Source organism: Actinotignum stranguriae (assembly GCF_051265215.1).
In the GTDB taxonomy this organism is placed as follows: Bacteria; Actinomycetota; Actinomycetes; order Actinomycetales; family Actinomycetaceae; genus Actinotignum; species Actinotignum schaalii_C.
The window spans coordinates 1-57,671 of sequence record NZ_JBOZCJ010000005.1; the positions used below are offsets into that span (position 1 = coordinate 1).

48 protein-coding genes, 1 tRNA gene and 1 pseudogene (1 of these 50 running past the window's edge) are annotated in these 57,671 nt (G+C 60.7%); 22 read left to right on the forward strand and 28 right to left on the reverse strand.

Going from position 1 to position 57,671, the window contains the following annotated elements; translation table 11 throughout:
- Positions 1–89: 89 nt before the first annotated feature.
- The 3 genes and pseudogenes from ACRQEG_RS03005 to ACRQEG_RS03015 form a co-directional block, all read left to right on the forward strand.
- Positions 90–596 (forward strand): annotated as a pseudogene (locus ACRQEG_RS03005) (nucleoside hydrolase); the annotation flags it as partial.
- Positions 597–638: 42 nt separating this feature from the next.
- Positions 639–2,093 carry an MFS transporter gene (locus ACRQEG_RS03010; protein ID WP_016442067.1) on the forward strand — a complete coding sequence of 485 codons (1,455 nt, stop codon included), beginning with the start codon at positions 639–641 and terminating at the stop codon, positions 2,091–2,093.
- 135 nt (positions 2,094–2,228) lie between these two features.
- Positions 2,229–3,623 (forward strand): MFS transporter, encoded by a 1,395-nt coding sequence (locus tag ACRQEG_RS03015; RefSeq protein ID WP_284894925.1) that lies wholly within the window; start codon positions 2,229–2,231, stop codon positions 3,621–3,623.
- Positions 3,624–3,644: 21 nt separating this feature from the next.
- Here ACRQEG_RS03015 and ACRQEG_RS03020 read toward each other — a convergent pair whose 3' ends face one another.
- From ACRQEG_RS03020 to ACRQEG_RS03045, 6 genes are all read right to left on the reverse strand, one after another.
- Complete coding sequence (locus tag ACRQEG_RS03020) at positions 3,645–4,463, reverse strand: class II aldolase/adducin family protein (RefSeq protein WP_016442069.1); 819 nt, start codon at positions 4,461–4,463, stop codon at positions 3,645–3,647.
- 16 nt (positions 4,464–4,479) lie between these two features.
- Positions 4,480–5,979, reverse strand: coding sequence for a rhamnulokinase (locus ACRQEG_RS03025; RefSeq protein ID WP_016442070.1), 1,500 nt, complete (start codon positions 5,977–5,979; stop codon positions 4,480–4,482).
- A gap of 128 nt (positions 5,980–6,107) precedes the next feature.
- A complete protein-coding gene (gene rhaI, locus ACRQEG_RS03030; protein WP_016442071.1) occupies positions 6,108–7,286 on the reverse strand; it encodes an L-rhamnose isomerase in 1,179 nt (392 codons plus the stop codon).
- Positions 7,287–7,319: 33 nt separating this feature from the next.
- A complete protein-coding gene (locus ACRQEG_RS03035) occupies positions 7,320–8,612 on the reverse strand; it encodes an MFS transporter (RefSeq protein WP_016442072.1) in 1,293 nt (430 codons plus the stop codon).
- A 23-nt stretch (positions 8,613–8,635) separates the two neighbouring features.
- The gene (locus ACRQEG_RS03040) at positions 8,636–9,001 is read right to left on the reverse strand and encodes an L-rhamnose mutarotase (RefSeq protein ID WP_016442073.1); all 366 of its coding nucleotides are present in this window, start codon (positions 8,999–9,001) and stop codon (positions 8,636–8,638) included.
- 176 nt (positions 9,002–9,177) lie between these two features.
- Complete coding sequence (locus ACRQEG_RS03045) at positions 9,178–10,188, reverse strand: LacI family DNA-binding transcriptional regulator (RefSeq protein WP_016442074.1); 1,011 nt, start codon at positions 10,186–10,188, stop codon at positions 9,178–9,180.
- Between the two features lie 225 nt (positions 10,189–10,413).
- On the opposite strand from ACRQEG_RS03045, the gene ACRQEG_RS03050 reads away from it, so the two are divergent.
- Positions 10,414–11,631: a hypothetical protein gene (locus ACRQEG_RS03050; protein WP_016442075.1), complete on the forward strand. Its 1,218-nt coding sequence runs from the start codon at positions 10,414–10,416 to the stop codon at positions 11,629–11,631.
- 6 nt (positions 11,632–11,637) lie between these two features.
- On the opposite strand, the gene ACRQEG_RS03055 is transcribed toward ACRQEG_RS03050, so the two are convergent.
- A complete protein-coding gene (locus ACRQEG_RS03055; protein WP_016442076.1) occupies positions 11,638–12,300 on the reverse strand; it encodes an NADPH-dependent F420 reductase in 663 nt (220 codons plus the stop codon).
- Between the two features lie 233 nt (positions 12,301–12,533).
- On the opposite strand from ACRQEG_RS03055, the gene ACRQEG_RS03060 reads away from it, so the two are divergent.
- Both ACRQEG_RS03060 and ACRQEG_RS03065 read left to right on the forward strand, forming a co-directional pair.
- Positions 12,534–13,175 carry a VIT1/CCC1 transporter family protein gene (locus tag ACRQEG_RS03060; protein WP_196800224.1) on the forward strand — a complete coding sequence of 214 codons (642 nt, stop codon included), beginning with the start codon at positions 12,534–12,536 and terminating at the stop codon, positions 13,173–13,175.
- 31 nt (positions 13,176–13,206) lie between these two features.
- Positions 13,207–14,319 (forward strand): LLM class flavin-dependent oxidoreductase, encoded by a 1,113-nt coding sequence (locus ACRQEG_RS03065; RefSeq protein ID WP_435733776.1) that lies wholly within the window; start codon positions 13,207–13,209, stop codon positions 14,317–14,319.
- A 111-nt stretch (positions 14,320–14,430) separates the two neighbouring features.
- Here ACRQEG_RS03065 and ACRQEG_RS03070 read toward each other — a convergent pair whose 3' ends face one another.
- Positions 14,431–15,378 (reverse strand): hypothetical protein, encoded by a 948-nt coding sequence (locus ACRQEG_RS03070; RefSeq protein WP_016442079.1) that lies wholly within the window; start codon positions 15,376–15,378, stop codon positions 14,431–14,433.
- Between the two features lie 144 nt (positions 15,379–15,522).
- Here ACRQEG_RS03070 and ACRQEG_RS03075 point away from each other — a divergent pair, with 144 nt between their 5' ends.
- The 4 genes from ACRQEG_RS03075 to ACRQEG_RS03090 all read left to right on the forward strand — a co-directional run bounded on the left by ACRQEG_RS03075 (position 15,523) and on the right by ACRQEG_RS03090 (position 21,063).
- A complete protein-coding gene (locus ACRQEG_RS03075; RefSeq protein ID WP_016442080.1) occupies positions 15,523–16,044 on the forward strand; it encodes a peptidylprolyl isomerase in 522 nt (173 codons plus the stop codon).
- Positions 16,045–16,238: 194 nt separating this feature from the next.
- Entirely contained in the window at positions 16,239–17,750 is a 1,512-nt protein-coding gene (locus ACRQEG_RS03080; RefSeq protein WP_016442081.1) for an ATP-binding protein, read from the forward strand.
- Between the two features lie 224 nt (positions 17,751–17,974).
- Complete coding sequence (locus ACRQEG_RS03085; protein WP_284894928.1) at positions 17,975–18,643, forward strand: rhomboid family intramembrane serine protease; 669 nt, start codon at positions 17,975–17,977, stop codon at positions 18,641–18,643.
- Between the two features lie 263 nt (positions 18,644–18,906).
- Positions 18,907–21,063 carry a CAP domain-containing protein gene (locus tag ACRQEG_RS03090; protein WP_284894929.1) on the forward strand — a complete coding sequence of 719 codons (2,157 nt, stop codon included), beginning with the start codon at positions 18,907–18,909 and terminating at the stop codon, positions 21,061–21,063.
- Between the two features lie 134 nt (positions 21,064–21,197).
- Here the strand turns inward: ACRQEG_RS03090 and ACRQEG_RS03095 are convergent, their stop codons facing one another.
- Together ACRQEG_RS03095 and ACRQEG_RS03100 are read right to left on the reverse strand one after the other, a co-directional pair.
- Positions 21,198–22,337 (reverse strand): 6-phosphofructokinase, encoded by a 1,140-nt coding sequence (locus ACRQEG_RS03095; RefSeq protein WP_284894930.1) that lies wholly within the window; start codon positions 22,335–22,337, stop codon positions 21,198–21,200.
- Between the two features lie 3 nt (positions 22,338–22,340).
- A complete protein-coding gene (locus ACRQEG_RS03100; protein ID WP_016442085.1) occupies positions 22,341–22,718 on the reverse strand; it encodes a cell division protein CrgA in 378 nt (125 codons plus the stop codon).
- A gap of 257 nt (positions 22,719–22,975) precedes the next feature.
- Here ACRQEG_RS03100 and ACRQEG_RS03105 point away from each other — a divergent pair, with 257 nt between their 5' ends.
- A complete protein-coding gene (locus ACRQEG_RS03105; protein ID WP_284894931.1) occupies positions 22,976–23,893 on the forward strand; it encodes a class E sortase in 918 nt (305 codons plus the stop codon).
- 125 nt (positions 23,894–24,018) lie between these two features.
- A complete protein-coding gene (locus tag ACRQEG_RS03110) occupies positions 24,019–24,177 on the forward strand; it encodes a hypothetical protein (RefSeq protein WP_016442087.1) in 159 nt (52 codons plus the stop codon).
- A 546-nt stretch (positions 24,178–24,723) separates the two neighbouring features.
- Here ACRQEG_RS03110 and pknB read toward each other — a convergent pair.
- From pknB to ACRQEG_RS03140, 6 genes are read right to left on the reverse strand one after another with little or no spacing between them, the layout of a single operon-like run.
- Entirely contained in the window at positions 24,724–26,859 is a 2,136-nt protein-coding gene (pknB, locus tag ACRQEG_RS03115) for a Stk1 family PASTA domain-containing Ser/Thr kinase (RefSeq protein ID WP_016442088.1), read from the reverse strand.
- A 29-nt stretch (positions 26,860–26,888) separates the two neighbouring features.
- Entirely contained in the window at positions 26,889–28,346 is a 1,458-nt protein-coding gene (locus ACRQEG_RS03120; protein ID WP_016442089.1) for a penicillin-binding transpeptidase domain-containing protein, read from the reverse strand.
- Positions 28,343–29,890, reverse strand: a complete 1,548-nt coding sequence (locus tag ACRQEG_RS03125; protein WP_016442090.1) for an FtsW/RodA/SpoVE family cell cycle protein — start codon at positions 29,888–29,890, stop codon at positions 28,343–28,345. The genes ACRQEG_RS03120 and ACRQEG_RS03125 overlap by 4 nt, the downstream gene beginning before the upstream one ends.
- A complete protein-coding gene (locus tag ACRQEG_RS03130; protein WP_016442091.1) occupies positions 29,887–31,476 on the reverse strand; it encodes a PP2C family protein-serine/threonine phosphatase in 1,590 nt (529 codons plus the stop codon). The genes ACRQEG_RS03125 and ACRQEG_RS03130 overlap by 4 nt, the downstream gene beginning before the upstream one ends.
- Positions 31,473–31,970 carry an FHA domain-containing protein FhaB/FipA gene (locus tag ACRQEG_RS03135; RefSeq protein ID WP_016442092.1) on the reverse strand — a complete coding sequence of 166 codons (498 nt, stop codon included), beginning with the start codon at positions 31,968–31,970 and terminating at the stop codon, positions 31,473–31,475. The genes ACRQEG_RS03130 and ACRQEG_RS03135 overlap by 4 nt, the downstream gene beginning before the upstream one ends.
- Positions 31,967–32,665, reverse strand: a complete 699-nt coding sequence (locus ACRQEG_RS03140; protein WP_016442093.1) for an FHA domain-containing protein — start codon at positions 32,663–32,665, stop codon at positions 31,967–31,969. The genes ACRQEG_RS03135 and ACRQEG_RS03140 overlap by 4 nt, the downstream gene beginning before the upstream one ends.
- Positions 32,666–33,005: 340 nt before the next feature.
- Between ACRQEG_RS03140 and ACRQEG_RS03145 the strand changes: the two genes are divergently transcribed.
- Positions 33,006–33,092 (forward strand) — tRNA-Leu (locus ACRQEG_RS03145).
- A gap of 424 nt (positions 33,093–33,516) precedes the next feature.
- Positions 33,517–34,251 (forward strand): excalibur calcium-binding domain-containing protein, encoded by a 735-nt coding sequence (locus ACRQEG_RS03150; RefSeq protein ID WP_284894933.1) that lies wholly within the window; start codon positions 33,517–33,519, stop codon positions 34,249–34,251.
- Positions 34,252–34,464: 213 nt separating this feature from the next.
- On the opposite strand, the gene ACRQEG_RS03155 is transcribed toward ACRQEG_RS03150, so the two are convergent.
- Both ACRQEG_RS03155 and ACRQEG_RS03160 read right to left on the reverse strand, forming a co-directional pair.
- Positions 34,465–34,758, reverse strand: a complete 294-nt coding sequence (locus ACRQEG_RS03155; protein ID WP_284894934.1) for an addiction module antidote protein — start codon at positions 34,756–34,758, stop codon at positions 34,465–34,467.
- Positions 34,755–35,063 carry a type II toxin-antitoxin system RelE/ParE family toxin gene (locus ACRQEG_RS03160; protein ID WP_284894935.1) on the reverse strand — a complete coding sequence of 103 codons (309 nt, stop codon included), beginning with the start codon at positions 35,061–35,063 and terminating at the stop codon, positions 34,755–34,757. The genes ACRQEG_RS03155 and ACRQEG_RS03160 overlap by 4 nt, the downstream gene beginning before the upstream one ends.
- Positions 35,064–35,557: 494 nt before the next feature.
- Here ACRQEG_RS03160 and ACRQEG_RS03165 point away from each other — a divergent pair, with 494 nt between their 5' ends.
- The 4 genes from ACRQEG_RS03165 to ACRQEG_RS03180 all read left to right on the forward strand — a co-directional run bounded on the left by ACRQEG_RS03165 (position 35,558) and on the right by ACRQEG_RS03180 (position 45,573).
- Entirely contained in the window at positions 35,558–37,669 is a 2,112-nt protein-coding gene (locus ACRQEG_RS03165) for an ABC transporter transmembrane domain-containing protein (RefSeq protein WP_284894936.1), read from the forward strand.
- A complete protein-coding gene (locus ACRQEG_RS03170; protein ID WP_284894937.1) occupies positions 37,666–39,417 on the forward strand; it encodes an ABC transporter ATP-binding protein in 1,752 nt (583 codons plus the stop codon). The genes ACRQEG_RS03165 and ACRQEG_RS03170 overlap by 4 nt, the downstream gene beginning before the upstream one ends.
- A gap of 400 nt (positions 39,418–39,817) precedes the next feature.
- Positions 39,818–44,488 (forward strand): Ig-like domain-containing protein, encoded by a 4,671-nt coding sequence (locus ACRQEG_RS03175; RefSeq protein ID WP_435733777.1) that lies wholly within the window; start codon positions 39,818–39,820, stop codon positions 44,486–44,488.
- Between the two features lie 62 nt (positions 44,489–44,550).
- Positions 44,551–45,573: a LysR family transcriptional regulator gene (locus tag ACRQEG_RS03180; protein ID WP_284894939.1), complete on the forward strand. Its 1,023-nt coding sequence runs from the start codon at positions 44,551–44,553 to the stop codon at positions 45,571–45,573.
- Positions 45,574–45,619: 46 nt separating this feature from the next.
- Here ACRQEG_RS03180 and ACRQEG_RS03185 read toward each other — a convergent pair whose 3' ends face one another.
- From ACRQEG_RS03185 to ACRQEG_RS03210, 6 genes are all read right to left on the reverse strand, one after another.
- Entirely contained in the window at positions 45,620–46,297 is a 678-nt protein-coding gene (locus tag ACRQEG_RS03185) for a hypothetical protein (protein ID WP_394531864.1), read from the reverse strand.
- Positions 46,290–46,508, reverse strand: coding sequence for a hypothetical protein (locus ACRQEG_RS03190; protein WP_284895020.1), 219 nt, complete (start codon positions 46,506–46,508; stop codon positions 46,290–46,292). The genes ACRQEG_RS03185 and ACRQEG_RS03190 overlap by 8 nt, the downstream gene beginning before the upstream one ends.
- A gap of 130 nt (positions 46,509–46,638) precedes the next feature.
- Positions 46,639–47,385, reverse strand: a complete 747-nt coding sequence (locus ACRQEG_RS03195; protein WP_284895021.1) for an ABC transporter permease — start codon at positions 47,383–47,385, stop codon at positions 46,639–46,641.
- Positions 47,382–48,152, reverse strand: coding sequence for an ABC transporter ATP-binding protein (locus tag ACRQEG_RS03200; RefSeq protein WP_284895022.1), 771 nt, complete (start codon positions 48,150–48,152; stop codon positions 47,382–47,384). The genes ACRQEG_RS03195 and ACRQEG_RS03200 overlap by 4 nt, the downstream gene beginning before the upstream one ends.
- A gap of 225 nt (positions 48,153–48,377) precedes the next feature.
- Positions 48,378–49,445 (reverse strand): DsbA family protein, encoded by a 1,068-nt coding sequence (locus tag ACRQEG_RS03205; RefSeq protein ID WP_284895023.1) that lies wholly within the window; start codon positions 49,443–49,445, stop codon positions 48,378–48,380.
- Entirely contained in the window at positions 49,445–50,326 is an 882-nt protein-coding gene (locus ACRQEG_RS03210) for a macro domain-containing protein (protein ID WP_284895024.1), read from the reverse strand. The genes ACRQEG_RS03205 and ACRQEG_RS03210 overlap by 1 nt, the downstream gene beginning before the upstream one ends.
- Positions 50,327–50,506: 180 nt before the next feature.
- On the opposite strand from ACRQEG_RS03210, the gene ACRQEG_RS03215 reads away from it, so the two are divergent.
- From ACRQEG_RS03215 to ACRQEG_RS03230, 4 genes are all read left to right on the forward strand, one after another.
- A complete protein-coding gene (locus ACRQEG_RS03215) occupies positions 50,507–51,337 on the forward strand; it encodes a ribonuclease H family protein (RefSeq protein ID WP_284895025.1) in 831 nt (276 codons plus the stop codon).
- A 104-nt stretch (positions 51,338–51,441) separates the two neighbouring features.
- Complete coding sequence (locus tag ACRQEG_RS03220) at positions 51,442–51,714, forward strand: type II toxin-antitoxin system RelB/DinJ family antitoxin (protein ID WP_284895026.1); 273 nt, start codon at positions 51,442–51,444, stop codon at positions 51,712–51,714.
- Positions 51,714–52,016 carry a type II toxin-antitoxin system YafQ family toxin gene (locus ACRQEG_RS03225; protein WP_284895027.1) on the forward strand — a complete coding sequence of 101 codons (303 nt, stop codon included), beginning with the start codon at positions 51,714–51,716 and terminating at the stop codon, positions 52,014–52,016. The genes ACRQEG_RS03220 and ACRQEG_RS03225 overlap by 1 nt, the downstream gene beginning before the upstream one ends.
- Positions 52,017–52,538: 522 nt before the next feature.
- Complete coding sequence (locus tag ACRQEG_RS03230) at positions 52,539–54,761, forward strand: S9 family peptidase (RefSeq protein WP_016442104.1); 2,223 nt, start codon at positions 52,539–52,541, stop codon at positions 54,759–54,761.
- 96 nt (positions 54,762–54,857) lie between these two features.
- On the opposite strand, the gene mtnN is transcribed toward ACRQEG_RS03230, so the two are convergent.
- The 4 genes from mtnN to ACRQEG_RS03250 all read right to left on the reverse strand — a co-directional run.
- Positions 54,858–56,279, reverse strand: coding sequence for a 5'-methylthioadenosine/S-adenosylhomocysteine nucleosidase (mtnN, locus tag ACRQEG_RS03235; protein WP_016442105.1), 1,422 nt, complete (start codon positions 56,277–56,279; stop codon positions 54,858–54,860).
- Positions 56,276–56,731 (reverse strand): S-ribosylhomocysteine lyase, encoded by a 456-nt coding sequence (locus ACRQEG_RS03240; protein WP_039898539.1) that lies wholly within the window; start codon positions 56,729–56,731, stop codon positions 56,276–56,278. Before ACRQEG_RS03240 ends, mtnN begins: the two co-directional genes overlap by 4 nt.
- 442 nt (positions 56,732–57,173) lie before the next feature.
- Positions 57,174–57,368 carry a type II toxin-antitoxin system HicB family antitoxin gene (locus tag ACRQEG_RS03245; RefSeq protein ID WP_016442107.1) on the reverse strand — a complete coding sequence of 65 codons (195 nt, stop codon included), beginning with the start codon at positions 57,366–57,368 and terminating at the stop codon, positions 57,174–57,176.
- Positions 57,365–57,671 carry the final stretch of a hypothetical protein gene (locus ACRQEG_RS03250; protein ID WP_016442108.1) on the reverse strand. 914 nt of this gene lie beyond the right edge of the window, so the window shows 307 of its 1,221 coding nt (coding positions 915–1,221); its start codon lies beyond the right edge, outside the window; its stop codon occupies positions 57,365–57,367. Before ACRQEG_RS03250 ends, ACRQEG_RS03245 begins: the two co-directional genes overlap by 4 nt.

Genomic DNA, 57,671 nt, shown 5'->3' on the forward strand with positions numbered 1-57,671 from the left:
GTGGACCGATCTACACAACGGGGCTAAATGGAACCAAACCTACTAAACCGTAACCAACACATTTTGTCCTATAAGCCGGATCTAATAACGGCCGTGGAAATACGATTTCCGCGGCTGAATTTAATTTCTATGTGGATCCGGAAGCCGCACAGATTGTTTTTACGGCCGGCTTTGAGGATATTCACGTGGTGACCTGGGATCCCATCACCCTGCGTGATGCCACCATCACCCGTGCGGAATACAATGCGCTGGCCGATAAGGATACGACCCTCGCGAAGTTCTTCAAGAAGGTATGCGATACCACCCTGGACTTCAACGAATCGGTAGGAGTGGATGGCTCCACGCATCCCGATTCCATGACACTTGCCACGCTCCTACATCCGGAACTTATCCTCAGCGAAAACCGCTACCGGGTGGATATTGAAACCAGTTCGGAGCTCACCCGCGGATATTCGGCCATGGCCTGGGAGAAATTCCCGCTGCCCGCCAACGCGTACGTGGTGGAGGAAGCCGATAAGAAGGCGTTCTTCGCGCGGCTGGATGCCTTGCTCGCACAGCAAACTACCCCGAACCAGCCCTTCGTGGGCCTGGCCTAAGTTCTGCCGGATATCGGTCCATAATGCGTGAAGGAGAATTCCATGGCTGAACTCTCAAGGGAGCTCCCCTCCGAATTTATTGAGGGGACCACGGTGCGCGCCGCCGGGAACCGCGCGATTAACCCGAAGCTGGTACTCACCGCCCTCATGCTGGTGATCGCGAGTTTCCAGCTCAATGCCACAATGCTGGCACCGGCTATCGGCGATATGGCCAGCGCCCTCAATACTAATGCCGGGGTGATCGGCTGGAGCTCCACGGTGTTCCTCGCGGTAGCCGCGGCGCTCGCGATTTTCTTCCCGCCGCTGGCCGATAAAATCGGGCGGCGCGTGACCCTGTTGATTTCCGTGAGCTTTATGGTGGTGGGAACGGTGCTGGTACTGGTGACTAGCAGCGTGGCCATGCTCATGGTGGGGCGCTTCCTCCAAGGTTTCTGCGGGGCGACTTTCGCGCTGGGTAACCTCACCCTGCGTGCCATCCTGCACCCGAAGAAATACGGTTTCTATATCGGTTTGGTTGCCGCGATTAATTCCGGGGTAGCCGGGATCGACACTCTCCTGGGCGGAGTGATTGTGGATCATGCCGGCTACAAGGGAATTTTCTGGACGATCTTGGCTTTGGAAGTGCTGGCCCTCATCTGCGTGGTGGCCTGGGTCCCGGAAACCCGTGTTCCGGCGGCCAGCCGCATGGACTGGGGCGGGGCAATGACCCTCACCGGCTCGCTATGGTCGGCAAATATGGCACTCACCTTCGGCTTCGGTTCGCTGGGCTGGGGGAATACCTGGACCATTGTCGCAATTATCGCGGCGGTGGTGCTGGCGGTAGCCTTCGTGCTGGTGGAGCGCGGGGTTGCGGACCCGTTGGTCCCGCTGCCCGAGCTGGTCAAACGCCAAACCTGGGGCGTGACCGGGACGGCGTTCTTCACCCTGGCTTCCGCTTTCTCGGTGCTCATGTACCTTATCCCGGCGGTGTCCCAGGATGTGGAGAACGGTCTGGGTATGGGCGGTACGGAATCAGCGCTGCTCTACCTCACGCCCTTCTCGCTACTGGGCTGGCTGCTGGCACCCTTCGTAGGCAAGTACGCCCCGCGGCTGGGCTACCGCGCGATTTTGCGCGCCGGGCTGCTGGGCAGCATCGTGCTCATCACAGGTGTGGTGGTTTTCGGGTTCGAGAACCGCTGGGTGCTCTTCACCCTGGCCTTCCTCATGGGTGCCACCTATACCGCGATGTCCAATACCACCCTCAACGCCATGGGCGTGCTTTACGCTTCGCCCACCCGGCCGGGGGTGCTCCCGGGTCTGACCTCCGCGGCTTTCAACCTGGGCGCGGGCGTGGGTACCGGGGTGATGGCCTCCTTCGTGGCTCGTAACGCGGTAGCCGGCGATATTACCGCCGGGTATTCGCAGGCCGCGATTGTTGGGTTGGTCTGCGCGGTGATCGCCTTCGCGATTTCTCTGGCGCTGCCGGCCCAGGAAACGACCGGAGGTGAGAAGATCTAGGCTATCTGGTGAGAGCGGGGTCGCGGGTTTTTCTGCCGTGCAGTTTGCATGCGGCGGCGAACCCGCGGCCCCTCTTTTCTCGGTAGGGTGGAGGAGTTACACCGCACGCAAAAGATTCGCACGCAAAGGATAGTTGTGACTGAACAGTCCTATGTTTCGCGGCGTCGCCGCCCGCCGAGTTCACGCCACTATAGCGCCACCCAATTGCGCGATGCCCGCCTGGCGGTGAGCGCGCTCTTCTTCACCAACGGTGCGATTTTCGCTAATATTGTGCCGCGTTTCCCCGAACTTAAGCGGATTCACGAGCTCGATAACGCCGTGTACGGCCTTGCGCTCGCGGCTTTTCCGGCCGGTGGCATTATCGCGGGGGTTTTCGCCGCGCCACTCATTCGTAAATTCGGATCCGCGCCGGTGGCGGTGGCCGGTACCCTTTTCACCGCGCTCGGTCTTATTGTGGCGGGTGTGGGGCCCACCGGAATCTTCTTCGCGGCCGGAATGTTCCTCGGGGGCGCCTGCGATGCGGCCACCGACGTGGGGCAAAATGCGCATGGCTTGCGGGTGCAGCGCCATTACGGGCGCTCGATCATTAATACTTTCCACGCGACCTGGTCCGTGGGCGCGATGAGTGGCGGGCTCATGTCCGCCGCCGCGATCTGGATTGGGTTGCCGGTGCCCGCGCATCTGGTGCTGTCCGGGACGCTGTGGGCTGTTGTCGCGCTGGTGGCCCGACGCTTCTGCTTGCCGGGGAACGACGCCGCAGACCCCGGGCCAAGCGGTACGACCGCAGATCACGCTGGTGACGGGGTAGGCGCGCCGGGGGATGGGTCGGCGTCGTCGAACCTATCTGAGGGTACGCAAGAAGCCGCGCCTTCCGGGGCTCCCGTGCCGGCCGAAACTTCGGGACCACTGACGTTCCGCACCGTGGCGATGCTGGGTGCGCTTGTGCTCATTGCCACGATGGGTGGTCTTATTGAGGATGCTGGATCCAGTTGGGCGACTCTGTACGTGGGGCAGCTCGGTGCCGTGGGAGGCTTAGCCGCGGCGGGGTATGTCGGTTTGGTTGGCTCGCAGTTCGTGGGGCGGCTGCTGGGCGATGGGCTGGTGGATCGCTTCGGGCGGCGCACCGTGGCCCAGGGCGGGGCGGCGCTCATTACCGCGGGGATGGGGCTGGCGCTGCTGTTCCCGAGCGTGCCGGGCACGATTGCCGGTTTCGCGGTGGCCGGTTTTGGTTCGGCCACGCTGGTGCCGGCGGCTATTCAACAAGCTGACGAACTTCCCGGACTCAAACCGGGCACGGGCCTGACGGTCATTTCCTGGCTCATGCGCATCGGTTTCCTGGTTTCCCCGCCGATTGTGGGTATGGTGGCCGATACCTTCGGGCTGCGCACCGGTCTGTGCGTGGTGCCCTTCGCCGGCATCACGGTACTTCTCCTCAGCTGGACGCTGAGCCAGGGCGAGCGGGGTGCTCAGAGTGAGCGGGACATCCCCACCTCGCCGCGGCCCAGCGTCCGGGAGGAAGATGAGAGCTAATGCTCTTAGATCTTGTGCTTCTTAGTACATATCGGTCTTTACATTGAATGTGGATACGACTCGGCGGATTTCGTCATCACTGAGGCCGGTTCCCTTTCCACCGCTCGCGGCGTTCATGTGTTCGTACATGGCGCCGGTTTCGAGGTACTCGATGGTATCGACCGCGGAAAGCGCGGAAGAATCTGAGCGAACCATAATTCCGTGCTTGGCCCAGAGCGCGATGCGATGATCGCGAAGTCCGATCACATTGTTCTCCATGAGTTCGTCGCTACCGGGAACCATGAATTCGAGGACGGCGATACCTTCGGGAACCTGAACGATGGTTTCCGGCTCCCACCGGAAGATCATGCGATTGAAATCCTTGTTGTTGAGAGTCTCGGGAATATGTGAGAGCGCAACGAGGTACGGAGGCTGCGCGTGCACAATAGCCTGGAAACTCACGCCGCGCTGAGCCACCTGGTCGTTATGCACCGCAAGATGCGAATTGAATTCGCTCGTGGGGCGCTGATACGCCTTGTTTGGATGCGTGTACCAGGTACCGGTTTCGCCACCTTCATCCACAATGAAAGCCGACACGTTCTTTTCGGGCGCGTCCGCAACCTCACGCAAACGGCATCCTGATCCGGTTACGAACACCGTTCGTCCCGCCAGAGCAGGTACCTTCCAGGGGAGCTTGACGCTGGCCTGCTTTTCCGGGAAAACTGATTCGAGATCGGTATCCCAATCAACGGAAATAGAGATATTTCCGGCGCCGGCTTCCGCGGCGTGCAGGTGGTCGAGGCGACGTCCGGTCACTCCCATTTGTTCCAGGAGGGCGTCAACAGTTAATTGAGAAGTCATGGTCTCTCCATCTTTGTTAGAAAATTCGACGTCGGGCTTCTTGCCAAACGCTTTGATTGTTCTGGGGTGTATAGCTGGTGAGTTCGGTCGATGCACGTACAACCTCGCGTAGTGAGGTAAGTGAATCCGATATCGAACCAGCCGTTCGTGCCTGGAGTAAAAGATTTCCAAGCGCCGTTGCTTCCGTGGGGCCTGCGACGACGGGAAGTCCGCACGCATCGGCAGTTAGCTGACACAGTAATTTGTTCTGAGATCCTCCTCCGACGATATGGACGACATCTATATCCATCTGTGCAAGATGTGCAGCCTGCTCGATGGTTTGGGCATGTGCAAGAGCTAAGGAATCGGTGATACAACGGGCATATTCTCCAATATCCCGGGGGCGTGGTTGCCCACTTGCTTCAGCTAGAGAATCAATTCGGGCGATCATATCTCCCGGCGTCGCGAAGATCGGGTTATTGACATCGATAACAGTGCGAAGGGACGGTGCTGATGCCGCAAGGGAAACGACCTGAGCAATTGAGAGACTGGGATCGATTTCTTTCCATTGGGCCACGCAACCATTGAAGATCCACATCCCCATAATGTTCTTCAAATAGCGGGTGGTCCCATCAACACCGAGCTCATTAGTGAAGTTAGCTTGCTGAGACTCTTCACTGAGGATCGGCGCTTCTAATTCAAGTCCGGCCAATGACCACGTCCCGCACGAAATGAAAGCGAAGTTCTTGTGTTCACTAGCGGGCACGGCTGCTACCGCTGACGCCGTGTCATGACTACCCACCGCCACCACCGGAGTGCTTTCTCCGTTCTGAGTGCGTAGATCGCAAATCTCAGGCCGAACAGCACCAATTCGAGTTCCAGGTTCGATGAGTTCGGGTAGTTTCGCGGAGATATCAATGCCGGATATCTCCTCATATATGCCAGTCATCTCGGGCGACCAGGATCTAGTGCGCGGATTGACAAAGCCAGTTGATGACGCGTTTGTTATCTCCGCATATTTCTTTCCGGTCAGCCAATAATTGACGAGGTCTGGCAGGAGGAGGAGCGATTCTGCCTGTTCCACGACCGGCCGGTAGTCTCTGCTGTGAGCAGCTGCGAGCAATTGGAAAATTGTGTTGATATCTATGTTTTGCAGGCCGTTATGTGTGTAAATATCCGTTGCCGAGTAGCGGGAATACACTGTTTCAGGAACGCCGTGAGTCCTGCTATCGCGATAGCTAAAGGGGGGACTGATGAGTCCGCCTTCCGCACCGAGGAGGACGTAATCAACCGCCCAGGTATCCACGCCAATTGACTCGATAGACGTTCCGCGTAGATTCTTCAGTGACGCGCAAATATGCTCCCACACCTGGAGTAGCGGCCAGAAAAGGTTATTCTTCTCGGTGCCTGGAACACAGATAGGTCCGTTTGGGAATCTAGTGATTTCGCCTGTCGACTTCAGTTTTCCGTCAGCGACTGTGCCGGTTATGACTCTGCCGGAGGAAGCACCTAAATCGATGGCAACAAAAGTTTTCATTACTCTAATTCCTCATTTGAGCTTCGGGCCGGGCCCGTAAGAGCTCGGCCCGAAGCTGGTGTGGCGCTCAATAGTTTCAATAGTTCAGAGCGGGATGGTTAGTAAGACTCCGTAGGGAAGCGGGAGAATTAGGCACCCCAGCTTGCCTGAGTTCCGCCAACCCGTTCCTTCCGAATCTTCTCCAGATAGCCCGATTCCATAAAGGCCCGCATGGGATCCGGATCAATGCCTTGGGACTCGCGCAATTCGCCCAGGAGGCCGCGGACGTCCGTGTAGAAGGCATCCATAAGAATGTCATTCGCCCCGAGAACATCTCCGGCCACCTGCTTTTCCTTGAGAGCATCGCGATCCACGAGCAGGGCCTTCGCGGTCATTTCCTGCACATTGGTCACGGAGCGGATTTCAGCCGGGATTTTTTCTTCCAGGTTATGGCACTGATCAAGCATGAAGTTCACGGGCGATCCTTCATCCAGGGCACCGGCCGCGACGATCTCATTGAGAATGCGGAAGAGCTGGAACGGATCCGCAGCCCCGACGATAAGGTCGTCGTCGGCATAGAACCGAGAATTGAAGTCAAATGCACCAAGGCGTCCCACTCGGAGGAGCTGAGCCACGATGAATTCGATATTGGTTCCGGGAGCATGGTGGCCGGTATCAAGAACCACCATGGCGCGTTCGCCCAGCGCCTGGCACTGAACAAGCGACGTGCCCCAGTCCGGAACATCGGTGTGGTAGAAAGCCGGCTCGAAGAACTTGTATTCCAGAACCAACCGCATATCGTCATCGAGTTCGGCGTAAATTTCCGCAAGCGATTCCGCCAGCCGATCCTGACGCTCCCGAATGGAATCTTGACCGGGGTAGTTGGTGCCATCAGCCAGCCAAATCTTCAGATCCTTCGATCCGGTCTTGCGCATGATATCGACGCATTGCTTATGATGATCGATTGCCTTCTGGCGGATCTTCGGGTTCACGTTGCACAAGGAGCCGAACTTGTAATCTTCGTCCTGGAAAACATTCGAGTTAATCGTCCCGATTGTTACACCCAGGTCCTCCGCGTGCTTGCGGAGTGCATCGTAATCATCGGTGAGATCCCACGGGATGTGGAGAGAAACTTTCGAGGCAGCGTGAGTATAGGCATTCACCTGTGCCGCGTCAGAGACTTTCTCGAAGGGATCACGCGGGACGCCGGGCGTTGTGAAAACACGGAAACGCGTACCGGAATTTCCAAAAGCCCACGAGGGGAGTTCAACATCTTGGCGTTCGAGGATCTCGCGGTTCTTCGCGCTGAGATCACTGAGTTTCACCATTGTCTGTTCCTTTCTCAATATTTCTTTGCGGTTTTATTTCGACGACGCAGCTGAAACAACTCGCCCGTACCGCTCGATCTCGATATCCTCGAGCGACTTGCCCTGGGTCTTCGGTGCGCCAAGGGTGCCAACAATGAGAGAAATCGAGAGGAATCCGATAAGGATCAGTCCGTCGATCATGAGTCCGTTCTCCCACTGGAGGATGACCGGGAAGATAAGGGAAATTAGGCCGGATGCGACTCGTACCAGGAAGAAGATGATTCCCTGCGCACCGGCGCGGTACGGAGTGGCGAAGAGTTCCGGTGCCCAGACCGAGTAGAAGGCCTGGGCGGAAGGACCAGCCGAAATTCCCCAGATGATCGCGTAACCGAAAGCGGTGAAGGCGGAATCGGAAGGACCGAAGATGAGGATCAGCCAGGCAACGATGGCCAGAACGGCGCCGATGAAGAAGTGGGTGCGGTAGGGCATCGTGTCCACGAAGTACATGAAGAAGACGGTGCCGATGATGACCACGCCCCACGAGAGCATCGAGAAGAGGTTTGAGGCCAGCTGGTCGTAGCCAACGCTATTGAGGATGGTCGGGAGGAAAATACCGTTTTGCGAGGCGGCCTGGTTCCAGCAGGTGTAGATAACCGCGAGGAAGATCAGTGCGCGGATATTGCACTTCCAGGAGAACAGTGCCTTGAAGGACTGGAACATTGAGGGCGGCTTGGTTTCGGAACCACCCTTGGCTTGCTGCCAGGCCTCTGATTCTTCCAGATTTCTGCGGATATACCAGGTAATCAAAGCGATAACCACGAGGTGAGCGAAGACCAGTCGAGATCCGAGCAGTCCCAGGGGTGTCACGGCGCTCGCGAGACCGAAACCGATGAACGGTCCGAATGACCAGGCCAATTGGGTTGCCCCAATATGCCTGCCTCGACTTTCGGTTGGTGCAAATTCAGCAATATATGTCCAACCTGCTGGAACTGATGCACCTACCGCAAGTCCGATTATGACGAATCCTATGAAGAGCATCGGGAGGTTACCGGCGAAGACCACAATAAGTCCACCCAGTGCGTAGACGAGGAGGTCGTAGGTGTAGATGACTTTTCGTCCGTATTTGTCACAGAGCGGTCCACCAATAAGAGCACCGATGGCGGCACCGAAAGCATTGGAACTAAAAGCAGCGAGCAATCCCGCGATTCTGCCGTTGTCGTCGGGGAAGTACGCGGCACCCCAAAAACCAAGCGAGGTCGCAATCGCAATAATGGACCCTGAGTCAATGTAATTGGACATGGAAACGGCGATCGTTGCCTTCCATCCGGTTAATGGCTTTTTTGACATGTTCTCTCCGTTGAAATCAGATGTCACTGAAGATAGAAATACTGGGATAAGAAGTAGTTCGTGCCGCCATCAGGCTGTACAAAGTACTGAGCCATCTCGGCCTGCCACTTGGTGTTAATCTCCTCGTTTTCCATGCAGTTCATCGCTTGCCAGACGTCATCGGCTTCAAAATAGCCAAAAACAACGGCGGTTTCCGGGTCGACGAAGAGTGAGTAGTTCCGCCATCCGGAACGTGACAAGGCGTCGCGCATCTCTTCCCATACATGGCAGTGCGCTTGGAGATATTCATCCAACTTGTCTTCACGGACTCGTAAAACAAAGCCACATCTTGAATCAGACTTCTGCGTCGTGTCATTCAAAATCTGGTCAACAGTCGGGGTGCTAACCATAAGTCAACTCCTTCGTTGAAGGATTGAAAGGTTTCAATCCGTAATGAAATACTACGTTTGATACGTTTCAACGTCAAGTGGCAAACGTTGTTTGCTTCTGAGCAAACGCAGCTTGGTTGCTTATTCGCGCGGCTGCGCTACCCAAAGAAAGGGCGCAATAACGCCACTTTCGGGTATTAATTGACAGGTTGGCGTGGGGGCGCCGTCGATTCTCGAATTATCAGCTCAGGAATAAAAGCAATGTCTTGAGCTTCGGCGGGTTGCTCCAGAAGAAGGCGAGCTGCGGTTTCTCCCAGTTGCTCCATGGGCTGACGAACGGTTGTCAGCGGAGTGATGAGTTCGCGGGCAACGTCAATATCATCAAAGCCAATAATGGACATATCGCGTGGGATAGAAAGATGATGCCGCCTGGCAGCACGCATTGCACCGATGGCAAGGGAGTCGTTGGCACAAAAAACAGCGGTAACTTCCGGGTGGGAGGAAAGGAGCTTCGTCATGGCGCGTTCACCGCTTGCGGCATCAAAACGCTCGGCGCTGATTTCCACCAAGGTCAGCAGGTCATCGGATTTCATAACGGTCTGGCGAACTCCTATTCTTCGCGCCTGCGCTTGCCGTACTTTAGCTGAGCCGTTGATAAAGCCAATGCGATGATGGCCGAGACTTCGAAGGTGCTCGATAGCTATTTGAGCACCTTTGGTATCGTCAACGGAAACAGCATTCATCCCGTCCTTGAGCGCGGGATGATCAAGTAGAACGAGGGGTATTCTCCGAATTTCGAGAAGTTCGAGGCTTTTCTCGGCACCTGAGGACGGTGTCAGAATAATTCCACGTACTTCCTGGCCGAGTAGAAGGCGAAGTAAACCAGCCTCGCGGTCGGGATCTCCCCCTGTTGAACCGATAACGGGAAAACATGATTCTTCTGCCAAACGGGCTTCAATCGCGCTTGCGGCAGCGGCGAAAAATGGATTGGCGACGTCGAGAACTAGGACTCCCACCAATTTGGAATCGACTTTACGTAAACGGCGCCCGGCTTCGGAGGGAATGAACCCGAGTTTTTCGATAGCTGCTTCGACCTTTTTACGCGTGTGGTCGGAAACCCGTTCCGGATGATTGAGAACGTTGGAAGCAGTTCCTAATGACACCCCGGCTAATTGTGACACCTCGCGGATACTGGGACGTCGAATCACGTCTCCTCCTCGGAATTGGAACGGTAATATTAGCCATCCTAGGCGAGTTTCTTTACGGGCGGCACCTTCCACATCACCACTAAACACTTACGCGAAAAAGACCTCGCCGCGAAACGAGACCATCCGGTCCGGAACCAATTAATTCGGAGCTTGCCACGACGTGCGCGGTGTAGGCAACCATTTCTGCCCCAAAAACGTGTCGTAGCCTCCCGGTAAACTGATGGCATGAGCGACAATGGAGCCCAAACTCAGCAAGAACCGCGCGGCCGCGCCACCCGCACGTCCCTGATTGCGGCATTTCTGGTGCTTGCACTCGGCGTGGCTGGCGGGCTCTGGTGGTGGTTCAATGGGAGAACCTCCTCAACTCCGGCGGCTGGCCCCTCGGCTACCGCAACGGCATCGGCTGAGGCGGGCGGAGCGGCAGGTGCGTCGTCGTCGCCCATTACCGCGGCGGAATCTAGCCCCGCGCCGGTGCCCGGCCCCACGGATAAAGAAATGCGCAACGGAACCTATATTCTTCCGGATGTGTGTTACAGCAAACGTAACCCGCCCGCGCCTGTGACCGTGGCGCACGGGAAGATTCTTCCGGATCGCGAAACGGGGATGCAGCCGGGAACCATTCACCTCACCGAGCCGCTGGTGCTCGGCGGCGTGGAATATCGCGCGGTCGCGATGTCCTGCGGGGTGGGGGACCCGGCCATCGGCGCCATCGGGATTTACGATGCGAACCTCAGGCTCGTTTCCGCCATTGGCAACCATCAGTGGGGTGTGAAAAACAGCGTCCGGGGCACCCACATCGCCCAAGATTATGACGGCCTGTGGTCCTTTAGCGTGCATTCCATGGAATTCAAGGCCGGCCAGGCGCGGATTACGTACACGTCCTATACGCCCGTCGGTGGAGTGACGCGAGCCATGGAACGCGCGTATCCGCCGCATACCACCACCGTGAACTTCGTGTGGAACGGCAGTCAGTTCGTGCAAACGGGCGAGGTGTCCTTCCAGTTTGAGGACGGGCATTCCGTCACCGCACCCACCGAAGAACGCGCGCAGGCTGACCGTCAAACCCTTGCCGCGGCGGGATCGGAATGGGAAAATCTGCTCCCCGAACTCACCGGCGATCCACGCCTCACGGATGAAGAACAGCGCACCGCCGCCGCTGCACACCCCGTTTTCCGCGGATGCAACGCTCGCGAACCCCTGAGCACCACAGTCAGCGGCGGGCATGTGAAAGATACCGGCGGGTACGTGAGAGAAACTGATCGCTTTGACGCACAGGTGCCCGGCGAAGGCGATATCAAACCGCGCCCCACCGATATTCTCTGCGTCTTTTCCGTGGACAACCCGGCAGTTGAGAACGGTCTAGCGGACTATACCTACTACCTTGTGTACGACGGCGCCACCTCCGGCACCCCACCCCTCATCAACGTAGGAATGCGCCCTTAGCTGCACTTAGTTCTGGGCCGCCAAGATATCCACCGGCCAATCGGATAGCTCCAAGCGCTGCCCGAAAGCCACCCCACCCGGCTCCAGCAGCGGCGCATGCTCAGCAGCCAGCTCCACCGGATCAAAACCAATCGCATCAATAAAAGCAGCCACCCGGGAACGTGCGGCAGCGTCATCCCCGGCCACAGCCACCGTACGGCGCGCCGGAGCTCCGTGCGGGCGAGCCTCCGCGGCCAACTCCGTATACCCCGCATGATTGAGACTCTTGACGATAGCCAGCTCCGGATAGCGTGCTTGCAGCGCGGCGGTGGTGTGCCGGGCAGGTGCAGCGCTGGTATTCGAAATGCCATTGGCCGCGGCCCCGTCGGTCGCCTCCCAGGCATTCGTGGCATCAACAACAACGCCACGAACCCCGGTCAAATCAATCGAAGCAAGTGCAGGCCGCGGGAGCGCCAAAATCAAAATATCCGCCGTGCGGGTCAGCTCCTCGAAAGAAACCAGGCGAGCGGTCGGCAGCAAGGTCGGCAAAGTGAGATCGTAGAGCGGATTACCCGGACGCACGCTTACCGCCAGTGGAAAACCCGCCTCCGCAGCCAAGCGTCCTATAGCAGTGCCAAGCTTACCCGCCCCCAGCAGGCCGATCAGATCTTTATCCCCAGTGGTGTTCATAAAGAAAGAACGGAAAGCGAGCGGTGAAGTATTCCCAGGGCCACTGGCGGTGCCACCCCCTCATCGCGGGCCCTGCCGCCAAAAATAAAACACATTATATCCAAGTGAGTGTAGCCTGACCTTCCTATCTTTTCCACGATTTCCGCATAAGAATAAGCCTAGAAGTACCACTAATGGAGGTTCTAGTTGTGGAGAAATGCGCAATTGAAGCATGCGAATTCAAGCATGGGGACATGGGTCGCTTAGAAATGTCCGATACCATGGCGGGTATCCCAGGTGTGTTGGGTATTGAAGCGATGAACCGGCTGCGGGCCGGAGTGCTCGGCGCGAACGATGGCATTGTTTCCGTGGCTGCGGTAGTGATAGCCATGGGTGGTGCGCGGGCCTCAAGCACCGCGATTCTGCTCGCCGGGCTCGCCGCACTCATTGGTGGCGCAGTATCCATGGCGCTCGGTGAATACATTTCCGTTTCCTCCCAGCGCGATGCGGAACTGGACGCGCTGCGGCGCCGGGCGGGTGTAACGTCCCGGGCGAGTGTAGCGCGCTGTGCGGATGTAGCATGCCGGAGCGCCGTGGCGGGCGGACCCGCCACGGAACGTGACATTGTCTCTCCCTTCGGAGCGGCCTTCTCGTCCTTCTTCTCTTTCCTCGCTGGCGGTGCAGTTCCCTTCGCCGCCAGCCTGCTCGCCCCGCTCGGTGCCATCGCCCCAATCTGCTTCGTGGTCACCGTCGCCGCGCTTGCGCTCACCGGCTGGATCGCCGCGTGGATCGGTCAAGTCCCGCCGCTGCGCCCCACCCTCCGCACCGCCGCGGGCGGTACCCTCGGCCTCGCCCTGACCTTCGGTATCGGAGCACTTTTCGGCCAAGTAGTGTAGTATTCAATCAGGCGCGGCGCTGGCTCGTTCTGTGGCTAAGCTCAGACTGGAAGTGTGTCCCGGCCCGTCGGATCTCACCCGGCCCTCGAAAGGACCTGATATGACCTACACCTTCGGAATCGATACTTTTGGCGACGTCACCGCCGATGCCTCCGGTACCAAGCTCAGCCACGCCCAGGTGGTGCGCAATGTGGTGGCCGAAGCGGTGCGCGCCGAAGAGGTCAGCATCGACATTTTCAATATCGGTGAACACCATCGCGACGATTACGCAATCCCCGCCCCCGATGTAGTCCTCGCCGCGATTGCCGCGCGCACCCAGCGCATCCGTCTCTCCTCCGCCGTCACCGTCCTCAGCTCTGACGACCCGGTTCGCGTGGTCGAACGCTTCGCCACCGTGGACGCACTCTCCAACGGTCGCGCCGAACTGATGGTGGGCCGCGGCTCCTTCACCGAATCCTTCCCGCTGTACGGCTACAACCTGGCCGATTACGAGGATCTCTTCAACGAAAAACTCTCCCTACTCACCGAACTCCTCGCCCGCAACGGCCAGCCCGTCACCTGGAAGGGCGGGCCCCACACCCAAGCGCTGAACGCCGTAACCCTCTACCCGCCACTCGAACACGGTCCGCTGCCCACCTGGGTGGCCGTGGGCGGCAGCCCGGAATCGGTGGTGCGCGCCGCCCATTACAAACTCCCGCTCATGCTCGCGATTATTGGTGGCCCCACCTCGCGTTTTGTTCCGTTCACGGATCTGTACCGGCGCGCCTGGGAGCAGTTCGGGAACGACGGCGCAGCTGAGGTCGGCTACCACTCGTACGGCTACGTTGCTCGCACCGACGAGGAAGCCGTGGCTGACTTCTTCGACTACTACGTGGAAACGAATTCCCGCATCGGGCGGGAACGCGGTTGGCGCCCGCCTTCGCGGGAGGCGTATCTCTACGAGGTGAAGAACGGGGCGCTGGCGGTGGGTTCACCGGAAACCGTGGCCCGCAAAATCGCCACCGGCATGCGCGAGCTAGGTGCCACTCGCTACGACCTCAAGGTCTCCTATGGCTCGCAGCCTCACGAACAGAATCTTTCCTCCATCGAGCTTTTCGGCACCGAAGTCATCCCGCGGGTCAAGGAGCTGCTGGCCGGAGAATAGCTGGGCCGCGGAGTAGCTGGCTCGCAGCATCCGCGAATATAAGGCAGATATAAACCAGCGCGGCCCGGGCATATAACAGCCCGGGCCGCGCTCGCTACTGCTGTGTTAGTTTTACTTCTCCGCGATATCTTCGACGATATCCTTGGCCTGGTCAGCCGCGTGCTGCGCGGCTTCCTTGGCCTTATCGGCTACCTCTTCAGCCGCATCCTTGGCTTCGTGTGCGCCTTCCTTGACGGCATCTTCAGCCCGGGAGCCAGCACGCTTGGCTTTATCCGCTACGTCGCCAGCTGCGCTTGCGGCGTCGTTCACAACCTCTTCCGCAGCTTCCGCAACCTCCTCAGCACCGGCCTTCACGGAATCCTCCACATCTTCCGCGGGATCCTTCACGCCGTCCACATCTTCCCAGTAGGCCTCCGCCCAGGGATCCTCCGTGGGCTGGGAGCGCTTCCACAGGTAGTAGACCGCAACCCCAAGGCCGCCGACCAGCGCGATGGTGCCGAAAACTCGGCCCTTCCCGCGGGACTTCTTCACCGGTTCGGGAGTTTGAATCTCACGCGAGGCCACCCGCGCGATCTTCTGGCCGCGTTCGGCCACCGTACCCTCCCCCTTGGCGGCCTCGGCGGCGGCGTGCAGGGCACGCTGGGCGCGCGGGAGGTAATCATTGCGCACGTTCTCCACGAACTCCGAAGCGTTATCGCGGGCCTGCTCCACGTAGGGCTTGGCCTTCTCCGCAAGATCGTTGCCCACGGCCTTCGCCTGTTCCACGTACGGCTTCGCCTTTTCGGCCAGCTCCTGGGCGCGTGGTGCCGCCCATTCGTAACCTTGATTGGCGTAATCGCTCAGGCGTTCACCGGCCTGCTTCGCGTAATCCTGGAAATCGGACGCGGCGCTCTTTGCCTTGTGCTCCCACTTCTTCTGATTCCGCTTCCCCTTGAGCTGGGCTTTCTTTGCGGTGCGTTCGGCCTGGCTGCGCAGGTCATCGATTTTCGCCATAATGGCGTCAACCTCCCGCTGCGCTTTCTTGGCACGCTTGTCCGCGCGGCTTCGTCCACAAGCCATCGTTGACCTCCTACCGTTGAACCACAGAATTCTCCTGCGATTGAGTACCCCTCTATTGTTTCACTTTTCACCCCCCATTTGTCACGTGAATCACGTTTGCTTTTCGCGTGGCATAAAACCATGAGGTGTGCGAGACTTGAGCGCATGGAAGCAATTTTTCACACAAGCGAAGGCGATATTCGCGTCGAACTCTTCCCGAACGAAGCGCCCGAAACGGTCGCTAATTTCACCGGACTAGCTCGCGGTGAACGCGAATGGACCAATCCCGCCACCGGTCAGGCTTCGACCGATCCGCTGTACAACGGAACGATCTTCCACCGCGTGATCTCCGGTTTCATGATTCAGGGCGGGGATCCGCTCGGTAACGGCACCGGTGGTCCCGGTTATACGTTCGACGACGAAATCGCCCCCGGCCTCAACTTTGATGCCCCCTACGTGCTGGCCATGGCCAATGCCGGAACCCGCTTCGGCAAGGGCACCAACGGTTCGCAGTTCTTCATCACCGTGGCACCCACCCCGTGGCTGCTCGGCAAGCACACCATCTTCGGGAAGGTTGCCGATGAGGAATCCACCAAGGTTGTGGATAAGATCGCCGCGGTGCCCACCGGCGGAAATGATCGCCCGCTCAATGACGTGGTGATTTCCTCCGTCGAGATTATTGACTAAGCAATACGCAAAATTCCGCATACGTGATGAGCGGGGTGGTACCCAGGTACCGCCCCGCTTTTGTGTGCTCTGCCGGCGGCGATGCTCGCCGCGCGCCAGAACACTCACTCAACACTCATCCCAACACTCAACTCAACACTCACATACATGAGTGTTGAGTTGAGTGTTAAGTTGAGAGCTCGTAGGATGGCGCTATGCGCATCCCCACAACAAGCGAGGAAACGGGCCGTCTTATTGAGGGTTTTCGCCAGCAAGGGCGCGATTCTCAGCACATCGAAGTGAAAGCGGCCGCCCACGGCTTGCCCAAAAGTATCGTGGAGACTATCTCGGCATTCAGCAACGGTTCGGGTGGCTTGATTGTTCTTGGCCTCGATGAGGCCCGCGGCTTCACGCCGGTTCCTAAGTTCCCGGCAGCGCGGATTTACGATGCGCTCGCGGGGGTGTGCAGCGATAGCCTCACGCCACCGGTCCGCGCGGATATCGCCATGGTTCCCTATGGAGACACCACTGATGGAGAAACCACGCTGGTCATGGCCGCGATCCCGCCGCTCCAGCCGCGCGATAAACCCTGCTATGTCACCACCCGCAATGTGTACGGCGGATCCTATATCCGCACCGGCGATGGGGACCGCAAACTTTCCGCCTACGAAATTGATCGCCTCCTGGAAAACAAAACACAACCGCATTGGGATACCGACCTGGTGGAGGAAGCCAGCCTCGATTCCCTAGACCCAGACCTCCTCCACGCGGTCCTAGAACGCGAACGCCTCAACCACCCGCGCATTTTCGGGAAACTTCCGGATGAAACCGCGATGGAGCAGCTACGTATTATCGGAACTGGCCCGGATGGGCAGCGCCATCCCACCCTGGCTGGTCTGCTCTGCTTAGGTACGTATCCCCAGGAGTTCTTCCCTCGCCTCACGGTTACCTACGCGGTTTACCCGGGATCAACCAAAGCTTCTTCGCTTTCCGGGCAGCGGCATCTGGACTCGGGGACGCTGGCGGGTCCCATTCCCGCCCTGGTGGCCGACGGTGTCGGCGTCGTCGCAAAAAATATGCGGGTGGGTGGCGTGGTGCGCGGTGCTTTCCGGCATGACCTGGTGGATTATCCGCTCGTTGCGGTGCGCGAGGCGCTCACGAATGCGCTTATGCATCGCGATTATTCTCCGGTGGCGCGCGGCACCCAGGTGCAGTTGAACCTTTACGCGGATCGTTTGGAAGTGATCAATCCAGGCGGGCTGTTCGGCACGGTCACCATTGATTCCCTGGGCACAACCGGGCTGTCTTCCACGCGCAACCAATTCCTGGCGCGGCTGCTGGAATCCACGCCTTTCGAAGAGGGCGGTTTTGTGGCGGAAAACCGAGGGAGCGGCTACCAGGAAATTATGACTCAGCTGGAGCGGGAAATGCTTCCGCCAGCGCGGCCCGTCGACCGGTTGGATAGTTTCAGCCTCACCTTCGAGCGCCGCCGCATGACCCCCGCGGAGCAGGGTGCCGCGGCGGGAACGTCCTCGCGTGAGCGTGTTCTTGAATATCTGCGCACCCACGCCAGTGCTACCAGCCGCGAACTCGCGGGCGCTGCCGGGATTAGCCTGGGCGGCACCCGGGCTGTGCTCAATACCCTGGTCACCGAGGGGCAGGTGCAGCGCACTGAGCCTAAGACAAGTCCGAAGCAGCGTTACCGCCTCGCTCAACCTGGCATTTAGGTGCACTCGCGGCTCGGCGTGCGGGAACACTCACTCAACACTCATCCCAACACTCAACTTAACACTCACATACATGAGTGTTGAGTTGAGTGTTAAGTTGAGAGCTTGCTGGCTACACCCGGTTCCGCATCTATCCGGTACCGTCCACCCGGTCACACCCCCGCGCCGTCCGGTACGCTTGATTCAGAGTTGTCGAGCGGGATGACCGCGCAGAGAGGCCGAAAGTGCACAACGTTCCCAGGAAGCGCCGTCTTCAGATCCGCAAACCCATCCCCTATGTCACCATCACGCTTATCGTGGTGAATGTGGCGCTATTGCTGACCCAATGGCTCGACGCGCGCGTGGGGCAGGTCCTCATTTTCTCTCCCGGCATCGCCCACGAGGAGCCCTACCGTTTCATCTCCTCCACGTTCATGCACGCCGGCTTCACGCATCTGCTTTTCAATATGTATGCGCTGTGGCTGATCGGTTCGGTGCTGGAGCGCATGATCGGCTGGTGGCGTTTCCTGGGGTTGTACCTGCTCAGCGCGGTGGCCGGCAACGTCATGGTCCTCTACACCGTCTCCACCGACATCGACTACTACACCGGCACCGTCGGCGCATCCGGCGCCGTCTTCGGAATTTTCGCGGCGATGTTCGTGGTGCTGCGGCGTTTCGGTGGCAGCTTCACCCAAATGGCGGTGGTCATCGCCATCAACCTCGCGATCAGTTTCCTGCCCGGCACCAATATTTCGTGGCAGTCCCACGTGGGCGGGCTCCTCATGGGCGCGCTGCTCATGGCCGTGATTTCGCGCCGGCGCCGCGTTTCCCGCGCGCTCACCGCCCGCGATATTGCAGTGTTGCTGCTCGGCGCGGCATTCCTGGTGGCCGCGATTTTCTTCGGGTACCGGTAGGGGAGCGTCAAGCTGCGCCGTCGTTCTTTCTTGGTACGACGACGCCGCCACCTCGCAATCCGCACCCAAATAACATCGATGTAATTATCCACAGGGTTATCCCCGGCTGGGGATAACAGACCCCTGAGCTGGGTGTGTATTCCGGGTTGCACCGGCTGTCCCCGGCGACTTCGCGACAGTGCGCAGGGTCACTTATTTTTCAACGTATGTGCCTATATTCTGAAAATTACCTGGGAGCATAGCGCTGATCGAAGGAGACACATATGCGCACAACAGCACTCATGTTGGCGGGAACGCTTCTCGCCCCACTGGCAGTCCACGCCCTGCCGGCCACCACCCCGAACGAGCCGGCCCGGTTGGTCTGCAACGCGGGGAAAATGTCCCCGGACCAGCTGCGCGCTTGCCTGGCGAAAGCTATTAAAGATCGCGATGCTATCGTTGCCGAACTGGAAGCCAAGGGAATTGATGTGGCCGAAGCGCGCGAGCTCGCGCAGGAATGGGCCAAGGCTGATACGGAGCGTAGTACCTGGGAAGTGCGCTATAACAACGAAAAGTATTACGTCGATAACTTTGATGAGATCAAGAAGAAATACGATGATGCCGTTGCCAAACTGGCGGCAGCGCAGCGTGCATTTGACCAGGCCCAGGCAAAATACGATGCAGCTACCCAGCCCGATCCGGCGGCCGTGGCCGCGGCGCAGCGCCAGATGGATAGCGCGAATGCCGCCCTTGAAGCATCCAAGCGGGAAGCTCAGGCCCGCTGGAATCGTGGATCGCTCGGATTTTTCGAGGCCATGGGCGATACGGTGGCTGTTGAGGCTTTCTCTCAAACGAGCACCATCAACGATGTCCCGATTCCGCAATACACCAAGCTCGGGCAACCCGGGGATGCGACGAATCTTGATCTCATGCGCGAATCGATTCACCGAGTGGATAAGCTCAATGAGCTGCGGGCACGCCACGGGCTCGCCCCGCTCAAGATTTCCTCCGGGCTTATGGCTCATGCCCAGCTTAACGCCAATGTGAATGTGCACGGCGGCTTCTTCGATCACGTGGGGGGCTTCAATTACGGCGAGAATATCGCTGCCATGCCCAGCCGCAATGGGGATCCCTTCACCTTGTGGTATGACAAGGAAAAGGCTGAGTATGACCGAGGCGTGCGCGGCCCGAGGGTGGGGCATTACGTCAATATTATTGATCCGGGCTATGTGACCACCGGCTTCGCCATTGCGGATCCCGATCAATTGCCCTATTACTTCTTCGGGAACACCTTCGCGAGCAAGGGCATGATTGGCGATCAGTTCCTGCCCGGATACACCACCGCGGAGTACCTGGCTCGCCTGGACGGATACATCAGTAGCGCTCGCGAAAATATGACCCACGGGACCCCTGAAGCCCGCCGCGCGGTGGTGGAAGCGCAGGATGCTTTCCAGCGCGCGAACGCCGGTAAGGAAGATCCGGCCGCGCGCGAAAAACTCGACAAGGCCCGGGAAGCCCTGAAGAGTGCTCGCAGCGTTCACTTCGTTGCCAAGCACTCCTACGATGAAGCACTCAAGGCGCAAAAGACCTTCCCGGAAACCAAGAAGGCATGGGAAAAGGCCGTGGCGCGTTTCAAGGATGTTGATGCCAAGATGGCCGAAGCTGGCGATCTCATCGCTAAGCTCGCGAAGGCCGAAGCCGAGGTGCTGCGCGCCCAGGAGCGGGTGAACCAGATCGATACCCCGGTGCGTCCGGCCGATACCGGCAACGTTTTCTACGTATCGAATGACTGGACGTCCACCCAGGCATCCTCGGTGTTCTCCTACGGCCGGGCGCGCGATGAGGTGCTCGTCGGGGATTGGAACGGGGATGGCACGGATACTTTCGCGGTGCGCCGCGGAAACATGATCTACGTGAAGAACTCCGTGGACGGCGGCGCCGCTGATATTGCCTTCAGCTACGGGCGCGTGGGCGATGAGATCCTCGTGGGTGATTTCGATGGCGATGGCCGCGATACTTTCGCGGTACGGCGCGGTAATACCTTCTACGTTCTCAATTCCCTCCACAGCGGGAACGCGGACCAGGTCATTAACTACGGCCGCTACGGGGACACCGTGTACGCCGGTGACTTCAACGGCGACGGTATCGACACCTTCGCGGTGCGCCGCGGGAGCACCTACTTCGTGAAGAACCACATTTCCTCGGGAATCGCGGATCATGTATTCGCCTACGGACGCGCCGGCGATGCCACCATCCTGGGTGATTTCGACGGCGACGGCCGCGATACCTTCGCGGTGCGCCGCGGCAACACCATCTACGTCAAGAACTCGCTGGGTGCCGGGAACGCCGATTCCGTTCTCAGCTACGGGCGCGTGAGTGACGAACTGTACGTGGGTGATTGGGACGGCAACGGAACCGATACCCCGGCGGTGCGGCGCTAAGCACGAACGCGCGGCGCTAAGTTCGCCCGCTAACCAGGCGTAATGCGCCAACTAATGCGAACATAAACAATAAGGGGGCGGCCCGCCAAACGGCGCGGCCGCCCCCATATTTGTCAGCAGTACTAGCGGTACTCCTAGATCGCCTCACCCAGGCTGGTGCCGACGGCGCGTGCCGCGGCCACCCAGGGATGATCCACCGGGACCAGCTTGTCTTTCCCGGCCACGTCCTCCAGCGGCACCGGCACGGCCTGCCCGTTCTGGGAGGCAATCATCACGCCGGATTTCCCGTGCGCCACCACATCGGCAGCCGCACTCCCCAGCACGGTTCCCAACAGCCGATCCGCGGCGTCGGGAATACCCCCGCGCTGCACGTAGCCGAGGATGGTCACGCGTGCTTCCAGGCCGGTGGCCTCCTCCAGCTGCTGCGCCACCAGGAAAGTAGATTCCCGCTCGTTTTCCTCAATGGAACGCCGGTGGCTCTTCGCCGTCTCCTTCGCCTCCGGGGTCGGGGCGTGGCGCACCAGATCATTAGCGGCAGCCAGCTGCGCTGCCACCGGAATAGAATGCGCGCCCTCGGCCACGGCCACCACGGAGAAAGGCCGCCCATTTTCCGCCCGCCGCCGGATCGACGCCGCACACGACTCAATCGAATACGGAATCTCCGGGATAAGAATAATATCGGCACCCCCGGCAATACCGGCGCCCAGCGTCAGCCACCCGGCGCGATGCCCCATGAGCTCCACCACGATAATGCGGTGATGGGAATGGGCGGTGGAATGGAGCCGGTCGATAGCATCGGTGGCGATGGACAGCGCCGTCGAAAAACCGAAGCTGGTGTCCGTGTGCATGATGTCGTTATCGATGGTCTTAGGCAGGTGGATGACGGGCAGCCCCGCCTGCGCCAACCGGTTCGCGTTCTTCGCGGTTCCGCCTCCGCCGATGCACACCAGCGCATCGATGTGCTCATCTTCAAGGTTCTGGGCGATCTGCGGGATCATATCCACGTACCCGCCGTTACCGTCCGGGAACTTATGGACCTTATCGCGCGAAGTCCCAAGCATGGTGCCGCCCTGCGTCAAAATCCCGGCCAGGGAATCCGAATCCAGCGGCATATAGCGGTTATTGACGAGCCCGGTAATACCGTTGCGGTACCCCACGAGCTCCATGCCATATTTGCCCATCGCGGCTTTTCCGAAACCGCGGATGGCGGCATTGAGCCCGGGGGCATCCCCGCCGGCAGTGAGGATACCGACCCGCTTCACTGCTTTCCCCATCGGCTACTTCCACCCCATTGTCATGAGGAATCCGACGATCATAAAGCCGAATCCGAGGAACAGATTGCCGTTATTCCACCCCGGAATGGGGAAGCGGCCACCCGTCACGTAAGCGAGTACCACCACGATAAGCCCGATAATCATGAGCGTGCACATCACCGGCGCCCACCAGCTCGGCGAGCGGCGATCCTTCTGCGCGACCTTACGGGAGCGCTTCGCCGCTTCCTTTTCCCGGCTGGCCTGCGCCTCAATATCGCGTTTGGTGCCGGGGCGGCGCACGTCCTTCGCCGAGGGAGCAGCGCTCTTGCGCGACTTCCGAGCCGGGGCAGCGTTGCCGGCGGCTTCCGAAAGTTCGGGTTCGTCGTACTGTTGATCTGTCATGTTCTACCTTCCGCGGTTCCTTCCGCCCCTAAGCCTAACGAAGTAACGCGCCCGGTGGCGCGCCGCATCGCCCGATTCCTCTGGTATTTTTTCACAAAAGCCGGCGCGGGGCCATGTGCACGGCCGCCGGCGGGTAGCGCGCGGGCGCAGGGGCGGCGTCGTCGTAAAAAATGAGGGGAGTTATCTCACCGCATTTTTCGAGCCGGAACCACTATTCTGTTTCTAGTACGAATCCGGTGGCAGTGGAAGGTGAGACTATGCGCGAACAGCAGCCCGAACGGGGGCACCGCGCCGGAAGGCGTGCGGCGGAAGGGAACGCCGCTCGCGCGCCGCGGCACGAAGCTGTGGGGCGGTACCGCCCGGCTACCGCCGGTGCAGGTACGTCCGGTGCAGGTACGACGGCGCAGCTTCCCGCCCAGGCCGCCACCACCGCCCTCACCGCAACCCGGCCGGCCGCACCCGCTCAGCGCCGCGGTGGCATCCTCAACGCGATTATTGGTGTGATCGGAGAGCTGCTTATTACCGCGGGCATCGTGGTGGGCCTCTTCATCGTGTGGCAGGTGTACTGGACTGACCTGGGCGCGAACCGCGATCAGGCCCAGCAGATCGAGAACGTCAATAAGCAATGGGGTGATCCGCGGGGGGCCACTAAGGTAGGGACCCCGCGCACGGATGCCCCGCCGGCCGCGGATCACGTGAATCGCACGGGCGACCTGGAAGGCATTATTTACATCCCGCGTTTCGGCGCCGACTGGCGCTACACCGTCAAATACGGCGTGGACCTGGAAGCCGTGGTGGATACCGGGAGCTTCGGGCATTACCCGGATACCCAGTACGTGGGCGAGGTCGGCAATTACGCGATCACCGCGCACCGCCAAACCTACGGCGCGGCCATGCGCGATGTGCCCGAGCTCCAGCCCGGCGACCCTATCATCGTACAAACCAAGAACGCCTACTACGTTTACAAAGTGAGTGAGCACGAGGTTGTACCGCCCACGCAGGTCGGAGTGCTGGCGCCGGTGCCGAATAAGCCGGAGGAGGCACCCACCCAGCGTATCCTCACCATCACCACCTGCCATCCGCCCTTTGTGTCCAGCGATCGCTGGATCACCTACGCCACCCTCGATCATTGGGTCGACGCCGCCGAGGGAGCCCCGGCAGAGCTGGCGAAGTAGGCGGTCGGCCGGTCGCGGGGCTGGCTCCCGCGGGCCTGGTCCGCGTGACATCGGTCCACGAACACCTACAAACCGGACTGCTCCCGGTACTAACAGACATACATGAAGAAGAAACGGAGCACGTAATGTACGGATTTATTTGGCGGCATCTGCCCGGCCCGACGTGGCTGAAGGTCATCGAGGCCCTCATCATCATCGCCGCGATTGTTTTCGCGCTATTCGAGTGGGTCTTCCCCTGGGTGAATACCGTATTCCGCCCGCAGGACACCACCATCAGCCAGTAGCCCGCCCCTGGAAACAAAGTGGTACTGGAGCTACAGCCAACGGCCGGTTTTCTGTTCTGGAGTACCACTTTGTTCGGCAATAGTTACATCTACCTCGGGCGCCTCACCAGCCCCTGGGGAGGGGCCATGTTTTTCCTAGGTGTACTTCGCATGTGCGACATCCGCAGTACACCCCGGAAAAACACCCCGCCCCGCCGGCTTACGCACTCACGCCCCGCCGGCCGCGGGGCAGCGATGCTCCAGCGGGGCGCAAACCGTGCATTCTGAACCGTATAGGCCACAAAATGTACGTCCCTGACAATAAAACAGGGAAAAACTGTCACCCACGTACACTTTGTTGGCCTGCGCAATGCCTACTTCTTCCCCCAGGGGTATACAAGCATAGACCGCTCCGGGCCGGGAGCGCACAAAAGCAACACCAGTGCATGATTCAGAAAAGTTAATGTAGCTGTGGTTGCTTTTTCGTGGGCTAGGCCGTTCGGAACCGCGCCGTGCCTGAGCTGGCGTCGAGCTAGGCCGTGCTGCCCGGAACCGGTAGCTAGTTACTTACCCGTTCCCCTGGCCGGTGGGTGCGGGATTGGGATGGGCACCGCCGCCCGAACCGCCGGAGCCTCCCGATCCGCCCGATCCGGAGCCGCCGGAACCTGAGCCGGCGGGCGGGGTGCTCGGGGTGGGAGTAGGTGCCGGGGCGATGCCCACGGTAATACGCATCTCGGTATCGCGCTGCACCACGGTGCCCGGAGCGATGCTCGCATCCACGACCTTGCCGACCTTCGCCGGGTCGCTGACTTCCTGCTCGCTTTGGCCCACAACCGTGAGGCGCGCATCGCGCAGCGCCGCCCGCGCCTCATCCACGCTCATGCCGCGCACATCCGGAACTGCCACATTGCCGCTGGCCACCTGCAGTTTCACGGTGCTGCCCGGCTTCACGCTTTCACCCACATTAGGGCTGGTGGACACCACCCGGTCGCGGTCCTCGCTCGGGTCATTGACCTGCTCCATACCGCCCACGGTCAGCCCCGCCGCGCGCAGTGCCTGGGAGGCTTGATCCGTGCTCATCCCCACCACATCGGGAACCTGCACGGCGGACGGACCGGAGGAGAAGTGCAAGGTCACCCGGCTGCCCACATCCACGGTGCTCCGCATCGCCGGATTGGAGGACACAACCAACCCCTTGTCCACGGTATCGCTGGCTACATCCGTACCGCGCACGAACTCCAGGCCCAAGCTAGTCAGCTGCTGGCTGGCCTGCACCTCGGTCCACCCCACCATATCGGGGATCGCCACCTGCGCCACCGCGGTTTCGGTGGGCTGCGGTTCGGCGGAGCCGCCCCGCCCGGATAGGAAGAACCAGCCCAGAATCCCCAGGGCAATAACAAGCAAAACCACCCCGCCCCAGATGAAGGGCGCACCGGACTTCTTCTTTACCGGCGGTTGTGCCCCGGTGGCCGTTGGGTCATAGCCCGGATAGCTCCCGGTGGGGTAGCTGCCCGTGGGGTAAGCCCCGGGGTAGGCGCCCGTCGGGTACCCACCCGGGTAGGTGGGCGCGCCGCCCGGCTGCGCCGTCGTACTAGAAATCGCCCCCGCACCGGCGCCGCCCGCAGGACCACCGGCGCTCCCGGCAGTCGCGGTGGGATAAGCAGTAGTGGAAGCGGGGCGCGTGTTAGCGGCCGAATATGCTTGAGTGGCAGCCGTCGCGGCATTGGCCCCCGCGCCGCCGCCAAGGCCCGCCGCACCGGCAACACCCGCCGCGCCGATACCGGCACCGGCAATCGCACCCGCCCCGTAAGCATTCCAAGAAGAAACCGCCGGGGCGTCCACGCCTTCCCCGCGCGCCGCTGCCAGCAGGTCCGCGCGGAATTCTGCGGCGTCCTGGTAGCGGTCCTCGCGGCTCTTCGCCAGGGATTTCATGACCACGCGGTCAATAGCATCCGGAATATCGGAAGCGATCTGGGAAGCCGGCTTCGGGGTTTCGGAAACATGCTGGTAGGCCACCGCCACCGCGCTATCGCCCACGAAAGGCGGGCGCCCGGTGAGAAGCTCGTAGAGCACGCAGCCGGTGGAATACAGGTCGGAGCGCGCATCCACCACTTCCCCGCGCGCCTGTTCGGGGGAGAGATACTGTGCGGTGCCCACCACGGAATTGGTCTGCGTCATCGTGGCAGCGGAATCGGCAATGGCGCGGGCGATCCCGAAGTCCATGACCTTCACCTTGCCGCCGGTGGTGAGCATAATATTGCCCGGCTTGATATCGCGGTGAATGATGCCCTCATGATGGGAGTATTCCAGCGCGGAGAGCACCCCCACCACAATCTGCACGGCCTCCCCGATGGGTACCGGGTCCCCGCCGTGCAGCAGGGAAGCCACGGTGCGGCCCTTGACGTACTCCATGACGATATAGGGCAGCGCCAGCTCGGTACCGCCCGTAGAGGTCACGGTTTCCTCACCGGTGTCATACACGGACACGATGGAGGGGTGATTGAGCGCGGCCGCTGATTGCGCTTCACGCCGGAAACGGGCCAGGAAGGTGGCATCCTGCGCCAGGTCGGTGCGCAGGATCTTAATCGCTACCGTGCGTGAGAGGCGGGTGTCGTAGCCGAGATGTACCTCGGCCATACCGCCTCGACCGATGATCTCGCCCACCTGGTAGCGGTTGCCGAGTACGCGGGGGATATCATTCACGTCGCGTCACCTTTCTGCTGAGCATCTGCTTAGTTCACCTTAGCTTCAAGTACTGTGCGGGCAAGGGGGGCGGCAACGGAGCCACCGTCGCCATCCCACACGGCATTGCCCGAATTTTCGACCACAACGGCCACGGTATAGGCCGTGTCCCCGATGGTCGCATTCCCCACGAACCACGCGTGCGGGGGGATATCGTTCGTGATTTCCGCGGTCCCGGTTTTCCCGGAGGTTTCAATGCCGGGGAGGGTGAAAAGATACCCGGTGCCGTGCTTGACCTCATTGACCATCATCTGGTGCATATAGCTCGCGGTTTGCTGGCTCATCGCCCGCGACAGCACTTCCGGTTCGCTTTCGCTCACGGGTTCGAGATCCGCGGTGAGGGTGCGGCGCACCAGATTCGGTTTCATGACGACGCCGTCATTAGCTATCGCCGCCCCGACCATCGCCATCTGCATTGGGGTGACCCGAATATCGCGTTGGCCGATGGAATCCATGGCGAGCGCGGCGGCATCTTCCGGCGCGGGGAAGCGCGACGCGGATACCGGCAGCGGGGTGGCCAGCTCGCTATTGAATCCGAATTTTTCGGCCTGCGCGACCATTTTTTCCGGGCCCACCGCGATCCCGCCAATCGCGAACGGCGTATTGCACGATTGCGCGAAAGCTTCGGTGAGCGTGACTTTCCCGGAGCCGTCCCCGCAGGCGGCCTGCCCCGGATTCCACATATCGTGGGTGGTTCCCGGCGGCACGAAGGTGCGGGGGGCCTCCACCGGCGAATCGGGGGTGAGCCCGAGGTTCTCAATCATCGCGGTGGCGGTGAGCAGCTTGAAGGAGGAGCCGGGCGCGTACTGGTCCCCTCCGGTAGCCCGGTCGATCAGCGGCTTGGTGGGATCGGTTTCGAGGGCCTGATAGTTTTCGCGCGCGGCCGCGGTATCGTGCGTGGCCACCCCGTTCGGATCGAATCCGGGGGTGGAGACCTGCGCCAGAATATCTCCGGTGCGGGAATTAAGTACGACGACGGCGCCGCGCTGGTTACCCAGCGCGGCGGCTGCGGCCTCCTGGAGCTGGGGATCGATAGTGAGCTCAACGCCCCCGCCCTGGGGTTGGGAACCGGTGATGAGTTCTTCGATACGTTGACCGGCCAGGGAGGAATCCGAGCCGCCCAGGACCGGGTTCATGGCGCGTTCCAGGCCCGTCATCGAGTTATGGGCGATGGAGTAGTAGCCGGTGAGGTTCGAGTAGATCTCCGGGCGCTCGTAAACACGCAGGTAATTGTAGGCATCGTCGATGGGTTGGGAGGAGACGATGGAGTCCCCGGCCACGATAATGGGACCGCGCTGGGTGCCGTATTCGCGGTAGAGCGTACGCACATTCCACGCGTTGGCATTCAGGCTGGCGGCCTGGAAGAACTGGATCGCGGTGGTGGAGCCGGCCAAACCTAAAAACATGACCGCGAGGACCGCGACGAGCTGGCGGATAGGGCGATTCACGGGCGCACCACCTCCGTGCGGGCGCCGCCGGGCGTTGAGTTCCGGGAGTCCCCGCTGGGCGAGTTAGCTGTGCCAGCCGAACGCACGCCGCCGGCCGGCCTTCCCGCGCCGCGCGGGGCGCGGCGCGCGTCGTCGTCGCCCTCACTATCGCCCTCATCGGCGCTCCCACGCAGGACCGCGAGTTCGTCGGTGGTGGGCAGCGGGCGCGCTTCTTCGGGGCGGCGCGCGGTGTGTGACATGCGGATGAGCAGCGCGATAATAATCCAGTTGGTGAGCAGCGCCGAGCCGCCGTGCGCGAGGAAGGGCAGGGCCAGGCCGGTCAGCGGGATAATGCGCGTCACCCCGCCGATAACGATGAAGCATTGCAGCCCGAGTACGAAGGACAGCCCGGAAGCGAGGAGTTTACCGAAGCCGTCGCGTGATTCCAGGGCGACCCGCATGCCGCGGCTGATGAGAAGCAGGTAGATACACAGGATCGCGCCCACGCCCACCAGGCCGAGTTCCTCGGCGAAAGAGGCGTAAATGAAATCGGAATGTGCCGCGTACACCAGGTTCGGGTAGCCGCGCCCGAGCCCCGCGCCGAAGAGCCCGCCGGAGGCCATGCCGAAGAGACCCTGAACCACCTGGTAGGAGCCGCCGACGGCGTCGTACAGTTCCGGGTCGAAGGGGTCGAGCCAGATGGCGAAACGTGCCTGCACGTGGGAAACCGTTGTCGAAATAAACCACACGCCGCCCACGGTGAGGAGCGCGCCGATGGCCAGCCAGGAAACCTGCTCGGTGGCGACCCACAGCATCGCCACGAAGAGCCCAAAGAACAGCAGCGCGGTACCGAAATCGCGTTCAAAAACGAGCACGCTCATGCATAGCGCCCAGGCGATAAGAAGCGGGAGAATATGGCGGGCTTTAGGTAGGCGAATACCCAGGATTTTCGGGCCGGCGAGCGCCAGGTTATCGCGCTCGGTTACGAGGTAGGCCGCGAAAAACACCGCGAAACAGATTTTCGCGACCTCCGCCGGCTGGAAGGACATCCCGCCCACCCCGATCCACAGACGCGAGCCGTTGAGGGTGCGGCCCAGCGGGCTGAGCGGGAGCAGGAGCAGCACCACCCCGGCGATGAGCGAGGTCCACATGTAATTTTGCAGCACCCGGTAATTACGCATCGCAAGGATGGTGATGGCGAAGAACACCAGCGCCCCGGCGGTGAGGATGAGCTGGCTGCGGGCGTGGTCGGTATCTGCCGCGGCATCCACCCGGTAGATCATGGCCAGGCCCAGCCCGTTGAGGGCGATCGCGCAGGGGAAAAGCACCGGGTCCGCGTAGGGGCACAGTGCGCGAATAAGCAGGTGGCAGGCAAAAACCAGGGCGGCGCCGGCGCCCACCACCAGCGCGAAGCTGGGCGGCAACCCGGTAGTATCCGCGCCGGTATTATCCAGCCCGGTCCACACCAGGTAATAGGCACCCACCCCGATGGCTCCGGCCAGGAGCAGCAGGGTAATTTCCGGCCAGCGGCCGCGGCGCGTGCGCGGGGGAACCACCGTGCTCATCGGTTCTCTCCCGGGTTCGCGGGTGCGGCCGATTCCGGTGCGGGTGCGGCCGGCGCGTTGGGCGCGGGGCTTGAGTTCGCGGGTGGCGCGGGCGTTGCCGATGCACCGGGCGTAGCGGGCGCGGGCGCTGGCGTAGGTTCGTTGTTCTGTGCTTTTTGCTCACGCAGGGCGGCGACGACGGCGCGCGCTTCGCGCAGCGAAGCGCGCGTGATGGGCGTGGCCAGCCGATCTTGGGCCACCGGGGTGAGATCGCGGACCTGGAGATCAGTGGCTTCCGCCGCGTGGGAGAACTCCAGTGGGCCGAGGCGCTGCGGGATTCCCCGGTAAATCGTAACGGTGCCATTGTTATTGGCCACGTAGTAGCGGCTCTGGGTCCAGCGGTACGCGCCAAATAGGCCGGCCACCGCCAGGGCCAAAACAGTCAGAATAACAGCCAGGCGTGCTCCCCAGCGTGCGCGAGGACTACCCTCGGCACCCGAACTCTCGCGGCCGGCACCCGACCCGCGGCCCACGCAGGATGCGCCGTCCACGCCGCCGGTAGCCCCACTCGCTGGGCTATTTTTTGCAGCTTTATTCTTGCGGCCAATGCGCGAAGCTGTGCCAGCGCCGGAATTGGTGTCGGTTCCTGAACAATTTTCTCCAGCCGGTGCCGCTGACCCGTTCGTGCCCGCGGCACCATCAGCCGCAGCCGCCGCCGCAGCTCCCGTGCCCGCAGTGCCGCAGCCAGCCCCGGCGTTCGCATTCCGCGTCAGCGTCGCCGCCTTGGCCGCGGCGGAATTTCCCCCGCGGGTGGGCCTCCGGTAATCGCGCGCCGCCGAACCGACCACAATAGGCTGGGAGGGCAGCGGGCTGGTAAGTGCGGCGTCGTCAATAACATCCGCAAGAATAACGGTGACGTTATCAGGGGCCCCGGCCGCCAGCGCTAGATCAATAAGGTGTTCGCCCAGCTGGTGCAGGTCCGGAATGGCGGACATGGCGTGCTCGATGGTGTCGTGCGCGACCACGCCGAACAGGCCGTCCGAGCATAGCAGCCAGCGGTCCCCCACCCGGGCTTCCCGCACGGATTCGTCCAGTTCTACTTCGCCGGGGGTATCCCCGAGCGCTCGCATAATCACATTGCGCTGGGGGTGGTGTTCGGCTTCCTCCGGGGTGAGCCGGCCGTGATCCACCAGGTACTGGACGAGGGTGTGGTCATGCGTCACCTGGCCGAGCTTGCCATCCCGCAAAAGGTACGCCCGCGAATCGCCGATATGAACCATCGCGAGCTTATTCGAAGCACGCAGCATAGCAATGCAGGTAGTGCCCATGCCCGCCATTTTCGGGTTCTCCGCCACGAGCGCGAGCATGTCATCATGCGCGGCCTCCACCGCGCGGCGCAACAGCGGCAGCAAATCATCGGCGGCGTGCACATCATCCACCGCCACCAAATGACCCACCGTCACCGATGAGGCGATATCCCCGGCGGCCGCCCCGCCCATCCCATCTGCCACCACGAGCAAATGAGGCGAGGCGTAGCCACCGTCCTGGTTATTGGAACGAACCAGGCCGACATCGGAAAACGCCGCGTAGCGTAGCTGAATACTCAAACTTGTAGCTCCATCGTGGTTTCCCCCACCTGAATAACAACGCCGGGGTCCAGCGCGGTCGAGCCGTTAATGCGGATCCCCCCTACCAGGGTACCGTTTGTTGAGCCCAGATCCTCCACCCAGCGCCGGCCCTCCGCCGCGTAAATACGGGCGTGATGCCCGGAGGCGTACGTGTCATCCAGGACGAGCGTGTTATCCGGGGCGCGCCCGATATAGACCGGTTGCGAGCTGAGTGGTACCGCGGTTCCCAGCAGCGGACCCCCGGTCACCACCAGGTAGACGGGCCGTTCGACCGGCGCGGCAGGCGGTGTGGGGGAGTCGTTTTCCGCGGGGGCGGGCGCGTGGATGCTGCGGCGTCGTGCCGAAAGAAGAGAAGAACGACGGCGCACGTCCGTTCCCAGCACATCACGGCGCACCGTCAGCACGACGGCGAAAATGAACAGCCACAGCAGCGCTAGAAAACCGAAGCGCAATAAAGTTATTGCGAGATTCATGAGGCGGACGCCGTTCCGGTCCAAAACATAATGTGGGTGCGGCCAATGGTGATGGTATTGCCGTCCACCAGGGTGGCCGCGCTAATGCGGTGGCCTTCCACGAAGGTGCCGTTCGTGGAGTTGAGATCCGTGGCGATCACGCCATTCGGGGTGACCTGGAGTTCGAGGTGGTGGCGGGAGATGCCAGAATCGTCCACGCTGATATCGCAATCGGAGCCGCGGCCGATAATCGCGGTGGTGCCGGTGAGGAGGTAGCGATCCCGCCCCACCTGGATGAGCGGGTTTTCCTCCGTGCCGGCGCTGCGAGTGGCCGGGGCGATGGCGCCGCGCTGCGTGGTTGTCCGGGTGCGTGCTGTTCCTTCGCGCAACTGGGGATCCTCCTCGAATGTGATCTCAATCGGGCCGACGAATAAATAGTCCTGTTCGGTGGCGTATTCCACGGCGGAACGGGAGAGTTCCTCGCGGAGGGCTTCCTGGCCCCAGGAATCCACCCGAGCCAGATCCGCCGGGGCGAGCGCAACGGTGAACACATTCGGGGCAACGGTGCGGTCGCGGGAAAGCTCCGCGGCATCGCGCGTCATGGCCTTTTTGATGTCGGTGAGGATTTCCACCGGCTTCAGCTCGGACTGGAAAACGCGGAACGCCCCGGCGACGGCGTTCTCCACTCCCTTTTCAAACTTCCCGAGGGCGCCCATGGCCCTGCCCCTTCCCTATTCCTGTTCGCTTCTGCAGCTCGTGTAGCTTATAGCGCTTCTGTAGCTTCAGCTTCTATAGGCGACTGTAATCGCCCGCGCCGGTGCGCCGCTACCTTCCGCGCCGTGAGCGGAGCGGGTGGTGGGGCGACGACGCCCAGCTGGCAGCGCGGCGCTGTGGCGCAGGTGCGTCCTCGCCGCGGCGTACTTCCCGCTGCCGCAACTCTGCGCGGCCGCCGGGACCACGAGCCCGAGCCCCAGCGCTGCGACGCGTCTCACGTAAATTCGCGCTGCAAAAACTTGGACTAAACGGGGATGAGACGATAAGCTCATACGTGCACTTGCTCAAGTGGCGGAATAGGCAGACGCGCACGGTTCAGGTCCGTGTGCCCGTGAGGGCGTGGGGGTTCAACTCCCCCCTTGAGCACCACAATTGATATGGGCGCCGCTGGCATTTCTCATAGCGGTTTGGCGACATCGTCCTAAATGGCATAACCCCCCAATTTTCCATTGCGCCGCGATGGCGTTGTGCCATATAGTTGCTGTCGGATAGTTCCTTTTCATCGGAACCTCCTTTCGATCAGGGACCCCGGCGCTCTCACCGCCGGGGTCTTTCATTTCAACTCTGGATGGCAGTACCGCTGAGCTGCGATACTCAATACGTAGCTGGCCTCGGACTAAACCGGCACCCAGCTACCCGCCCGCGGAAGCGGTAGCGGTCAAGGCGAAATTTTTGCCTTCACAAATCAGAGCCACATTTCCGGGTGTGGCTCTGTACTATCTGGCGGGGCGTAGAATCGGAATATCCGCAATTATTTCTGTCTATTACCCCAACCTTTCCATACAATATCGGCATGGATGTTGCCGAGTCGTCAAGTTCAGAGGATACGCAGGGAGCTGGAATTTTCTACGGAATCCTCGCTCTTGTTCTCACGGTTGTTTTCCCGGACTCTACTGCTAATTTTTGGGGAACGATTGGTTTCTTTACTCTCGTGTGCTACATCGGCGCGAAGTTGTTCGGCTCGAAATCGCGCACTTTGCCACAAATTATTATCTGGTTGGTAGTTGTAGTAACGGCGTCGAACGTGATGCCCGAATCCGATACCGCTTCTATCGCGCCCTCCCCGTCGCCAGCTGCTACTTTAGAAACTCCACATTCGAGTCCGCACCCCTCGGCTACCCCATCTAGGCGCAGCACGACGCCGAAACCAACCCCGACAAGATCGGTTTCCACGCCACCGGCTACTGCGTCTCCCAGTTCATCACCTACGCCGGTTGCTGTTGTGCAATCCGATGTTGAAACTCACGATGACCGGAGTCCGGTATATCTTGCTGGCGAAGAAGACGAATATCAAGGCAACCAATATTCCCAAGACCAGTATGCGGCTGTTGAAGAATATGGTTCGCAGGGATATGAAGAAGAGGAGACTCAGAATTCGGCGGTTATGGACGTGGTGCACTACAAAAATTGCAGGCAGGTATGTCTCCTCGTGGGGCGCCCATTACGCTCTGACGAGATTGGTTACGGGCCCGAGCTTGATGCTGACGGGGACGGTATTGCTTGTGAATGGTGTGGGAAAAAGGACTAATGGTCATCGCGACGGAGTTGAGTGCGTAGGCCGCCGAACCTGGTATGTGTTTTCCGGAATGTACTGCGGATGTCGTACATGCGAAGTACAGCTCTAAAAACACATGGTGTCTCGCTGGCGGGCCGTGTGAAGTTCTTTACCTTTGGTCTATCGTGTTCCTTTGGAACAACTCCGATTTCCCTGTCCTTTTAAATGGAAAACTGGAATACTTCATTATGCTGCACTGGAAGCAAGGGTAAGTTTCAACCCAAGTGCTTTCATGATTTTTGCGATAGTTTCAAACGATGGATTGCCGTCTTTAGAAAGCGACTTATACAAGGAGACACGGTTAAGATCCGTGTCCTTTGCGAGCTGACTCATGCCACGTGCGCGCGCAATGTCCCGCAGCACCAGCTGTACAGTTTTCGTGTCACCATCTTCAAGTGCGATGGCTAAGTAGTCGTTAATGGCTTCTTCGCTATCAAGGTATTTGCTTGCGTCAAATGTAGAAAAAGTTACCTTACTCATAGATGCTCCTCCAGTACTTGTTTAGCGAGCTCGCGGGCGAATCGGATGTCTTTATCTTGACTTGATTTATCTCCGCCAGCTAAAAGGAAAACCGTGACAGTGCCGAATTGTGTGTAGTAGACCCGATAGCCAGCACCGAAGTGAAATCTCATCTCGCTGACCTTCCCACCTACGGATTTGATATCTCCTACCATTTTTCCGTGCGCTTCACATCGGGTAATTGCGTGCAGGATGCGGCGCCGAGCGTGTCTATCTTTCAGGTTGTCCAACCAAGATTCGAAAGTGCTACTAGAAATAATCTGCACATGTCAAGTGTAGTCTTTAGACTACACTTGTCAAGAGGGTGCTCTCGACTTAGTTCCGTACTGCGGATGTTGTACATGCGAAGTACAGCTCTGACAACACATCCCTACTCCCCAGGTGCTGGTGTGAATCCTGAGGTTCGAGTTATGGGGGATCATAGGGCACCCGGCTTATGGCTCGCTCGACTCGCGAAACGCTTGGCTTATCTGGCGCTCGGTATGCGGAACGCTCGGCTTCCGGGCATGCTGCTACCGACCGGGGCTGCGCTCGGCGCCCGGAATTTCTGTGCTACGATTCCACCCATGGGCATTCAACTATTCCTGTAGATCGGCGTGGCGCCACGCGTTGAAGCGCGGCAGTCACGCCAGGTCACGCACGCAACACTCACCGGTAGGTACATCGGCGCCCTCGCGCTCCCCCCTCGTGCCCCCGCAATTTTTGCGTGCTCTGCTCCACCTCCACGGAATATTCGAACCACAGCATCTCGAGGAATCCCATGACCCAGCCATCGGCCGCGTCCACATCCGCTACGCGTTCTGCCTCCGCGACGCCTGACGCACCTTCCGATCCGCGCGCCCAAAGCGCTGAAAACGACGCCGCTTCGAAACGCGCCACGCACCCAAAACCCACCCCGCATATTTCCCGCTTCTCCGCCTTCCGCCCGCGCTCGCTGCGCTTCTCCGAAGAATATATCCACGCTTACCCGAACCAGCCCCTCGCATTCCTCCTCGCCATCACCCGCGAAAATGCCGGGTTGATTGCGCTGACCACGCTGATCTCTTGCCTGACTTCGGTGGCCAGCGTCAGCCAAATTCACTTCGTCGGGAAAATACTAGATTCCGGGCTGGAGCACGGCATCACCGCCGAGCTCCTCGCTCCGGCAGGATCCTTCGTCGTCGCCACTCTTATCCTTGCTCTCACGCTCTGCACGGAAATTCCCGAAAATATGCTGTGGATGCGGGCAATGATCCATCCGCAGCGCACCCTCGCCGCCCGGCTTTTCCCGCGCCGCACCAATCTGGAGATGCAAACGGGTGACGTCGTCTCCGTGCTCAACTCGGATACCTATATGGTCGGTTCGATGCTCATTAATACGCCGGCCACGATTGCGTCGTTCCTCTCCTTCGGGCTGGTGGCGGTGCTCATGATGCGGATGAGCGTACCGCTTGGCCTCGCGGTGATTATCGGTCTGCCCCTGGTCATGGCGGTTGTCTCCTGGATTTCCCGCGTCATGGCCAAATGGCGTGAACCGTTGCGCGAAGAGCAGGGCAAACTGACCACGTTGGCCACGGACGGCGTGGTCGGGCTGCGGGTGATGCGCGGCGTCGGCGGGGAAGATTACTACAATGCGCGCTACCGCGAACAATCGGAAGCGGTCAAAAAGGCCGGTTTCGACGCCGCCCCGTCGCGTGCCCTCATGTCCACCGTGACCAACGGCGGCCCGCTTATTTTCCAGGCGGTCATCGTGACGGTGGGCGTGAGTATGTTGCTCAGCGGGCACCTCACCGCCGGCGAACTCTTCGCGTTCGCCGGCTATTGCGCCATCCTCTCCATGCCCATCATCATGTTCGCGAGCTTCGCGGCAACTGCGGTGGCTGCCTGGGTGAGCGCCAAGAAAATTACCCGCGCGCTCGCGGCCGAACCGCTCCTGCCCGATACCGGCACCGTGATCCCGCCTGCCTGGCACGCGGTTTCGCTGTACGACGCCGCGGCGGAGCTGCACATCGAAGCCGGGCGCTTCACCGCCGTGGTGGGCGCGAACGTGGAGGAGGGCACCGCGATTGCGGCGCGGCTCGCGCGGATGAACGACGACGCCGATATCCGCCTGCGCTGGCCCGCTCCGACAGCTAACGGTGAGCCGGGCGAAGGGCCCGCCGCCGGCAAAGCGCCCACCCCGGGCGAAGCCCGCGCCGCGGATATTCCCTTGGACGAACTACGCGCCCATATCCGCTACTCGGGGCCGGTCGCCGATCTTTTCGCTGGCACTCTACGCGAAAACCTCCAGGGCGAGCACGCCCCGGAGGTGCCAGCCCGCACCCTCGCCCAGCTTTTCGAGGACTATTCGAGCGGACAGGCCGGCCACCAGCATGCCCCGGCGGATACCAGTGCCGATGATCGGCTCACCTGGGCGCTGGCCACGGCTCAGGCTCGTGATGCCGTGGATTCGCTAGGCGGCTTGGACGGCACCGTCACCGAGCGCGGCCGCAATGTTTCGGGTGGCCAGCGCCAACGCCTGGTGTTGGCCCGGCTGCTGGCAAGCGACCCGGACATCGCCATCCTCGTGGACCCTACCTCCGCGGTGGATTCCCACACCGAGGCTCGTATCGCCGCGGCCCTATCCCAAGCCCGAAAAGGGCGCACCACCGTAGTCGTTTCGGCATCCCCGCTGGTGCTGGGGGTGGCTGACGTCGTCGTTCTTATTCGCGACGGCAAAGAAATCGCGCGCGGCACGCACGCGCACCTACTCGACCACCCGGACTATCGCCGCATCGTGGTGCGGGAAACCGGAGAAGAACCGCAACCCGGTGAAACCGGATTCGCGGCACGGCCCGCCGCCGCAAACCGCGCCGCCGCGAAAACCCCGCAACCCGGAGAGGAGCTGGCATGATCCTTCCCATCGCATCGCGCCGTTTTTCCGTGCGTGCCCTGGCGCGCATTGTCCGCGGGCGCCTGGGCGAATTCAGCCTGGTCGTCGGCCTGCAATTAGTGGCAGCCGTCGCGGCCGTCATTTCACCCATCGTGATCGGCCGCGCCATCGATATCGCCGGCCACCCGGAAGCCGCGAGCCGCGCGGCCGGGCTCATCGCCCTCATGCTCGGGGCGGTCGCGGTCCATACGCTGTTCACGTTCCTCGCGGATCTGCGCGCGGAATACTTCGGCAACCGGGTCTTCGCCCAGCTGCGCGACGGCGTGGTGCACGGCATCACCCACCTGCCCCTTGACCTGGTGGAAAGCGCCGGCTCCGGCGATCTCCTCGGCCGCACCACGGACGATATCACCCGCGTGCAATTCTTCATCCAACGCGGAATTTCCAGCCTCGTGGTGCTGGTGACCACCGTGTGCGTTTCGCTGGGCGCGGCGCTCTTGGCGGCCCCGGCCCTCGGCTGGACGCTATTCCTCACGGCGCTGGTCACGGCGGTAGTGCGCTGGTTCCTGCGCCGCATCGTCCCGGTTTTCCAGTCCGGGAGCGCGGTGCGCGCGGCTTTCGCCGGCTCGGTTTCCGAAACCGTCACCCAAAAAACCACCGTCGACGCCCTCAACCTGGGGCGGGTGCGCCTCGGGCGCCTGGACACCTTCATCGAGGAACACGTGCGCGTGGAAACCTACGGCCCGGGGATTGTATGGCTGTTCCGCGCCGGCGTGGCGCTCACCGTGTGGCTGCCGGTCCTGGTCACGCCCCTGGTGGGCGCGCTGCTCATCCCGCGCGGCGCCGCGACCCTCGGCCAGGTCATCACGGTCACGATGCTCGCGATCCAGCTGGCCGGCCCGCTCGAAGAACTCGGTTGGTTCATCACCGAACTCCAGTATTCCCTGGTGTCCTTCGCCCGCATTTTCGGGGTGGATACGGTGCCGCCGGAGTTGCGCCCCGACGTACCGCGTGGAACCGATGTTGAATTGCGCGGGGTGCGTTTCTGTTACGGCCGCACCATTAACGACGACGCCCGGCCCAGCGAGCCACGCGCCTACGCGCTTAAGGGCGTGGATCTGGAGGTGCGCAGCGGGGAGCACCTGGCGATTGTGGGGCCGTCCGGGGCCGGGAAATCCACGCTGGCCCGGCTGATCGCCGGAATTAACCGCCCCGAATCGGGAACGGTGCGGATTGGTGGGGTGGATGCTTCCCGGATCCGGGAGGATCACCTGCATACCACGGTGTCGCTGGTGACGCAGGAGCACCATGTGTTCGTGGGAACGGTGGCCGATAATCTGCGCATGGCTCGCGCGGATGCCAGCGAGGAGGAAATGCGGGCCGCGCTCGCGGCGGTGGAACTGGATCTGCCTTTGGAGGAGCGCCTGGCGGGCGGGGCTCGCGAGCTGTCACCCGCGCAGGCCCAGCAATTGGCGCTGGCCCGCATTATTGTGCTGGACCCGCAGATCCTTATTTTGGACGAGGCCACCGCGATGCTGGATCCGAATGCGGCGCGTTCGGCGGAGCGTGCCCTGGCCCGGGTATTGGAAGGGCGCACCGTTATTTCCATCGCGCACCGGTTGTATAGCGCGCATTCCGCGGACCGGGTGGCCGTGATGATCGACGGGCGGGTTGCTGAGCTGGGCAGCCACGATGAGCTGGTCGAACGCGGCGGGGAATACGCCCGGCTGTGGGAGATGTGGCAGGCGGTTGATGTGCCGGAAGTGTAGGTGGGTAAGGCTGCAGTCCCGGAGCCCTTATGCGCATATCAAATGTGTAAAGATGCAGGTCAGCGGCTTGTGAGTAGTAGTTATGGCGGTAGTGTGGGCGGCAGCGGGTGAATAGTGGTGTCTATCGCTTAACAAATATGCAAGAAAATCGGTTAAGGTATGTGATTGAAGGCCACTGAGTGGTGGTTGTTTCACGCGCCAACAGATAGGGATTGCCGGGAGGGCTTGGTTTTTCGCGGTTTTCTTGGTGTTGGTTGGATTCTAATCAAGCTTGGTGCTTGGTGTTTCTGGGAAAGGTTTGTCTTGATGTTCAAGATTGGGAAACGGGTTGCAGCGTCTGTTGCTGCGCTCGCTGTTGTGACGGGGGGGGGTAGCGTCTTATAGCTTTGCGGCCGAGCATATGGTGAAGGACCTTGCGGTCGCGGTTGTGGCTGATGGTACCCCCGACTTCAGCCAGGAAGAGGGCCCCGGTAAGGATACGGGCCCGAAGAATGGGGTTGTGCGTTCGCTGGATACTGTTGATTATGAGGTGTCGTGGCAGGTCACCAAGGATGGTGACTATACGCTTGAGGCGGAGTTGCCTGCTGGTGTGGAGTTTGCTCCGGGTTCTGATTCGTTTTGTAAGAATGCCGGCAAGGCTATCACCACCGATCTGACATATAAGTCTAAGAATTCTTTGCGCTGTGAACTCACGGGTAAGGCAGGTCAGTCCGTGAAGAGTGCGGTGAAGGTGTTTGTGCGCCGGGCCGCGAATGGTTCGGTTATTCCGCTTCAGTTCAGGGCTGGTGGTGCTACGTCGAATACGGTGTCGACAACGGTGTCGGCAAAGGCCGAGGGCTACGGACTGGCAAGGAATTCTTCGGGTGACATCTGGACCGCTTTCGAGAAAGACGATAATAAGTATCTTTACGGGTCCTTCTATTTTAACGTGACCGCTAACCGCCCTGCAGCTGGTGTTCAAAAAGGCCTCGAAGCCTTGACTGGTGACTATACCATCACTATGCCAATTGATCTTCCCGAAGGTAGCTTTGTCGACTGCGAAGGGGAAACCGGGAGCTTGAGACCTGCGGGTCGCCTTGGTAGTGAAAATAATTCGTACCGGAACAACGGTAAATGCGAGGCGTCTTACGACAAAGCCGCGAAGACGCTAAACATAAATATTAAGGGCGCTGATTTAACTGCGTCATCGTGGCCGACCCGCACTCAGATCGATACCCCGTGGAGTGAGAATTACCTGAATGGTACATGTATACGAGTAGCGGTTCCTGCGCAGTGGACGACTGAGAATAATGATCCTAGTGGTACGAAAAAACTCACTTATAGTGAAGCCACGCTGAGTGCTACCAGTATGAGTAACCAGCCGATTACCGCCACCACTCCCGCAGGCGAGGGCACGGTTGTTAATGCTGGCTTGGCTAACGTATGGATGGATAATCCATGGTTCAATGGTTTGGGTCGGCACTACGAACCAGGTGCTACCATCATGCCCGGCCAGACACGTGAAATCGGCTGGGGATCTGGTTTTAATCGTCCAGGCGAATTCTACGGTGGCACGTATGGGCAGTGTGTGAGCCTGAACCCTGAAGAAATACGCTTTGTACCCGGCTCCGTAAAGAATTGGACGCATCAAAATCTAGGACCCAACGGCATCCCGGAATTCTATGTCGGTACGGAAGATACCCTTGCCGATAGTTTCGATTGCGGATTCCCAGAGGATGGCAATAGCCAGTGGGTGACTAGCCCGAGTGATTATTCTAAGGTTCGGGCTGTTCGCATCAAACACATGGACAAGATCAAGCATTACCACGGTGATTCATCTATCATCAGGTTCCAGGTGCAGCGCCCGGAAGAATCAGTTATCGCCGATGGTACGAAGCTTTATGTGAAGTCGCGGAACTACGTGAAGAAAACTGACGGCACCATCGTCAATATCAACAATAAACCCGAGTACCAGGCTGGCTACGGCACGAGATCCTGGTTGACGGCGGTGTCGGGTTCGTATCGTCTTGAAGCGTTGTGGGGTTCTGCGCAGGCGGTGTTCGGGGATACGAATACGTTGACTGTGAAAGCCAACGCGAAGAACCTCACCGATGGCACGATCAAGGTTTCCCTGCCCGAGGGAGTGAAGGTGACGGATCCTGCCGGTGGGACAATCTCGGAGGATGGGCGTTCTGTTTCGTGGAATGCTGCTGGGTTTACTGATCCGAAAGCACTGCAAGTTCAGATCGTCACGAAGTCCCCGGCAACTATCGAAGCCACCGTCGTTCTTGAATCCGAGCAGTTCAAGGACGTAATCATCGAGCGTCGCACCACGAAAGCTTCCTTTGTTACCGGCATGACCGAACAGGTAACCGCGTCTGTTTCTACCAGTGCCCCGGACAATGTGGTGACGCTGGAGAATGGCACGGCAACGATTCCGTTCACTCTCTCGTGGGGTAACGCCACCACCGGTAATGCCACGGGTGAGCTGGTGTGGCAGGTTCCCGAGAACGTGACTCTTGCATCCGTTGGTGCCCCGTCGGACGGTGCGAGCGTCCAATGCACGACCCAAGACCGCACCGAAATGACGACTGCTCTCACGGCAGATAAATCCGGCAAGACTCTCTCGTGGTCGGACTGCCCGGCGGACCCGGCGGCTGTGACGGCTGTGAAGGTTTCTACCGGTAGCCTGGCGTCTACTGCTACCGGCACCCTGCCCGTGAGCGTCACCGCTAATCAGGTTGGTGACGTGGCTACCTCGTTTACTGCGGGTGTCTTCACGACTGCTAGTGGCAGTGTTGATTTCGAAAAGGCTACTCCGATTAGCGTGTATGTTCGTACACCTGCCCCGGAACCTGTAGTGACCGAGGGCGCGTGGGAGGATGCGACCGACCAGAATGCCAAGGATTGTGACACGAAGCAGGTAACCCAGACTCGCACCGTGACCACGACCCCGCACAAGTGGGACGCGGCCTCGAAGACCTGGGTTGCCGACCCGGACAACGCGAAGGTTGAAACTCAGACTCAGACTCGGGATATGACCGATAGTGAGCTTCAGGTTTGTACCCCCAAGCCCGCTGATGACGTCAAGACAGCCGAGTGGGTGGACGGGACCGGTAGCGATGCGAAGAACTGCGCTGCTAAGACCGTCTCGCAGACTCGCAGCAAGACGACTACGCCCTATAAGTGGGACACGGTCTCTAAGACGTGGGTTTTGGATGTGGATAAGGTGAAGGTTGAGTCTGAGACTCAAACCCGGCCCATGAACGATACGGAACTCATGGCTTGCGCGATTCGCCCCGCCGACAAGATCGATACCACCGAATGGATCGACAGCAGCGAGGAGGGTGCGAAGGATTGCGCCACAGGTAAGGTGACACAAACTCGCTCGAAGACCACAACCCCCTACAAGTGGGACACCGTGGCTCACGAGTATGTGCTGGACACCGAAAACGCAGTAACAACAACCGAGACCCAAACCCGGGATATGAACGACGCTGAGCTTCAGGTCTGTAGCCCCAAGCCTGCTGACAAGATCGACAACGCCGAGTGGGTTGACTCGACCGATGCGGGCGCGAAGGACTGCCAGACCGGCAAGGTGACCCAAACCCGGACCGTAACAACCACTCCCTATAGGTGGGATGCGGCTACCAAGAAGTGGGTTCTTGATACTGAGAAGGCTGTAACTAGCACGGAGACTCAGGTTCGGGATATGACTGACGCGGAGCTTCAGGTCTGCACGCCTGCTCCCGCCGATGATGTAAAGACCACGGAATGGATTGACTCGACCGACGCGGGCGCGAAGGACTGCCAGACCGGCAAGGTCAAACAAACTCGCACGGTGACCACAACCCCGCATAAGTGGGATGCTGAGACCAAGGCATGGGTGGCGGATACCGACAAGGCCCGGGTCGTGACTGAGACTCAGGTTCGGGATATGACGGATAGCGAGTTGCAAGAATGCACCGTGAACCCCGGTCTCAAGGTCGAAGAAACCGAATGGGTGGACTCGACAGACGCGGGCGCGAAGGATTGCCAGACTCGCAAGGTCACTCAGACCCGGACCGTGACAACCACGCCGTATAAGTGGGATACCGCGGCTAAGAAGTGGGTTCTGGATCCGGAGAATGCTACTACTAAGACTGAGTCTCAGGTTCGGGATATGAACGAGGACGAGGTGAAGGTGTGTATGGCCGGCACCGGCGTACCGGTCTATCCGGATCCGACTCCTGTTCCCCCGAACGGGAGCGTGACTATTGATCCGATTAACGGGCCCGATAACCCGGCCCAGTGTGAACCGACCGGCCCGATCACGCGCGCTGACGGAGTAACCATTACGGTGGATAAGGATTGTAAGGTCACGATCACTGTTCCTGAGGGTAAGACGCCTGGTCTGCTGACCCCGCCTGTCGAGGTGACACCTAAATACCCGACACCCGATAAGCCGGTTGTTAGCGTGCCGGTGAAGGTGATTGATACCCCGGACTGGGATGATACGACCACGACCCCGGACACCCCGGTAACTGTTGAAAAGAAGAAGGGCGAGGTGCCTGAGGGCACAAAGACCGAAGTGACTGGTCCGGGGACCGCAGTCTTGAACCCTGACGGCAGTATTACTGTCACGCCGGGTGAGGGAGCGGCGCCTGGTGAGAAGATCACGGTGAAGGTTGTCGATAAGGTAGGCAACCCCCTCGATAACATCACTGTGACGATTACGGAGCCGGCACCCGGCCCGGATTGGGACGATACGATCACGGGTCCGGGTAAGAAGATCACTGTGCCTAACAAGGGCGGGGACGTTCCGCCCGGTAGCACGGTGACAGTGAACGGCCCCGGCACGGCAACACTCAACCCGGATGGGTCTATTACGGTTACCCCGAATGAGGGCGTGAAGCCTGGTGAGAAGATCACTATCACGGTCAATGACGGTAAGGGTAAAGAATTGGATTCGTTTACCGTGAAGATCGGCAAACCCAAGACAGTCACCAAGGCCCTGCCGGTTACTGGTGCTCATACGACGGGCATGGCTGGACTGGCTGGTCTGCTTGTGTTGGCTGGTGGGCTGATGGCGTGGCGGCGTCGTCGTAACTAAACAAAATAAGAGCCATGTCGGCTAGCCCCGCCAATGTGTAGGGGGCTGGGGGTGGTAGGTGAATGTACGAAACTGGTTTACCTACCACCCCTACTTATTTCCATTGCGCTAGCCATGCAGTTGTGGCTGCGCTGGGCGTGCATTTTTCGTTGCGTTGGGGTGTTGTGGTGAGGCTTGAGTTATTAGAAACCCTCGTATCGTATTCGAGGCTGGGGACAATGGACGCGGTAGCCCGCCAATGTGGGTGTACTACTGCGGCGGTTGTGAAACGTATCCAGTTGTTAGAAGAAGAAGTGGGCTACCGGCTCACCCAAAGAGCCGGGCGGGGCAGCGAGCTCACGGCTGCGGGCTGGCATCTGGTGGAGCGTTCTATCCAGATTCTTGGGTTGGTGGATAAAACCGTGAGCGAGATACGAGACAGTGTGGATGACCCACAAGGTCGTATCGTGATTGTGGGACGCGAGTCCAGTGCCCTGGAGAGTCTCGCGAGTGTTATGGGGCGGGTGCGGCGGGAGTATCCGGGGATTAGTTTCGAGGTAGAGGCGTGTGGGCGGGAGCAAGCGGTTCGCATGCTTAGTGAGGGCGGGGTGTCTTTCGCGGTGTTGGATGCTTCGTGGGAGTGTGCTGCGTGGGAGACCCTGAGCTTGCCGGGTGAGGATCGGTGGGGACTCCTGGTTAGGGCTGGTAGTGATCTGGCGGGGCGCGAGTCGGTGCGGCGTGCTGATATTACGAAGCGGGCGTTGGTATTGCCGCACGAGGGTAGTCGGGAGTTGGGGTATTGGTTGGATAAGGAAAACCAGTTGGATGTGGTGGGTCGGTATGGGAGTGGGCGGGTGGCTTGCCGCATGGTTGAGGCCGGGGTTGGTGAGGCTATCGTCTTGGAGAATACGGTTGCGGAGAATGTGGGTATGATCGGGGCTTCGAATTCTGGTGGTGGTTGTGGTTTGGTGTTTGTGCCCCTTGATTGGCTTGTTGGTTTGCGGTGTGTGTTGGCGTGGAGCAGGCAGGCATGCTTGGGGCGGGCTGGTGAGGTATTCGTGGAAACAGCCCGGGCCGCCTTCGCGGGCGAGGCTGCGGCCGAATAAACACGTGATAGACGATCTGGTAAGCGGGCGCTTCCGTGCCGAGAGTCTAGGCCCGCTGTACAGTCCATCCCATTTGTTCCAGAACCGTTATAGCTTCGCTCGTATGTTCACGCACAACAGCGCACGCTTGAATTTTCTCCCATTCGGTGAGGTTCTTCTTGAGGATAACTTCGGTGCCGGACTGACACTGTGCGCCGAACTCATTGATAAGGAACAGAAGAACGTCTTCTAGACAGGGGCGGAACCTTTTGGAACCGAGAGGAATATGGAGTTCTGAAACGGGCGGTGTTCTCCCCTCGAGAGTCTTTCGTTTTTGAGCACGAAGTGAAGCGCCACCATCGAGCATTGCATGTGTCCAAGCATCGCGGTGTGCGTGGATTTGGATATGTGAGCATGGGATATCTTTTGACCGAGGTTCACGCACATAGTCCCATCGGATCAAGGGTTCGTTTTTCTGTGAATGTATACGGAGGATGAAGCTGGATTTGGCTACGGTTAGATAGTTCCACGGGTGAGATAAGAAGAGGCTGTAGTCCACGCCAAGGTAGACATTCATGTGGCTCAGGCGGATGCAGATATTTCCCTGCATCCGCCTGATATCTTCCCGCGACAGCTTCGCGTCGTCGACAATAAGCTGAAATTCTGGATCGAAGAGCCTGCCAATGCGTGTGATCTGCTCGGAGAAGTTCTGGACGTTCTCACCGAGAGCTGCTGGTTCACACAAGTTCGTGCGCTTTCTCGCTGTCCTTCTGGTACATTTCGGCGAACCATTCGAGGGCCTCGAATTCGGGGCGTAAGGCGGCTTCTTTGTCGTTCATCCAGTAGTTTTCGGCGCGCTCGTTGTAATCTTCGCGGGTTGTGCGTAGCTCGTCCAAAATGGCGTTCTGGCGGGCAAGGACCTGTTCAAGACTGGTGTAGCTTCCTCGGATAATCATGGGGCACCTCCTTTGCTGGACGGATGCAGAACCTTTTCAAGCTCCGCATTCTCCAGCCTAGGCGAGCATACGAGTTTTGCATATACCCTACGGAATTTTCGTGCACGCCCGCGCCGCCGGGCCGGGGAGGTTACCGCTCGGAGCTGAGCCTATCTGCGCGGCTGAGGGCGTAGCGGGCTAGCGCCGTCGTCGTTCCAACCCAGAGAAGCGCGTACACGATATCCGCAGCCGCCGGTGCGCGCATCCACTGCACGTGATACGTGAGTGGGTTGCAGCGCGCGATGACCTGGAGGTACGTGGGCGCGGAGCTGAGCTCGTAGAACAGTGGGGCGGAGAGGACCACCGGCAGCGTGGTGAACGTGGCGAGCATATCGCGCGCCGCGTAGCTGTTCACCAGGGCGCCCACCGCCGCTCCGAGGCTCACCCAGCCCCACACAACCAGGAGGGCAATGAACGTTCCCGAAAGGAGCGCGGTGGCGTTTACGCTGGTTCCGCCCGCGAACGATAGACCCAGGTAAGCGAGCGTGACCGCGGCGACTTGCACGAGGAACACCAGGGAAATCACCGCGAAAATCGAGGCGAGATACGTCCACACCTTCCCGCCCTGCATCATGAAAATCGCGTAGACGCCCCACTTTCTGTCATTGGCGACGTCGGAAGAGGTGTAGCCGAAAGCGCGGAACGTGAGCAGGCAGACGATGCCCGTGAAGGCGTAGCTGAGGTAATTCCCGCTCTGGGTGCTGCCGAGCATTCCGGAAATGCCGACAACTAGAAAAACGAAATAAGCCAGTGGTTCGACGATGCGGCCGAGGTAAACGCCGCGCCAATTCCACAGGGAAGCAATATGGTACTTAGTGAGAATAAGTGATTTTTTCATGGGCGCGGGGTTCCTTCTTCTGCTTCTGTGGCTGCAGCGGCTTCCGGATTCATGGGTGATTCGAGGGCCTCGAATGCCTTGAGGGCTTCCCACAGGTCGGTGCTGGCGGGGCAATGGGCCATGAACCGCGTGGCCGGCATATCGGCAATAATGCGACCGCCGCGCAGAGCGATAACCCGGGTGCAGTACTCGGAAAACTTCGAGGTTTCGTGCGTGCTAACCAGCACGGTTCGCCCTTCCTCCACCCGAGAGCGCAGGTAGCTGAACACGGTGTCGATGCCGGCGGGATCCAGGCCGGTGGTTGGCTCGTCGAGAATCATGAGGCTGGGGTTGCCGATAATTGCGCGGGCGATTTGGGTGCGGCGCAATTCCCCGCCGGAGAGAGTTTCCGCGGTGCGGTCAAGGAGCTGCGAGAGGCCCAAAACCTCCGCAATTCCCTCAATATCGGCGCGGCGATGCCAACGGCCCACCCGCAGGTCGAGACCCAAAAGAATATTCTGGGTGACGGTGAGGGACCAGTCGATGATTTCGCGCTGCGGGCACCAGCCGATAGCGCTTTCAGCCACGGAGTTGGTGACCGTGCCGTGGGTGGGCGTGATAAGCCCGCCCAGAATATCGAAGAGCGTGGATTTTCCCGCTCCGTTATGGCCGATAACGGCAACCAGTTCACCCGGGTGCAGGGAAAGGTTAACGCCGGTCAGGGCCGGTGTTGATTTCTTTGGGTAGATTTTTTCTACCCCGATAGCTTCGAGGATAGGGGTATCCATGAACGCTTACCTCCAAAATATGCAAAGACTGCCTTGGTGAATGTGCATACCGGAGAGGCCGAGCTCGCAGGGTACCCAAACGGAGCGTCTCGGTTAGCTACCGAGACGCCGTGTATGACTAGAGCGCAGCCTCGCCGGAAGGGGAAGGCTTAGCGTCGGGCACGTACCACGGATACTCCGTTTTCTATCAGTTGTTTATGATGCTTTCGTTAAGTGTAGCTTGGCTTAGTCCACCGAACCCGCCGCGTCTACCAGCGCTTTTTCGAGCTCAATCGTATTGGTGATTGCGGTGAGTGGCTGGTAGCCGGTGCTCGCGGTGCCGTTGATAATAATCGCGGGGGTGCCGCGCAACCCCAGGGTTTCTAGCCCCAGGGATTCCTGGGCGGCAATGAAGCTGGTGGTTTCCGCGCTGTCACGCGCGGCCCGGAAAGCCTCTACGTCCAAGCCCAGCTGAGTGGCGTAAGCATCGAGGTTCTCATCGGAGAACATCGACGGTGCTTTGTCAGGGTCGTGGCCGGCGGCAGCTGCGCCGTCGAAAAGAAGAGAAGAATACTCCCAGAACTTGCCCTGCAATCCGGCCGCGTGTGCGGCGGCGGCTGCGCGATCACTGGACACGGTGTCTTTGAAGATCGGCACCTGCACGTACGCGAGGTAAATATCGCCCTTTTTGGCCAGCTCCAGGAGCTGCGGTACGGATTCGGCGTGGAGTTTATTGCAGAAACTGCAAGCGTAATCAGAGTAGATCGTGACGTGCACGGGGGCCTTCGGGTCCCCGGCGGTTTGCCCGGAGGCAGTTTCCAGCTGAGGCAGGGCCTGGAGCTGGGTGCGAATCTCATCGGGCTGGGTGGGAATGTAATCCTGACCGGCAACCCAGCCACGCTCCGTGGCGAGCTGGGTGTAGCGCGTCTCAACGGGTCCGGGCGTGGTATTCGGGAGGGATCCAGGCCCGCCCTGGCCCGGAGCGTCTTGCCCCGCGCCGCCTGCACCGGGAGTGGCCGGCGCGGTAGCTGTTGCGGTGGGATGCGGCGCGGCGCTGCCCCCGAAACGCCCGTTGGACGAACCGAGGGTGAGCAGCACCGCGAAAACCACCAGGGCAATAATCGCCAGCACGGTGATCATCACCCAGAATCCGCGGCTGCTGGGATGCTGTTCTTCTTCCCCAGCAGGCGCGGGAGGTGTGGAAGGCGGCCACGCCGGGGCGGCGGGATCCGAACCCGCCGCTGCGGGCGTACCGTACTGACCCTGGAACCCAGATTGGCCGCGATCCACGGAGTCAGGAGTTCCCTGGCTCATTATTCCTCCACCCAGCGCTCAATCGTGCGCACGAAATGTTCCGCATCTTCATCAGCGAAGATATCAAAGACCACCAGATTCACATTCGAGCGCGGATTCTGGTGCAGCCATTGCGCCACGGTATCCAGCGCGATCCGCGTGGCTTCCGCGAAGGGGAAATGCGAATGGCCGGTGGCCAGCGAGCAGAAGGATACCGAAGTAATATCGCCCTTTTCCGAAGCCAGGTCGAGGCAGCGGGTGTAGCAGCTGGCCAGCGCCGCGCGATCCGCATCGGTGACTTCACCTTCCACCGTGGGCGGCAGGGTGTGGAGCACGTAGCGCGCCGGCAGGCGATACCCGCGGGTGAGCGCCGCTTCGCCCGGTTCCAGTTCGCGATCAGACATCGAGTACAGCGTGGCGCAGTCATTGCGCAGCCACGGGCCGGCCTGGCCGTGAATGGCCTGGTCAATGGAGGGCTTATTGTAATCGCGGTAGCCCAGCAGGTTGGGGCGCGCCCCGTTGACCACCGCGTCCACCACGAGTTCCCGCGCATCCCCGCGCCAAATCACGGTCTTATCCCGGGCCGGGTATTCGGATTCCGGCATCATGTCAGAAATACGAGCCAGGTGGCGGGCCTCGGTGCGCCCCAGGTACCCGGACAGCCGGTAGAGCAGCACGTCAATTGCGCGCGAGACCTCCTCGCTGACTTCTTCAGGATCGCGCTGGATGAGGCGGTGGTTGAGTTCGGTGAAGAGCTCCCGGTCGGTCATTTTCGCCAGGTTACCTTCCAGGCCGCCGAAGGCAACCTCAAAAAGTTCCCGGTCGGTGCGCTTCGAGGCGGCGGGCGCGGGCCACTCGTCGTCGAGCTTCAGGGCGTCGCGATATTCAGCTAGGTTGAGCATTATTCTCCTTATTCTGGGTCCGAACAGGGTTCCCTAGTACAAGGGTACCGGGCAGGAGCGGTTTTCGTGTGCGTATGCACAGGGCTCGTGGCCGCGTGCGCCCGCGCCTGCTCCTGTGGATAACTTCGCGGTATCCCCGGGAATGCGTGGCCGCGCCGCCCGGCACGCTAACCTAAAGCTATGACAACCTGGTTAACAACCGCTGAATTGGCCGAACGTTGCGGCACGGATACCTTCACTGCCCTCGCCGTCCTCGAACTTTTAGGTTTGGCCGACGGCGCCGCACCCTCCCCACTCGCTTCCCGCCACGGTTTAGCTGATGTGGGGCGCGAAAGCGGGGCGCTGTGGCACGCGGATTCCGAGCGCTTGCTGCGCGCGGTTGTGGATACGGATGCGAGCGGTATTGGTGCCGTGGAGGCTGTGGATAACGAGGTGCAGGGTTTGTTGCCGCTCGCGGGCGTGGATGACGATGAGCTTGGGGGGTACGACGCCGCCGCAGCCACTCCCGCTCCGGCCCTGGCGGCCGGGGGCGGTATCCCGGTTGGCAGCCCACGCCCGGGTTTTGCCGCGGTGCTTGCTACCGATGGGGCATGTTCGGGGAATCCGGGGCCGGGCGGCTGGGCCTGGGTGGAGCAGCTCAGCGGGGCGCGGAACAGCGGAGGCGCGGCCCGCACCACGAATAATATTATGGAGCTGACGGCGCTTATCGAGGGTTTGGAATATGTGGCGGCCCAGCACGGCCCCCAGGCGCCGCTGCTTATTCGTGCTGATTCGCAGTACGTCATTAATGTGATGACGAAGTGGGCGCGCGGTTGGCGCGCGAAGGGCTGGAAGAAGGCGGACGGCAAACCGGTGAAGAACCGCGATCTCGTCGAGCGCCTCCTTAATCTTTACGAGGCCCGCACCGGCCGCACCGAAGTGGAGTGGGTCAAGGGCCACGCCGGCGATGCCGCCAACGAGCTGGTGGACTCCCTCGCCGTCGCCCGCTCCCGCGAGTTTTCCCGCCGCTAGCCCACTCTTGTCGAGCACATACATCTCCACTATTCTGTAGGTACGATAATCGTATTATGCACTTACACTATGTGGTTTTTGTAAGTATGAAACGGTGGGGAGTTATGTCTGCAAGTACGTTAACTATTCGGATTGACAGTGCCCTGAAGGACGCTGTCGCGAAGGTTGTTGAGCGTTACGGATTAGATTTGTCATCCGTTGTGCGTGCCTTCTTTACGGAAATGGTCTACACCAATTCCATTCCTATTTCTTTTGACTATCAGCGGCCCAATGAGGAAAGTCTTCGGGCTATTAGGGAAACTGAGGAAATGATCGCGTCCGGCAACGGTAAGAGCTACTCAACTAGTCGTGACCTGATTGAAGCGGCTCTGTCGTAATGAAGCGTTTGGAGGCGAAGTTTACTTCCGCTTTCAGTCGTGACGTGAAGAAAAGGGTACTGAAACAACGTCGGGACCTAAAAGAACTCGAAGCTGTAATTGACCTGATTTTGGATAATACTCAGGAATCCACCGAGGCTTTGAAACGTCGGCATCGGATGCATAGGCTCTCTGGTGAGTGGGACGGAAGTAATGAGTGCCATGTCGCCAATGCGGGCGACTGGCTTGTTATTTGGAAGACTGTTGGGGGAGTGGCTTACTTTCAGCGAACAGGCTCGCACAATGATTTATTTCGCAAATAAGTGAAAGTGCCTAGATTCCTAGAATCCAGGATTCTGGTTTTCGCAAATCAAATTTGCTAGGCTGTACATCACCAAGACCGGTTCCGCTGCTCCCCGGAGCAGTCCAGGGCCGGTCCTCGTTTTCTCCGCTGAACGTGGAGGCGCAGGAGCGCTTTGGCTCCACGGCTGATAACGTTCAAAGCTCGAGTGAATGAAGGTTCAACGGATGGCCCGCAACAGGATGCAAATCTACGCACTATTTTGGCCGGATTTCTGTTCTGGGCTTGCACTACAAGATCCCGATGGTCCGCAATTTGCATCCTGAGGCATTCCCCGGCGCCCGGCCTTCCCGGCCGGTGGGGGCAGGTCGTTTTTCTGAGATGTACTACGGATGTCGTACATGCGAAGTACACCTCGGACAACACATACCACCTCCCCAGGTGCTGGTGTGATTGCTGAGGTTCGTGAGAATCCCGCTCCCTTCCGCCCGCGCCCACCAACCACCCCGCGCACCAACACCCTCATCTCCAGTAGAATCCCTCCATGACTATCGGCCCGATTGCGAAGAAGATCCCCACCGAACGCACTTTCCACGGCGATACTTACGTGGATAACTACGAGTGGCTGCGCGATAAATCCGATCCGGATGTCCGCGCGCTCCTCGACGCTGAAAACGCCTATTTCCGGGAGCAAACCGCGGGGCTTGGCGATCTACGCGATAACCTCGTGGCCGAATTCAAGGCGCGCACCAAGGAAGCTGACCGCGCTCTTCCTTACCGGGTGGGAGACTGGTGGTACTACCGGCGCACTTTCCAGGACCGGCAGTATCCGGCGATGTTCCGCACCCCCGCGCGCGGCACCACCCGCCCGGATCTCAACACGTCCTTCCCGGAATTCCCGGTGTGGGACGGCAACGAGCTCGCGCTCGGGGAAGAATTCTTCCTCTGCGGCGGATTCATGCCCTCCCCGGACGGCAAGCTCGGCGCCATGAGCGTGGATTTCACCGGCGATGAGCATTTCACCCTGCGTATTTTCGATATCGAAACCGGCCAGATCGTGGACGATTCGGTGCGCGATATCGGCTACGGCCTGGCCTGGACGGCCGATTCCAGCGCGGTCGCATATTCTCGCGTGGATGATTCCTGGCGCCAGTGGCAGGTCAACCTCCATCGCATCGGCGATTTCAACGATACGGTCCTCTTCCAAGAAAACGACGAGCGTTTCTCCGTCGACCACGAACAATCCCGCAACGGCAAGTGGATTATTATCCGTTCCGCCTCGGTGACCTCTTCGGATGTGCGGTTCATTTCCACGGAAAATATTGAGCAGCGCGTCAAGATCCTCGACCGCCGCGAGGGCCTGGAATACACCGCCGAACCGGCCGGCGACCAGGTCCTTATCGTCCACAACGCCAACCGCCCTGATTTCGAGGTGGCTTCCGCGCCGCTGCGCACCTCCACCCCGGAAGAGTGGGATCCTGTTTTCGTGCCCGAGGAAGGCGAGCGCGTCGATTACGTGGAGGCCTACGCCGGCCACGCCGTTATTTCAATGCGCTCCGAAGGCCAAACGCAGCTGCGGGTCATGCGCCGGGAGCGTCCACTTTCTGCCGCCAGTGCTATCGGTTCGACGCCGCCCGCAGCGGTCACCTCCGTTGCCGCGTCCGTTTCCGGGAACGACGACGCCGCCACCGCGGCGCCCACCCAACCGGCGGCGGTAACGCCGGCCGCGGCGCCCACCCACCACGGCTGGTGCGCCCCGGTGGCCATCCCCACCGGCGAGGGCAGCTTCGTGGAAACCTATCCGGAGGGCAATTGGTTCACCTCCCGGGTGGTCTTCACCGAGCAGTCCATCCTGGAGCCGCCCACCCAGAAGGCATTCGACCCGCGCACCGGCGATATTGAGGTCCTGCGCACCCTCGATATTCCCGGCTACGATCCTTCGCTCTACACCCAGGACGCGGTGTGGGTGACCGCTCGCGATGGCGTGGGGATCCCACTCACAGTGGTGCGCCGCGCCGATATCCACCCGGACGGCACCAACCCCGGCTACCTCTACGGTTACGGCAGTTACGAAGTGTCGAATGAGCCCTATTTCTCCATTTACCGCCTGAGCTTGCTGGATCGCGGTGTCGTGATCGGGTGGTCGCATATCCGCGGCGGCGGTGAACTGGGGCGCCGGTGGTACGACGACGGCAAACTCCTCCGCAAGAAAAACACATTTAACGATTTCGTGGACTCGGCGCGGTGGCTTATCGACTCCGGCTGGGTGGCACCTGATCGCCTCGTGGCGGAAGGCGGCAGCGCCGGTGGTTTGCTCATCGGTGCGGCGATCAACCAGGCCCCCGAACTTTTCCGAGCCGTGCATGCCGCGGTGCCTTTCGTGGATGCGCTGACCACGATCCTCAAACCGGAACTCCCGCTGACGGTGGGCGAATGGGAAGAATGGGGCAACCCGGTGGTCTCCCCGGAGGTATACGCCTATATGAAGGAGTACAGCCCGGTGGAGAATGTGCGCGAAGGCGTGGAGTATCCGGCGGTGTTGGCCACCACGTCCCTCAACGATATTCGGGTGCTCTACGTGGAGCCCACGAAGTGGGTCCAGGTGCTGCGTGAAAAAACCAAGCCCAGCCCGGAGCGCCCCATTCTGGAGCGCATCGAAATGGTTGCCGGGCACGCCGGGAAAACCGGGCGCTATGACGCCTGGAGGGAGCGTGCCGAAGAGGTAGCGTGGATGCTCGACCAGATCGGCGCTACCGAGGTGTACTAAGCGCGCCGCGCGCCGCGCCGCACGTCCGCCGCGCAACGCGAGCGGCCCGGCCCCGTTACGGCAACGGGGCCGGGCCATGACGGGCGATCGCGCCGGTTAACTAATCCCTGCTTCGGCCAGCGCCGCGGACCACGAACCAAAGCGCTGGCGAATCGCGGCCCCGGAGGGATAGGTGCCCTGGTTACCCGAATCGGCCAGCCACTCCACATACCCGTTGTAGCTGACGTTCTTGCCATTGCGCCGCGCCGCGATAGCGTGGCTGCGCAAGGCATCCACATAATCCTGGGTGGTGAATTTCAAAGCACCGCGCTTGCGCCCGCTACTCACCGCCAGCCCGACCGCCTGGAGCGCTTCGTTCCAATATCCGGAGAAACGCTTGATCACGGTTTGCGAGGTGGGCGGCCAGGTGAGTTTTCCGCGCCCGGATTCCGCTCCTGTTAGTTCCGTGACGGCTAGGCGTTCGGCGTCGTACTGCTTTGCCGTGAGGGTGAGCTGCGGATCGGCCGCAATCGCGCTGTGGGCCCGGGCAATGCACGCGAGCACCTCGTCCGCGTCCAGCGCGGAATCCCCGAGCGCCCTGCGCACATCCGCAACCATCTCCGCGTCAAGTGGGGCGACGGGCGCCGCGGCGTCGTCGCCCTCAGTGGTGTGAACACGGCCGAAAACGTAAAGAATCGCGGCCTCGAGGGCGAGGTGCGAGAAACGCGGCGGCAAGCTGCGAGCGCGTGCGCCGCCCGTGGCGGTGCCGTGCCACGGCGAAGTCTCCGCCAGGCGCGCGAGGGTGGCCGTGACCGCGCGGGCGGAAAGGTCGGCGGCCTCGTCGATACCGATGTGATAGTCGATCCCGGCCTGCGGGCCGCATAGATCCGAGGCGGAGCGGATCGTGAGGAAGGGAATCCCCGCGAGCGCGGCGGTATGCGCGGCGGCGGTCGATTCCATATCGGTGAGCAGGGCGTCCGGGAAACGGGTGCGGGTATCTTCCACGTTCGCGGCCGTGACGAAAGCGTCGGAGGAGAGGACTTCGCCGCGCCGCGCATTGTCCGGGACCGCGGCGAGGAGGGCGGCGTCGCCTTCGAAGAATTCGGGTGCGCCGGGAACTTGCCCCGGTGCGTAGCCGAAGACGGTTGCGTCCGCGCGGCCGTAGCGGTAGCGGGTTCCGGCGACGACGTCGCCCACCCGGATATCAGCAGCCAGGCCGCCGGCGGACCCGGCCGAAATGATGACCTCGGGGCGGTAGCGTGACAGTGCCCAGCCGAGCGCGCTCGCGGTGGCGACCAGGCCGATGCCGGTGCGCAGGCAAAGCATCGGGCCGAGGTTGGTGGGTACGTTCACGCCGGATGCCCCGCGTAGCTCGGTGGGGAAGATGGACTGGAGGGATTCGGCGGTGGCCGGGGTGGTGGCGCAGAAAGGTTCGGCGCGTAGGGCGGCGAGGACCGGCACGATTTCTTCGTCTTGAGCTGCGATGATGAGGGCGCGCAGCCGGGTGCCGCCGGGGGCGAGGGAGCGGGCGCGGCTCACTTGGCCATCACCTGTTCCCAGGTCGCGCGCCCGGAGAGCATGGCGGCTACCGCTTCCTGGGCGGCCTTGAGGTTATGGTTGGCTCCCCAGCCGCATTGGACTTCGTTCGCGGCCGGGACTTCGGTGGCGGCTAGGATGTCTCGGAAAGTTTGTTCCACTAGTTCGCAGGTGCCGGGTACGTCCGGTTCGGCGGCGAGCAGCAGGTAGAAGCCGGTTTGGCAGCCCATCGGGGAAAAATCGATCACGGCATCGCTGTGATTGCGCGAGTATTCGGCGAAGGAATGTTCGATGGAGTGGATGACCGGCATGGTCAGGTGCTCTTTATTGGGTTGGCAGAAGCGGATGTCGTATTTGGTGAGGACGTCGCAGTGCGGCAGGTGTTTGATATCGGCAACCCGCACGTAGGGTGCGGAAACTTTCCGGTGGTCGAGGTTGAAGGACTCGACGTTCATATGCGGCACGGCTCTTCCCTTCTTTGGAACGCTACTTGTGTGGGCCGGGGTGGGGCCGTGTGTACGGGTCCCGCGCGGGCCTGGCGGATCTTCGCTGGGCTCTGCTGGGCCTGGCTGGTCCGCCCGGCGTGTTACAAACAACGGCTATTGTATCCAGCTTTGGAAAGTGCGGCGAAGTGGTCTCAGATTCCCAGGAAAATTCCAGCCTTGGTGCATGGTATTTTAGGGAAGCTCCGGTTATATAGAACATGTCAGCGGAAAGCAACGGGAGGCGTGGACCCGTTCCGCTGCCGGGAGACTGGTTATCTCCTGGGGACAGGCTCAGTCGCAGCCAAGATGAACCCGGATGGTTCCCATTCCATCCTCGGTTCTAGCGCGAGAGTCTTGAGAAGGCCGGGGGAGCGTGGACCCCCGGCCTTCGCCATGTCTGCCGCGGGCTGGCTCAGTCCGGCAGGATAACGCGAACGTGGGCGCTAGCCGGATTCCGTTCCGCTTCGGGGAAGAGCGCAAGGGCATCACGCACCAAATCCGGAATATCCTCCGGGTTTTGGCTTTGGGTAAAGAGCCCGGGAACTTCGTCCACCTCGACTACCCACCAGCCGTCCTCGGGGGTAGCGCGTGCAGTGTATGCGCTCATGATTCATTCTCAGCAGCAACGATTTCTTTCAACCGCGCCTCGCCGGCCGGGTTACCTTCCAGCACCAGGTAGGAGTCGAAGCGCTTGGTCGGGGTTTCGGGGACCAGCTGGGCGGCCTCGCGGCGGTTGCCGCCTAAAATGGCGAACTCGTTTCCATCCAGTGCGCACAGAATATCGGTGGCTGCGGCCGGCGTGGTTTCCGCGGGCTCCCCGATCCAGTAGGAGCGCCCGCGTTCGCCCGCCGAGGCCTTCGCGTCGCTGCCCGCCGCCGCATCCGCCCGGTTATCCGCAATAAAGGAGGCG

Coding starts and splice junctions, on each gene's coding strand:
- ACRQEG_RS03010 (WP_016442067.1), top strand. CDS start 639: ATGGCTGAACTCTCAAGGGAGCTCCCCTCCGAATTTATTGAGGGGACC.
- ACRQEG_RS03020 (WP_016442069.1), bottom strand. CDS start 4,463: ATGACTTCTCAATTAACTGTTGACGCCCTCCTGGAACAAATGGGAGTG.
- ACRQEG_RS03025 (WP_016442070.1), bottom strand. CDS start 5,979: ATGAAAACTTTTGTTGCCATCGATTTAGGTGCTTCCTCCGGCAGAGTC.
- rhaI (WP_016442071.1), bottom strand. CDS start 7,286: ATGGTGAAACTCAGTGATCTCAGCGCGAAGAACCGCGAGATCCTCGAA.
- ACRQEG_RS03035 (WP_016442072.1), bottom strand. CDS start 8,612: ATGTCAAAAAAGCCATTAACCGGATGGAAGGCAACGATCGCCGTTTCC.
- ACRQEG_RS03040 (WP_016442073.1), bottom strand. CDS start 9,001: ATGGTTAGCACCCCGACTGTTGACCAGATTTTGAATGACACGACGCAG.
- ACRQEG_RS03050 (WP_016442075.1), top strand. CDS start 10,414: ATGAGCGACAATGGAGCCCAAACTCAGCAAGAACCGCGCGGCCGCGCC.
- ACRQEG_RS03055 (WP_016442076.1), bottom strand. CDS start 12,300: ATGAACACCACTGGGGATAAAGATCTGATCGGCCTGCTGGGGGCGGGT.
- ACRQEG_RS03060 (WP_196800224.1), top strand. CDS start 12,534: ATGGGTCGCTTAGAAATGTCCGATACCATGGCGGGTATCCCAGGTGTG.
- ACRQEG_RS03070 (WP_016442079.1), bottom strand. CDS start 15,378: ATGGCTTGTGGACGAAGCCGCGCGGACAAGCGTGCCAAGAAAGCGCAG.
- ACRQEG_RS03075 (WP_016442080.1), top strand. CDS start 15,523: ATGGAAGCAATTTTTCACACAAGCGAAGGCGATATTCGCGTCGAACTC.
- ACRQEG_RS03080 (WP_016442081.1), top strand. CDS start 16,239: ATGCGCATCCCCACAACAAGCGAGGAAACGGGCCGTCTTATTGAGGGT.
- ACRQEG_RS03090 (WP_284894929.1), top strand. CDS start 18,907: ATGCGCACAACAGCACTCATGTTGGCGGGAACGCTTCTCGCCCCACTG.
- ACRQEG_RS03095 (WP_284894930.1), bottom strand. CDS start 22,337: ATGGGGAAAGCAGTGAAGCGGGTCGGTATCCTCACTGCCGGCGGGGAT.
- ACRQEG_RS03100 (WP_016442085.1), bottom strand. CDS start 22,718: ATGACAGATCAACAGTACGACGAACCCGAACTTTCGGAAGCCGCCGGC.
- ACRQEG_RS03105 (WP_284894931.1), top strand. CDS start 22,976: ATGCGCGAACAGCAGCCCGAACGGGGGCACCGCGCCGGAAGGCGTGCG.
- ACRQEG_RS03110 (WP_016442087.1), top strand. CDS start 24,019: ATGTACGGATTTATTTGGCGGCATCTGCCCGGCCCGACGTGGCTGAAG.
- ACRQEG_RS03125 (WP_016442090.1), bottom strand. CDS start 29,890: ATGAGCACGGTGGTTCCCCCGCGCACGCGCCGCGGCCGCTGGCCGGAA.
- ACRQEG_RS03135 (WP_016442092.1), bottom strand. CDS start 31,970: ATGAATCTCGCAATAACTTTATTGCGCTTCGGTTTTCTAGCGCTGCTG.
- ACRQEG_RS03140 (WP_016442093.1), bottom strand. CDS start 32,665: ATGGGCGCCCTCGGGAAGTTTGAAAAGGGAGTGGAGAACGCCGTCGCC.
- ACRQEG_RS03150 (WP_284894933.1), top strand. CDS start 33,517: ATGGATGTTGCCGAGTCGTCAAGTTCAGAGGATACGCAGGGAGCTGGA.
- ACRQEG_RS03155 (WP_284894934.1), bottom strand. CDS start 34,758: ATGAGTAAGGTAACTTTTTCTACATTTGACGCAAGCAAATACCTTGAT.
- ACRQEG_RS03165 (WP_284894936.1), top strand. CDS start 35,558: ATGACCCAGCCATCGGCCGCGTCCACATCCGCTACGCGTTCTGCCTCC.
- ACRQEG_RS03170 (WP_284894937.1), top strand. CDS start 37,666: ATGATCCTTCCCATCGCATCGCGCCGTTTTTCCGTGCGTGCCCTGGCG.
- ACRQEG_RS03175 (WP_435733777.1), top strand. CDS start 39,818: ATGGTGAAGGACCTTGCGGTCGCGGTTGTGGCTGATGGTACCCCCGAC.
- ACRQEG_RS03180 (WP_284894939.1), top strand. CDS start 44,551: ATGTACGAAACTGGTTTACCTACCACCCCTACTTATTTCCATTGCGCT.
- ACRQEG_RS03190 (WP_284895020.1), bottom strand. CDS start 46,508: ATGATTATCCGAGGAAGCTACACCAGTCTTGAACAGGTCCTTGCCCGC.
- ACRQEG_RS03195 (WP_284895021.1), bottom strand. CDS start 47,385: ATGAAAAAATCACTTATTCTCACTAAGTACCATATTGCTTCCCTGTGG.
- ACRQEG_RS03200 (WP_284895022.1), bottom strand. CDS start 48,152: ATGGATACCCCTATCCTCGAAGCTATCGGGGTAGAAAAAATCTACCCA.
- ACRQEG_RS03205 (WP_284895023.1), bottom strand. CDS start 49,445: ATGAGCCAGGGAACTCCTGACTCCGTGGATCGCGGCCAATCTGGGTTC.
- ACRQEG_RS03210 (WP_284895024.1), bottom strand. CDS start 50,326: ATGCTCAACCTAGCTGAATATCGCGACGCCCTGAAGCTCGACGACGAG.
- ACRQEG_RS03215 (WP_284895025.1), top strand. CDS start 50,507: ATGACAACCTGGTTAACAACCGCTGAATTGGCCGAACGTTGCGGCACG.
- ACRQEG_RS03220 (WP_284895026.1), top strand. CDS start 51,442: ATGTCTGCAAGTACGTTAACTATTCGGATTGACAGTGCCCTGAAGGAC.
- ACRQEG_RS03225 (WP_284895027.1), top strand. CDS start 51,714: ATGAAGCGTTTGGAGGCGAAGTTTACTTCCGCTTTCAGTCGTGACGTG.
- ACRQEG_RS03230 (WP_016442104.1), top strand. CDS start 52,539: ATGACTATCGGCCCGATTGCGAAGAAGATCCCCACCGAACGCACTTTC.
- ACRQEG_RS03240 (WP_039898539.1), bottom strand. CDS start 56,731: ATGAACGTCGAGTCCTTCAACCTCGACCACCGGAAAGTTTCCGCACCC.
- ACRQEG_RS03245 (WP_016442107.1), bottom strand. CDS start 57,368: ATGAGCGCATACACTGCACGCGCTACCCCCGAGGACGGCTGGTGGGTA.